The sequence below is a fragment of the Desulfocicer niacini genome, from assembly GCF_054657595.1.
The window spans coordinates 115,343-173,013 of sequence record NZ_BAAHYK010000002.1; the positions used below are offsets into that span (position 1 = coordinate 115,343).

The 57,671-nt window shown below is 49.7% G+C and carries 60 protein-coding genes and 5 tRNA genes (2 of these 65 running past the window's edge); 19 read left to right on the forward strand and 46 right to left on the reverse strand.

Features of this window, described 5'->3' with window-relative positions; translation table 11 throughout:
• The 14 genes from rplM to ACYQ2M_RS01575 form a co-directional block, all read right to left on the reverse strand.
• Positions 1-354, reverse strand: partial view of a 50S ribosomal protein L13 gene (rplM, locus tag ACYQ2M_RS01510; RefSeq protein ID WP_459914541.1) — the 5' portion only. The gene continues 81 nt to the left of window position 1, outside the view; the window shows 354 of its 435 coding nt (coding positions 1-354); it begins with the start codon at positions 352-354; its stop codon lies beyond the left edge, outside the window.
• 74 nt (positions 355-428) lie between these two features.
• A complete protein-coding gene (ruvB, locus tag ACYQ2M_RS01515) occupies positions 429-1,472 on the reverse strand; it encodes a Holliday junction branch migration DNA helicase RuvB (protein WP_459914542.1) in 1,044 nt (347 codons plus the stop codon).
• Positions 1,473-1,474: 2 nt separating this feature from the next.
• Positions 1,475-2,113: a Holliday junction branch migration protein RuvA gene (ruvA, locus tag ACYQ2M_RS01520; protein ID WP_459914543.1), complete on the reverse strand. Its 639-nt coding sequence runs from the start codon at positions 2,111-2,113 to the stop codon at positions 1,475-1,477.
• 57 nt (positions 2,114-2,170) lie between these two features.
• Positions 2,171-2,656 (reverse strand): crossover junction endodeoxyribonuclease RuvC, encoded by a 486-nt coding sequence (locus tag ACYQ2M_RS01525; RefSeq protein ID WP_459914544.1) that lies wholly within the window; start codon positions 2,654-2,656, stop codon positions 2,171-2,173.
• A gap of 110 nt (positions 2,657-2,766) precedes the next feature.
• Positions 2,767-3,621 carry a tol-pal system protein YbgF gene (ybgF, locus tag ACYQ2M_RS01530; protein WP_459914545.1) on the reverse strand — a complete coding sequence of 285 codons (855 nt, stop codon included), beginning with the start codon at positions 3,619-3,621 and terminating at the stop codon, positions 2,767-2,769.
• 10 nt (positions 3,622-3,631) lie between these two features.
• Positions 3,632-4,225: a peptidoglycan-associated lipoprotein Pal gene (gene pal, locus ACYQ2M_RS01535; protein WP_459914546.1), complete on the reverse strand. Its 594-nt coding sequence runs from the start codon at positions 4,223-4,225 to the stop codon at positions 3,632-3,634.
• A gap of 69 nt (positions 4,226-4,294) precedes the next feature.
• The gene (gene tolB, locus ACYQ2M_RS01540; RefSeq protein WP_459914547.1) at positions 4,295-5,644 is read right to left on the reverse strand and encodes a Tol-Pal system beta propeller repeat protein TolB; all 1,350 of its coding nucleotides are present in this window, start codon (positions 5,642-5,644) and stop codon (positions 4,295-4,297) included.
• A gap of 67 nt (positions 5,645-5,711) precedes the next feature.
• Entirely contained in the window at positions 5,712-6,782 is a 1,071-nt protein-coding gene (gene tolA, locus ACYQ2M_RS01545; RefSeq protein ID WP_459914548.1) for a cell envelope integrity protein TolA, read from the reverse strand.
• Between the two features lie 9 nt (positions 6,783-6,791).
• Positions 6,792-7,211, reverse strand: coding sequence for a protein TolR (gene tolR, locus ACYQ2M_RS01550; RefSeq protein WP_459914549.1), 420 nt, complete (start codon positions 7,209-7,211; stop codon positions 6,792-6,794).
• Positions 7,208-7,924: a protein TolQ gene (gene tolQ, locus ACYQ2M_RS01555; RefSeq protein WP_459914550.1), complete on the reverse strand. Its 717-nt coding sequence runs from the start codon at positions 7,922-7,924 to the stop codon at positions 7,208-7,210. The genes tolR and tolQ overlap by 4 nt, the downstream gene beginning before the upstream one ends.
• A 190-nt stretch (positions 7,925-8,114) precedes the next feature.
• Complete coding sequence (gene groL, locus ACYQ2M_RS01560; protein ID WP_459914551.1) at positions 8,115-9,776, reverse strand: chaperonin GroEL; 1,662 nt, start codon at positions 9,774-9,776, stop codon at positions 8,115-8,117.
• A gap of 153 nt (positions 9,777-9,929) precedes the next feature.
• Positions 9,930-10,217, reverse strand: coding sequence for a co-chaperone GroES (groES, locus tag ACYQ2M_RS01565; protein WP_459914552.1), 288 nt, complete (start codon positions 10,215-10,217; stop codon positions 9,930-9,932).
• Positions 10,218-10,420: 203 nt separating this feature from the next.
• Entirely contained in the window at positions 10,421-10,717 is a 297-nt protein-coding gene (locus ACYQ2M_RS01570; protein WP_459914553.1) for an FmdB family zinc ribbon protein, read from the reverse strand.
• Between the two features lie 107 nt (positions 10,718-10,824).
• Complete coding sequence (locus ACYQ2M_RS01575; protein WP_459914554.1) at positions 10,825-11,361, reverse strand: hypothetical protein; 537 nt, start codon at positions 11,359-11,361, stop codon at positions 10,825-10,827.
• Positions 11,362-11,515: 154 nt separating this feature from the next.
• Between ACYQ2M_RS01575 and ACYQ2M_RS01580 the strand changes: the two genes are divergently transcribed.
• Positions 11,516-11,614 (forward strand): 30S ribosomal protein bS22, encoded by a 99-nt coding sequence (locus tag ACYQ2M_RS01580; protein WP_073474648.1) that lies wholly within the window; start codon positions 11,516-11,518, stop codon positions 11,612-11,614.
• 79 nt (positions 11,615-11,693) lie between these two features.
• Here ACYQ2M_RS01580 and hflC read toward each other — a convergent pair whose 3' ends face one another.
• Entirely contained in the window at positions 11,694-12,641 is a 948-nt protein-coding gene (gene hflC, locus ACYQ2M_RS01585; protein ID WP_459914555.1) for a protease modulator HflC, read from the reverse strand.
• A complete protein-coding gene (gene hflK, locus ACYQ2M_RS01590; protein ID WP_459914556.1) occupies positions 12,641-13,735 on the reverse strand; it encodes an FtsH protease activity modulator HflK in 1,095 nt (364 codons plus the stop codon). The genes hflC and hflK overlap by 1 nt, the downstream gene beginning before the upstream one ends.
• A 298-nt stretch (positions 13,736-14,033) precedes the next feature.
• On the opposite strand from hflK, the gene ACYQ2M_RS01595 reads away from it, so the two are divergent.
• From ACYQ2M_RS01595 to ACYQ2M_RS01625, 7 genes are all read left to right on the forward strand, one after another.
• Positions 14,034-14,339: a DciA family protein gene (locus tag ACYQ2M_RS01595; RefSeq protein ID WP_459914557.1), complete on the forward strand. Its 306-nt coding sequence runs from the start codon at positions 14,034-14,036 to the stop codon at positions 14,337-14,339.
• Positions 14,320-15,048: a tRNA1(Val) (adenine(37)-N6)-methyltransferase gene (locus tag ACYQ2M_RS01600; protein ID WP_459914558.1), complete on the forward strand. Its 729-nt coding sequence runs from the start codon at positions 14,320-14,322 to the stop codon at positions 15,046-15,048. The genes ACYQ2M_RS01595 and ACYQ2M_RS01600 overlap by 20 nt, the downstream gene beginning before the upstream one ends.
• A gap of 46 nt (positions 15,049-15,094) precedes the next feature.
• Positions 15,095-15,182, forward strand: a tRNA-Ser gene (locus tag ACYQ2M_RS01605).
• Positions 15,183-15,206: 24 nt separating this feature from the next.
• Complete coding sequence (dnaX, locus tag ACYQ2M_RS01610; RefSeq protein WP_459914559.1) at positions 15,207-17,027, forward strand: DNA polymerase III subunit gamma/tau; 1,821 nt, start codon at positions 15,207-15,209, stop codon at positions 17,025-17,027.
• A gap of 17 nt (positions 17,028-17,044) precedes the next feature.
• A complete protein-coding gene (locus ACYQ2M_RS01615; RefSeq protein WP_459914560.1) occupies positions 17,045-17,356 on the forward strand; it encodes a YbaB/EbfC family nucleoid-associated protein in 312 nt (103 codons plus the stop codon).
• 4 nt (positions 17,357-17,360) lie between these two features.
• Complete coding sequence (recR, locus tag ACYQ2M_RS01620) at positions 17,361-17,960, forward strand: recombination mediator RecR (RefSeq protein WP_459914561.1); 600 nt, start codon at positions 17,361-17,363, stop codon at positions 17,958-17,960.
• On the forward strand, positions 17,950-18,375 hold the full coding sequence (locus ACYQ2M_RS01625; RefSeq protein WP_459914562.1) for a YkgJ family cysteine cluster protein: 426 nt from the start codon (positions 17,950-17,952) through the stop codon (positions 18,373-18,375). The genes recR and ACYQ2M_RS01625 overlap by 11 nt, the downstream gene beginning before the upstream one ends.
• Positions 18,376-18,432: 57 nt before the next feature.
• On the opposite strand, the gene ACYQ2M_RS01630 is transcribed toward ACYQ2M_RS01625, so the two are convergent.
• From ACYQ2M_RS01630 to ACYQ2M_RS01645, 4 genes are all read right to left on the reverse strand, one after another.
• A complete protein-coding gene (locus ACYQ2M_RS01630) occupies positions 18,433-19,260 on the reverse strand; it encodes a universal stress protein (protein WP_459914563.1) in 828 nt (275 codons plus the stop codon).
• 73 nt (positions 19,261-19,333) lie between these two features.
• On the reverse strand, positions 19,334-21,067 hold the full coding sequence (locus tag ACYQ2M_RS01635; protein ID WP_459914564.1) for a chloride channel protein: 1,734 nt from the start codon (positions 21,065-21,067) through the stop codon (positions 19,334-19,336).
• Between the two features lie 10 nt (positions 21,068-21,077).
• Positions 21,078-21,764 (reverse strand): PTS sugar transporter subunit IIA, encoded by a 687-nt coding sequence (locus ACYQ2M_RS01640; RefSeq protein WP_459914565.1) that lies wholly within the window; start codon positions 21,762-21,764, stop codon positions 21,078-21,080.
• Between the two features lie 379 nt (positions 21,765-22,143).
• Positions 22,144-22,698 (reverse strand): HD domain-containing protein, encoded by a 555-nt coding sequence (locus tag ACYQ2M_RS01645; RefSeq protein WP_459914566.1) that lies wholly within the window; start codon positions 22,696-22,698, stop codon positions 22,144-22,146.
• Positions 22,699-23,194: 496 nt separating this feature from the next.
• On the opposite strand from ACYQ2M_RS01645, the gene ACYQ2M_RS01650 reads away from it, so the two are divergent.
• Complete coding sequence (locus ACYQ2M_RS01650) at positions 23,195-24,235, forward strand: LysM peptidoglycan-binding domain-containing protein (RefSeq protein WP_459914567.1); 1,041 nt, start codon at positions 23,195-23,197, stop codon at positions 24,233-24,235.
• Between the two features lie 91 nt (positions 24,236-24,326).
• Here the strand turns inward: ACYQ2M_RS01650 and ACYQ2M_RS01655 are convergent.
• Positions 24,327-24,411 (reverse strand) — tRNA-Leu (locus ACYQ2M_RS01655).
• 245 nt (positions 24,412-24,656) lie between these two features.
• Here ACYQ2M_RS01655 and ACYQ2M_RS01660 point away from each other — a divergent pair.
• Positions 24,657-25,556: an NAD(P)-dependent oxidoreductase gene (locus ACYQ2M_RS01660; protein WP_459914568.1), complete on the forward strand. Its 900-nt coding sequence runs from the start codon at positions 24,657-24,659 to the stop codon at positions 25,554-25,556.
• 186 nt (positions 25,557-25,742) lie between these two features.
• Here the strand turns inward: ACYQ2M_RS01660 and ACYQ2M_RS01665 are convergent.
• Positions 25,743-25,829 (reverse strand) — tRNA-Leu (locus ACYQ2M_RS01665).
• A 109-nt stretch (positions 25,830-25,938) separates the two neighbouring features.
• Here ACYQ2M_RS01665 and ACYQ2M_RS01670 point away from each other — a divergent pair.
• From ACYQ2M_RS01670 to ACYQ2M_RS01705, 8 genes are all read left to right on the forward strand, one after another.
• Positions 25,939-26,880: a bifunctional riboflavin kinase/FAD synthetase gene (locus ACYQ2M_RS01670; RefSeq protein WP_459914569.1), complete on the forward strand. Its 942-nt coding sequence runs from the start codon at positions 25,939-25,941 to the stop codon at positions 26,878-26,880.
• 83 nt (positions 26,881-26,963) lie between these two features.
• Entirely contained in the window at positions 26,964-27,497 is a 534-nt protein-coding gene (gene def / locus ACYQ2M_RS01675; RefSeq protein WP_459914570.1) for a peptide deformylase, read from the forward strand.
• Positions 27,494-28,444, forward strand: coding sequence for a methionyl-tRNA formyltransferase (gene fmt / locus ACYQ2M_RS01680; protein WP_459914571.1), 951 nt, complete (start codon positions 27,494-27,496; stop codon positions 28,442-28,444). Before def ends, fmt begins: the two co-directional genes overlap by 4 nt.
• Before the next feature lie 177 nt (positions 28,445-28,621).
• A complete protein-coding gene (gene rsmB / locus ACYQ2M_RS01685) occupies positions 28,622-30,016 on the forward strand; it encodes a 16S rRNA (cytosine(967)-C(5))-methyltransferase RsmB (RefSeq protein WP_459914572.1) in 1,395 nt (464 codons plus the stop codon).
• Between the two features lie 280 nt (positions 30,017-30,296).
• A complete protein-coding gene (gene rpe, locus ACYQ2M_RS01690) occupies positions 30,297-30,989 on the forward strand; it encodes a ribulose-phosphate 3-epimerase (protein WP_459914573.1) in 693 nt (230 codons plus the stop codon).
• Positions 30,979-31,776, forward strand: a complete 798-nt coding sequence (gene mqnB / locus ACYQ2M_RS01695) for a futalosine hydrolase (RefSeq protein WP_459914574.1) — start codon at positions 30,979-30,981, stop codon at positions 31,774-31,776. The genes rpe and mqnB overlap by 11 nt, the downstream gene beginning before the upstream one ends.
• Before the next feature lie 71 nt (positions 31,777-31,847).
• Entirely contained in the window at positions 31,848-32,945 is a 1,098-nt protein-coding gene (locus tag ACYQ2M_RS01700; RefSeq protein WP_459914575.1) for an AI-2E family transporter, read from the forward strand.
• Positions 32,946-33,200: 255 nt separating this feature from the next.
• Positions 33,201-33,653: a CBS domain-containing protein gene (locus tag ACYQ2M_RS01705; protein WP_459914576.1), complete on the forward strand. Its 453-nt coding sequence runs from the start codon at positions 33,201-33,203 to the stop codon at positions 33,651-33,653.
• Between the two features lie 188 nt (positions 33,654-33,841).
• On the opposite strand, the gene amrA is transcribed toward ACYQ2M_RS01705, so the two are convergent.
• From amrA to ACYQ2M_RS01720, 3 genes are read right to left on the reverse strand one after another with little or no spacing between them, the layout of a single operon-like run.
• Positions 33,842-34,450 (reverse strand): AmmeMemoRadiSam system protein A, encoded by a 609-nt coding sequence (gene amrA / locus ACYQ2M_RS01710; protein WP_459914577.1) that lies wholly within the window; start codon positions 34,448-34,450, stop codon positions 33,842-33,844.
• Positions 34,451-34,487: 37 nt separating this feature from the next.
• Positions 34,488-35,675, reverse strand: a complete 1,188-nt coding sequence (locus ACYQ2M_RS01715) for a PP2C family protein-serine/threonine phosphatase (RefSeq protein ID WP_459914578.1) — start codon at positions 35,673-35,675, stop codon at positions 34,488-34,490.
• Positions 35,647-35,829 carry a hypothetical protein gene (locus ACYQ2M_RS01720; protein ID WP_459914579.1) on the reverse strand — a complete coding sequence of 61 codons (183 nt, stop codon included), beginning with the start codon at positions 35,827-35,829 and terminating at the stop codon, positions 35,647-35,649. The genes ACYQ2M_RS01715 and ACYQ2M_RS01720 overlap by 29 nt, the downstream gene beginning before the upstream one ends.
• A gap of 155 nt (positions 35,830-35,984) precedes the next feature.
• Here ACYQ2M_RS01720 and ACYQ2M_RS01725 point away from each other — a divergent pair, with 155 nt between their 5' ends.
• Complete coding sequence (locus ACYQ2M_RS01725; protein WP_459914580.1) at positions 35,985-39,140, forward strand: NAD-glutamate dehydrogenase domain-containing protein; 3,156 nt, start codon at positions 35,985-35,987, stop codon at positions 39,138-39,140.
• 496 nt (positions 39,141-39,636) lie between these two features.
• Here ACYQ2M_RS01725 and ACYQ2M_RS01730 read toward each other — a convergent pair whose 3' ends face one another.
• The 21 genes from ACYQ2M_RS01730 to argF all read right to left on the reverse strand — a co-directional run.
• Complete coding sequence (locus ACYQ2M_RS01730) at positions 39,637-40,605, reverse strand: tetratricopeptide repeat protein (RefSeq protein WP_459914581.1); 969 nt, start codon at positions 40,603-40,605, stop codon at positions 39,637-39,639.
• A gap of 368 nt (positions 40,606-40,973) precedes the next feature.
• Positions 40,974-41,342 carry a membrane protein insertion efficiency factor YidD gene (yidD, locus tag ACYQ2M_RS01735; protein ID WP_459914582.1) on the reverse strand — a complete coding sequence of 123 codons (369 nt, stop codon included), beginning with the start codon at positions 41,340-41,342 and terminating at the stop codon, positions 40,974-40,976.
• A 10-nt stretch (positions 41,343-41,352) separates the two neighbouring features.
• Positions 41,353-43,044, reverse strand: coding sequence for a type II secretion system ATPase GspE (gspE, locus tag ACYQ2M_RS01740; protein ID WP_459914583.1), 1,692 nt, complete (start codon positions 43,042-43,044; stop codon positions 41,353-41,355).
• Positions 43,041-44,984, reverse strand: a complete 1,944-nt coding sequence (gene gspD, locus ACYQ2M_RS01745; protein WP_459914584.1) for a type II secretion system secretin GspD — start codon at positions 44,982-44,984, stop codon at positions 43,041-43,043. Before gspD ends, gspE begins: the two co-directional genes overlap by 4 nt.
• Positions 44,974-45,852 carry a type II secretion system protein GspC gene (gene gspC, locus ACYQ2M_RS01750; RefSeq protein ID WP_459914585.1) on the reverse strand — a complete coding sequence of 293 codons (879 nt, stop codon included), beginning with the start codon at positions 45,850-45,852 and terminating at the stop codon, positions 44,974-44,976. Before gspC ends, gspD begins: the two co-directional genes overlap by 11 nt.
• On the reverse strand, positions 45,849-46,733 hold the full coding sequence (gene gspN / locus ACYQ2M_RS01755; RefSeq protein WP_459914586.1) for a type II secretion system protein GspN: 885 nt from the start codon (positions 46,731-46,733) through the stop codon (positions 45,849-45,851). Before gspN ends, gspC begins: the two co-directional genes overlap by 4 nt.
• Positions 46,733-47,269, reverse strand: coding sequence for a type II secretion system protein M (locus tag ACYQ2M_RS01760; protein WP_459914587.1), 537 nt, complete (start codon positions 47,267-47,269; stop codon positions 46,733-46,735). The genes gspN and ACYQ2M_RS01760 overlap by 1 nt, the downstream gene beginning before the upstream one ends.
• Positions 47,266-48,876 (reverse strand): PilN domain-containing protein, encoded by a 1,611-nt coding sequence (locus ACYQ2M_RS01765; RefSeq protein ID WP_459914588.1) that lies wholly within the window; start codon positions 48,874-48,876, stop codon positions 47,266-47,268. Before ACYQ2M_RS01765 ends, ACYQ2M_RS01760 begins: the two co-directional genes overlap by 4 nt.
• Positions 48,877-48,879: 3 nt before the next feature.
• On the reverse strand, positions 48,880-49,983 hold the full coding sequence (locus ACYQ2M_RS01770; RefSeq protein WP_459914589.1) for a type II secretion system minor pseudopilin: 1,104 nt from the start codon (positions 49,981-49,983) through the stop codon (positions 48,880-48,882).
• Position 49,984: 1 nt separating this feature from the next.
• Positions 49,985-50,683: a prepilin-type N-terminal cleavage/methylation domain-containing protein gene (locus ACYQ2M_RS01775; protein WP_459914631.1), complete on the reverse strand. Its 699-nt coding sequence runs from the start codon at positions 50,681-50,683 to the stop codon at positions 49,985-49,987.
• A 49-nt stretch (positions 50,684-50,732) separates the two neighbouring features.
• Positions 50,733-51,152 carry a type IV pilus modification PilV family protein gene (locus ACYQ2M_RS01780; RefSeq protein WP_459914590.1) on the reverse strand — a complete coding sequence of 140 codons (420 nt, stop codon included), beginning with the start codon at positions 51,150-51,152 and terminating at the stop codon, positions 50,733-50,735.
• Between the two features lie 109 nt (positions 51,153-51,261).
• Positions 51,262-51,795: a pilus assembly FimT family protein gene (locus tag ACYQ2M_RS01785; protein WP_459914591.1), complete on the reverse strand. Its 534-nt coding sequence runs from the start codon at positions 51,793-51,795 to the stop codon at positions 51,262-51,264.
• Positions 51,792-52,229: a type II secretion system major pseudopilin GspG gene (gspG, locus tag ACYQ2M_RS01790; protein WP_459914592.1), complete on the reverse strand. Its 438-nt coding sequence runs from the start codon at positions 52,227-52,229 to the stop codon at positions 51,792-51,794. The genes ACYQ2M_RS01785 and gspG overlap by 4 nt, the downstream gene beginning before the upstream one ends.
• Before the next feature lie 301 nt (positions 52,230-52,530).
• Positions 52,531-52,605: transfer RNA gene (locus ACYQ2M_RS01795), tRNA-Cys, on the reverse strand.
• A 15-nt stretch (positions 52,606-52,620) separates the two neighbouring features.
• Positions 52,621-52,695 (reverse strand) — tRNA-Gly (locus ACYQ2M_RS01800).
• A 106-nt stretch (positions 52,696-52,801) separates the two neighbouring features.
• Positions 52,802-53,449: a fructose-6-phosphate aldolase gene (gene fsa, locus ACYQ2M_RS01805; protein ID WP_459914593.1), complete on the reverse strand. Its 648-nt coding sequence runs from the start codon at positions 53,447-53,449 to the stop codon at positions 52,802-52,804.
• 226 nt (positions 53,450-53,675) lie between these two features.
• The gene (folK, locus tag ACYQ2M_RS01810) at positions 53,676-54,200 is read right to left on the reverse strand and encodes a 2-amino-4-hydroxy-6-hydroxymethyldihydropteridine diphosphokinase (RefSeq protein ID WP_459914594.1); all 525 of its coding nucleotides are present in this window, start codon (positions 54,198-54,200) and stop codon (positions 53,676-53,678) included.
• A gap of 42 nt (positions 54,201-54,242) precedes the next feature.
• The gene (locus tag ACYQ2M_RS01815) at positions 54,243-54,674 is read right to left on the reverse strand and encodes a hypothetical protein (protein ID WP_459914595.1); all 432 of its coding nucleotides are present in this window, start codon (positions 54,672-54,674) and stop codon (positions 54,243-54,245) included.
• A 144-nt stretch (positions 54,675-54,818) separates the two neighbouring features.
• Positions 54,819-56,198 (reverse strand): argininosuccinate lyase, encoded by a 1,380-nt coding sequence (gene argH, locus ACYQ2M_RS01820; protein WP_459914596.1) that lies wholly within the window; start codon positions 56,196-56,198, stop codon positions 54,819-54,821.
• A 130-nt stretch (positions 56,199-56,328) separates the two neighbouring features.
• Positions 56,329-57,543, reverse strand: coding sequence for an argininosuccinate synthase (locus ACYQ2M_RS01825; RefSeq protein ID WP_459914597.1), 1,215 nt, complete (start codon positions 57,541-57,543; stop codon positions 56,329-56,331).
• Positions 57,544-57,554: 11 nt separating this feature from the next.
• Positions 57,555-57,671, reverse strand: partial view of an ornithine carbamoyltransferase gene (gene argF / locus ACYQ2M_RS01830; protein ID WP_459914598.1) — the end only. It continues 804 nt past the right edge of the window; only the last 117 of its 921 coding nucleotides appear in the window; its start codon lies off the right edge, out of view; its stop codon occupies positions 57,555-57,557.

Genomic DNA, 57,671 nt, shown 5'->3' on the forward strand with positions numbered 1-57,671 from the left:
GCGCCCCAGTCTGTTTTTGGGAAGCATTCCCCGCACTGCCTTTCGAAGGATGTTTTCGGGATTTTTTTCCAGCATTTCCTTTGCGCTGGTGGCCCTGATACCACCGGTGTAGCCGGAATGACGATAATAAACCTTCTGATCCCACTTATTTCCGGTAAGACGGATTTTATCGGCGTTGATAACAATAACCCAGTCACCGGTATCGGCATGGGGCGTATAGAGGGGATTTCTTTTTCCCCTGATCCGGGAGGCCACCTCCGAGGCAATTCGCCCCAGAACTTTGTCGGTGGCATCAATGACGCACCATTTTTCTGCATTATCAGATCGTTTCGCACTATATGTATATTTTTTCAATTTTTCACACTCCTGTTATAAAATAATTCGAACTAACTAACCCATTCCCCGAAAAATGTCAAGATCTATTTTGGTCAGAACAGCTCCCTCTGAAAGGGTACCCCCAGATGCTCATGGGCCTTTGCCGATGCCTTGCGTCCAGCTGAAGTACGCAGCAAAAGCCCGGTTTTCAGAAGATAAGGCTCCACCACATCCACCAGGGTATCTGTTTCCTCCTGCAAGGTGGCCGCCACGGCCTCAATGCCCACCGGCCCCCCCCGGTAAAATTTAATAATGGTGTTAAGATAATTGCGATCCAGGGGAGTAAGGCCCATATTATCCACACCTTCAAGCCGCAATGCCGCCCGGACGGTCTCCGGGGTCACCTGACCCCGGGCTCTCACCTGGGAATAATCCCTCACCCTTTTAAGCAGGCGATTGGCAATGCGGGGGGTTCCCCTGGAGCGCATGGCAAGCTCCACAGCGGCATCCGGATCCATGGACACATTAAGCAGGGTGGCCGAACGCTGGACGATGGTTACCAGATCTTCCAGAGCATAAAAATCAAAGTTTCGAAACAGCCCAAACCGATCCCGCAAAGGAGAAGACAAAAGCCCCACCCTGGTGGTGGCCCCCACCAGAGTGAACTGCTTTAAGCGGTATCGGTGACTTCTGGCATGGAGCCCCTTGTCAAAGACAAAATCAACGGCAAAATCCTCCATGGCCGGATAAAGAAATTCCTCCACGGTTTTGGGAATTCTATGTATTTCATCAATGAACAAAAAATCCCCATCTCCGAGGTTGGTGAGCATGCCAAGCAGATCGCCGCCCTTTTCCAGGGCCGGCCCCGACGTTATGGTAATGGCGGCCCCCATTTCCGTGGCGATAATATGGGACATGGATGTCTTTCCAAGGCCCGGAGGACCGTGGAGCAACACATGATCCAGAGATTCTCCCCGGATACGGGCTGCAGCAATGGCGATCTTAAGGGTTTCAACGGTTTCAGTCTGCCCCACATAGTCGACAAAACGACGGGGGCGAAGAACATTGGTATCGATCTCCCCGTCCACAGGGTGATTTCCCGAGGTGACAAGGGAATCCTGGGACGAGCTGAAGGCAATAATATCATCCGATGTCATGATCAGGCGCTCCTTATCACTGCGTCAAACAGTTCTTCCGGGGTTGAGATACCGGTTTTTTCTGCCATGGCAACGCTGACCATCTTTCGGGCAATGGGAGCAGCATACCCCAGTTGCTGCACAAGAACATCCACCACCTGGGCTGCCACCTGATCAGAAACACCTCCTTCCGGGGTGGGCGTTGTTCCGGCACCCACAGCCATGGCCTTGCTGGCACCCTGTTCCACAAACAGAGCCACTTTGCCATGAAGTGCGGCAATGATCTTCTGGGCCGTACGCCTACCAATACCCTTAAGGGTAGCCAAAAGCTTTTCATCTCGGTCTTCAATGGCCCGGGCAATATCTGACACCGAGCGGTCCATGGCCTTCACCGCCTTTAACGGACCAATGGCATCCACGGAAATAAACAGCTGAAAGAATGCCTTTTCCTCCTCGGATTCAAATCCAATGAGCACCGGTCGTGGCTGTCTTTCTGTCTGATTATAATAGATAAAAAGCGACACTGTCTCTTCCGGGGAACGTTTTTTCATCTTTTCCAGCACAAAAAGGGGCAGAAGAATCTCATAGCCCACGCCCCCGGCCAGCAGGAGAATGCCCTCTTCGGCAATGCGTAAAATGGTTCCCTCCATGTATCCGATCATCTGTTTTTTCTAAATCCTTTTTCTTTCAATCGCCATGGATCACAAAGACCGGGCGCATCAAAACCGGGAAGCCTTCCGGAAAAAACCGGCTAGAGCCAGGGCCAGGGCATCCGATGCATGAAAGGGCCGGATGGCCCCTGCGTGGGACAATAGATTACGCACCGATCGTTCCACCTGATATTTATCCGCAGCACCCGAGCCGGTGACAAGTTTTTTGGCCTCCCGCACCTGGAGCTCTTCCACCCTGGCACCGGCACGGCCTGCGGCCAGCAGCAGCACCCCGGTGACTTTTCCAAGGGTGATGCCCGAAGCCGGATATTTTCCCAGGGAAAAAATATCTTCGATCACCACGAGATCGGGCTTCTGACGACACAGATAGGCAAGGGTTTTTTCATAAATGCTTTCCAGACGTTCCACAAGCCCCTGATCCGGTGTGGTTTTTATACTGCCGAATTCATAACCGGACAAGGTGGCCCCCTGGCCCTGCACCATGCCAATGCCGGTACCGGCAAGCCCGGGGTCAATTCCCACTACCTTTATCATGTACGCCTTTCCATGGTGCCGGCCTCCACCCAATAGCCACGACCAAGATGCGATCATAACATCCACAAGCCATCACAACAGCTAAGCCGATGGGGGACCGGCATCATGCCTTATTTCAGAGCATCGAGTTTTTCTGCCGCAATCTTTGCCTCGCCGGCACCGGGATATTTCCGGATGAGTTCCTTTAAAATCAAACGGGCATTGCCCTTTTCCCCCAGATTGGCAAAGGCATAGCCCTGTTTTAGCAGGGCTGCCGGTACCTTGTTTCCGGTGGAGTAAGTTTCAATGACCTTCTGATACTCCAGGATGGCTTTTTCATACCATTTATCCCTGTAGTAACTGTCAGCAATCCAGAACTGGGCATTATCGGCATTGGAAGATTTTGGAAAGGCTTTTATAAAAGCATTGAACTCCTTTCGAGCCCCCTCATTGTCTCCGTTGTCCAGAAGCGTCTTTGCGGCATTGTACATCCCCCCCTCCCCCCCGGAGGTCTCTGCTGCCCCAGTGTCAGTGGCCGGGGCAAGATCCGTGGGTTCCATTCCCAGATGGGCTTCCAGGACCACAAGTCGCTGATAATTACGGGTAATGGCATTGTCAAGGCGTTTCAATTCATTGGAAGCCGCGGCCGTTGAGCTGCCGCCATCCCTGGAAATCAGGAATTCAAGGGTTTCCACACGCCCGGTTAAGGCAAGGATGTCATCCCGGAATTGAGCCAGGGAGGCATTGAGCTCAGCATATTTTTCCCGTGTCATCTGGTGATTTGTGCCAAGACGCCCCGCCATTTCCGCAAACTCTTTGTTCAACTTCTGATCGTAGATTTTCTGCTTTTCCAGATGCCGGGCATTATCCATTTCAAGGGAATTCACCCGGTTTTCAAGCATCACCATATCCTGATCCGACACACATCCTGACATCACTGCCAGACATCCCATCAAAAAGAATTGAAGAATATACCTGGTCATCATACGCTTTCCTTTACAAAATCACAAAATGCGCTCGTCTGTTCCTGGCCCAGGCCCCTTCACCAGTCCCTGGATCAAGGGGTTTTTCCTCACCATAACTAATGGTGGTAATTCTGGCACCGGAAATGCCAAGATCCATGAGAAAGGCCTTTACGGCAGAAGCCCTCTGGTCTCCCAGGGCCAGGTTATACTCGGTGGTACCCCTTTCATCACAATGACCCTGAACCACAATGTTACGAGCAGGATTGGCTTCCAACCAGTTGGCCTTGATCTTCAGAAGATGACGGGCCTCGGCGGAAAGCACGGCACTGTCATAGCCAAACAGAATATCCTGGTTTTCAAACTGTTCCCGGGCGGACATCTCCAGGTTACGTTGCCGGGCGGCATCTTCCTGGAGCGCCTGCTCCTGGAGTCGTTGTTCTTCCATCAGCCTTGCTTTTTCCTGGGCTGCCCTGCGTGCTGCCTCCTCTGGGGAGATTTCAGCTGTGTTGCCCTTCAGGAGGGCCGCGTTGTCCCCACCTATATTTTTCTTGGCACAGGACATTGTCAGTGCAAGGCCTGCAACCATCATCACCACCACCAAATTCCGTATCACCCTTTTTCCCATACTACCTCCTTCATCGGTTAACTTGTTGATTGTCAGATTAAAACTTCAGGGTTTGGTCACGACATCGTATTAATCAAGGCTTTCACCGGCAGACCATTCTGGATCAGTCTGTTCACCGGGCAGGTCAATGAGTCTCCGGGCATCAGTTCCCCGCGGTGTCATGACATAAATTTTTGAAGAACCTTCCCGGGTGGATGAAAATACAATGAGACTGCCGTCCGGGGACCATGACGGATCTTCATTATCACCCTGTTCACGGGTCAGGCGCAGGGCGCCGGCTCCGGTGAATTCCGTGACATAGATATCAATTTCATTTTTCACCACCCCCACATAGGCCAGCTGATTTCCCAGAGGTGACCAGGAGGGAGAAGTGTTGTACTTGCCCTGAAAGGTTACCCGCATCACCTCACCAGTGGCAAGGGTTTTAACATAAATCTGGGGGGTCCCCCCCCGACGGGAAACAAAGGCGATCTTTGTACCGTCCGGAGATACCCGAGGCGACACATCAATACCCCAGCTGCGGGTCAGGCGGCTTATAATCTCACCCTTGCCGGAAAGCAGATAAATTTCCTGGTCCCCATCCAGACTCAATGTGGCGGCAAGCTCTAGTTTTCCCGGCACCCAGTCCGGCGTGATGTTCATCCCGTCAAAGGCAATGGTGGTAAGTGCCCGGGTTTTCAGGTTTCGGATAAAAATATCGGGCTTACCATTGACATAAGATGTGTATGCCAGCCACTTTCCATCCCAGGAAAGGCAGGGGGAAAGGGTAATGCTTTTATGGTTGGTTTCCTGACGGGGGGCATGGCCGTCAAAATCGCTGATAAAGATCTCCTTGTTTTGTCCCACCCGGGAAACAAACACAATACGGCTGCCAAACACCCCTCTTTTCCCGGTGAGATAAAGATTGATCTCCCCACAGAAACGATGCACCATGGTACGCAGATCCGACTGCCGTCCGGTGTAGACTTTTCCCAGAACAAGCCTTTCTTTAAAGGGATCAAATAAACGCAGCTCCAGACGGATATTACCATCCTGCTCGGCAATCCCGCCGGTGACAAGAAGCTCTGCCCCGTCGGCGGTCCACTTTTTAAAATGAAGATCAGCACCGGTGATACCAGTGATTGCCGGATTTTCCTGAAACCCGGCAGGATCAAGCACGTTGATATATCCGGTAAAGGTCATGCCCTCCACCAGAATGGACCGGGCTGCCACACCATAACCCGGGGCCTGTCCTCCGGTGCCAAAGGCCATGAACTCCGGTATGGCCAGGGGCACCTTGCGAATGAACGGATCTTTTATATTAATGTAGGTATGCTGCGCATGTACAACTTCAGGCCCAAGGCCCCATGCAGCGATGATGCAACACATAAAAAATCGTTTGAAATTTTTAAGGATTTTTCCCGCCTTGGGGTATACCATGTATTTCCTCCTCATCCCTTCCCTTTGCCCTGCCCCCTACCCAGAATAGCCAATCTTGTGAGCCCCATCACATTAATCCCGAGGGTGTAAAAACAAGACCCACATCATAGGTATTGTATCCCCTTGGCAGGGGTGACAGGGGATTGGATTTCTTGACAGCCTTCAGTGCAGACTCATCCAGAAATCGATTTCCAGACCGGGTTTCAAACCAAATGTCCCGGATCTGTCCGGATTTTAAAATTTTGATCAAAATCCGTACCTCCATGGCATCATTACCCCCGGCAAGCTGACGGTTAAAGGCCCAGTTCTGCTGTATCCGGTACATCAACTCAAGGTTATACAGATCAATGGCACGGTTACTGTCAGCAGAACCGCTCACCGGTCCACCCCGAGCACCAAACAAACCGCCCTGGTTACTGGTCTGGGTGGCTACTTTCTTGCGCAGCCTTGTCAATGCAGTATCCAGTGAATTTTCATCCTGTTTTTTCACCGATTGTGCAATCTGTTTTTTGGCACTGGCAATCACCGCCTCCGGCCGATAGGTTTTCTTTTTCAAAGATAGCTTCTGTTCCGGAGGCGAAGGCTTAACCGGTGCAGGCTTCACCGGTGCAGGCTTCACCGGTGCAGGCTTAACCGGTGAAGGGGTCGGCGGTGGGGGCGTTTCTTTTTTAGTGACGGACTTTTTGTCCACCAAGGGTATTTTAACAGGAACCTCCATGACGGGTTCCGGTTCAGACGCCTTCGGGGTCGCCGGGAGCGACGAAGGGGAAGGCTCTTCTGCCACAGAAGGCTCCGATTGAACGGGTTCGGGCAGTACAGGTGGCTCCGGGGGCAGCTCCTGGGCGCCTGTCTCCAAAGGAGGGTCCGGTAAATCCTCAAAAGCCTGGGAATCCACAGGAGGAACTTCACCGGACACATCACCGGCGTCAAGGGACACCAGATTAACCTTGACCATGGGCAGCTCCACCGATGGCGGAGACATGTCCTGAATCAAAAAAAAAACCGCAAACAAGATAAAATGAAACACCATAGACATCCCGAACAGCAGGGGACTGAGCTGGCTTTTCACGTCTTTGTTGTCCGGCAAAGGACCTTTTTCCCGACCGGGTGCACCGGTATGTTTCTGGAATGGTTTCATGGCATGTAATCAGGAGGCTTCATTGATTTCCGGAAGCGTCACCATGCCAAGATTGGAGACACCGGCCTTTTTAATCCGGGCCATGATGTCCACCACCCGACCATAGGGAACATCTTTGTCTGCCCGAAGATAGACATCCCTTGCACCCATGTCAATTAATATCAATTCCAGCTTGCGAGTGAGGTAATCCACTCCCACCGCCTGCTCATTTAAATACACCTGGCCATCCTGTCTGACGGTAATCACCAGATGTTCCACCTTTTCTTCCAGGGGCGCAGCAGCAGCATGCGGCAAATTCACATCCACACCCTGGACCATCATGGGTGCCGTCACCATGAAAATAATAAGCAGTACCAGCATCACATCCACAAAGGGAGTGACATTGATTTCAGAAACCAGATCATCACGATTGAAACCAGATTGCATCATGCCCCCTTGCTGCGTTTAATATCCCGCTCAATCAAATTTAAAAAATCTGCGGCAAAGCCCTGAAGTTCGGAGTCCATCACCCGAATTCGGCTGATAAAATAATTATAGGCAATCACCGCTGGAATGGCAACTGCAAGGCCTGCGGCTGTGGCAACAAGGGCCTCTGAAATACCCGGGGCCACCACAGCCAAGCTTGCCGACTGGCTAAGACCAATACCCCGGAAGGTATTCATGATCCCCCACACTGTTCCGAAAAGGCCAATGAAGGGAGCGGTATTCCCTGCGGTGGCCAGAAAAGGAACCAGCTGCCCAAGCCGACGTAGCTCCACATCAATGGAACGTCGCAATGCCCGTTTTACACTTCCCATCAATTGAAACCCCGTCATGCCATCGCCCCCTGCAGGAATGTCGCCAGGCAAGTTTTCTCCATCACCACTTTTTTTAATTTCCATGTAACCTGCCATGAACAACCGGGCCACGGGACTTGATTTCTGTGATCTTGCCCGGGCAAAGGCGTCCCCCAAGTTTCTACACTGCCAGAAAAGATCAATAAAGGCCACCGAAGATTGATGGGCCTTTCGAATATAACGATATTTAATGAACATGATGGCCCAGGAGGTGATGGAAAAAAATAAAAGCAGCAGCAGCACCAGTTTAACCACCAGACCTGCACTGGTCAGCATGTGAAACACACCAGCGGATTCGGGACTCATATCATTACTCCATTTTATTGCGTGGGGAAAAAAATCGTTACATGTGACGTTTAAACCACTGCCAATGCTATATTAGGTGTTCTGCCATGTCAAGCAGAGCTTGCGTTTCAAAATAAAAAAACCCCTGTGCAGGTGCGCACAGGGGTTTTACAATCATGCTGGGATCACAAGATAATCAGTTGGGAACTGATTACATCATACCGGGCATTCCACCGCCCATGCCGCCCATGCCGCCCATGCCGCCACCGGGCATTCCGCCGCCGGCGCCTGCTGCATCAGCTTCAGGTTTTTCAGCAATCATGGCTTCGGTGGTCAGCATGACGGATGCCACACTGGCTGCATTTTGCAGGGCAAACCGAACCACTTTTTTGGGATCAATGACGCCGGCAGCAATGAGGTCTTCGTAGACATTGGTTCTGGCATTATACCCAAAGGAACCTTCGCCTTCTTTAACCTTGTTGATAACAACGGATCCTTCCACACCGGCATTGTTGGAAATCTGACGCAGGGGTTCTTCAATGGCACGGGCTACAACCTTGATGCCAAGCAGTTCTTCCTGGTCACCGGTGAGGGCGGCAAGCCCCGCACTGGCACGAACCAGAGCTACACCACCACCAGGGACAACACCCTCTTCAACGGCGGCACGGGTAGCGTTCAGAGCATCTTCCACACGGGCTTTCTTTTCTTTCATCTCAGTTTCAGTGGCAGCGCCAACACTGATAACAGCCACACCACCGATGAGTTTTGCCAGACGCTCTTGGAGTTTCTCACGGTCGTAGTCAGAAGAGGTCTCTTCCACCTGGGCACGAATCATCTTCACACGGCCTTCAAGCGCTTCTCTGGAACCAGCACCATCAATAATAGTGGTGTTGTCCTTGTCAATGACAACGGACTTGGCCTGACCAAGATCATTGACACCGACGTTTTCAAGCTTGAGACCCACATCTTCAGAAACCACCTGGGCACCGGTCAGGATGGCAATATCTTCGAGCATGGCTTTTCTTCTGTCACCAAAACCAGGTGCTTTTACAGCCGCCACATTCAAGGTACCGCGAATCTTGTTCACAACCAGAGTGGCAAGGGCTTCACCTTCAATATCTTCGGAAATGATCACCAGGGGTTTACCCATTTTGGCCACTTCTTCAAGTACCGGGAGTAGATCTTTCATGCTGCTGATTTTTTTGTCGCAGATAAGAATAAAGGGATTGTCAAGCTCAGCAACCATTTTTTCCACGTTGGTGGCAAAATAGGGAGAAAGATAGCCCCGGTCAAACTGCATACCCTCAACCACGTCCAGGGTGGTATCCATGGATTTGGCTTCTTCCACGGTGATAACACCCTCTTTACCAACCTTACCCATGGCTTCTGCGATGATATTTCCAATGGTCTCATCACTGTTGGCGGAAATGGTGCCGATCTGGGCAATTTCTTTCTGATCTTTGGTGGGATTGCTCATTTTTTCAAGTTCTGCCACCATGCTTGCCACGGCCATATCAATACCGCGTTTAATGCCCATGGGATTGTTACCGGCCACAACCAGTTTCTGACCTTCCTCATAGATGGCACGGGCCAGAACAGTTGCAGTGGTGGTACCATCACCGGCCATGTCACTGGTTTTGCTGGCCACCTCTTTTACCATCTGGGCGCCCATGTTCTGAAATTTGTCTTCAAGCTCGATTTCTTTAGCCACGGTAACGCCGTCTTTGGTGACATTGGGGGAACCCCAGGATTTTTCGATGACAACATTTCTACCCTTGGGTCCAAGGGTTACAACTACTGCATCTGCAAGGGTCTGTACGCCTTTGAGCATTGCTTCGCGGGCTTTTGCATCATATTTAATCTCTTTAGCCATTGATCAGGGCCTCCATGTATTTATATTTTTCAGATTTTTTATGAAAAAACGCCATTCAATTAAGAATTGGAATTATTGGCGTTTTAATCTTCTTTATGACAGGTATTTACTGCCATGCGCTTTAAACATCCCATGGGATGTCAGGCAGAACACTTATTCAATAACGCCCAGCACATCATCCTGGCGCATGATCAGGTAGTCCTGATCGTCAATTTTCACATCTGTTCCGCCATATTTACTGAAAAGAATGCGGTCACCCACCTTAAGGTCCATGGGAATCAGCTTGCCGTCTTCCCCCACACGGCCATTTCCAGTGGCAACAACTTTACCCTCGGCCGGTTTTTCCTTGGCAGTATCCGGAATAATAATGCCACCCTTAGTTTTTGTGGTCTCTTCCATACGCTCAACAAGAATTCTGTCCTGTAACGGTCTTAAACTCATGGTGTTTTCTCTCCTTTTATTAGAATAAAGTTGATATTTAAGTATTTAGCGTTTAACGATATTCAGGCCATGTATACACCGGTAAATCACGGTTCAAACAGCTCCACACACACATGAAACACCGGTAATTCAGTGGTGCATGACACGTATCGTCTCGCTCAACAAAGCCTGTTGTTATTTTATTTTCATACTGTTTTGAATGACTATTCAGACGCACTTGAACCCGGAGTATCCACCTTGGTTAATTTCTGGGCACATGGGGCAGAAGGGGTACTCTGGGATGTTTTCCCCACAGACGACGAAGCGTCGGCCTTGGAAGTGCTTCCACCATAATCGGTGACATACCAGCCCGAACCCTTCAGATGAAAAGAACTCTGGGAAAGGATTTTATGAAGTTTTCCATGGCAGTGTTTGCATGTAGAAAGCGGGGGATCTGACATTTTCTGTAAAGCTTCTTCGATCTGCCCGCACTCACTACACTCATACTCATAAATCGGCATTTTAACTTTTTCTCCATGTTTTGGTTTTCAGCCATTTCAAATTCAATGATAAAATAGTCAGTCTTTACCCCTTGTCAAGGAGTCGTCAAAAAATTTTAAACGCACAGCTATATTTCTTCGACACAACGCCATTTTCTATAATATACAAATACTTGCTCCATACCAGCCACAGTTGTGCCCCTCAATATTTTAAAGGTAATGCCATGAACAAGGCGCTCTTCCTCCATGGCACACTCCGCTTCGGAGGCACAATCATATATCTGTTGAAACCTTGCAAACCGCACAATATGAACCAGCTCATGAACAAGAATATACAGCAAAAAGGGAAAAATCTTCAGCAGACCAGCCTGGTTTTCAATTACGGATAAAATAGCCTGGTCCTGGATACAGATTCTGTAAAAATCAAAACACGAAGAGCCCAGGCATCCGTTTTTTTTCTGAGCCCGGTATCCCACAACTTGGGCAAAGGGACCATGCACCTGCTCCTGTATATCAAGATCCTTTGCAGTTTTGACCTCATAGCAACTGCGAATCCACTGGGCCGAGGACATTTTATAATAGTTACTGACCAAATCCTCAGACACACTCACCGCCTCCTGCACCAGGCACAGCTGTTTTTCATTAAAAAAATTATCGTCGGGCATAACAGATCCCCCTGGGATGAAAGAAAAACACAGGGTATCCATTGTTATGATCAGGCCTGAAAAAATCAATGGACATCCCCTGAATCCATATGCTATAAAGACAGGATTGACATTAACTATGGATATTTACAATTCCTGTAAAGGAGGTGATTTTTTGGGCAGCGTTATCAAGAAGAGACGAAAAAAAATGAGAAAACACAAGCATCGAAAACTCCTTGCCAGAACACGGCATCAGAGACGTAAGGGCAAATAAAGCTTGGTATCATAGAGTGGGTATGGAACCGGGGAGTGCAGTCATCACACCCCCCGCTTTCCACTTCCCACTTTTTTTATTATAAGCCCTTTGAACCTTTAAAGTACTTCATAAACTCAGAATCCGTTGAAAGCACCAATGTTCCAGATTTATCCAGGACTGTCCGGTAGACATCCATTGTCTTTAAAAAGGAATAAAACTCTGGGTCTGCTCCATAGGCCAAAGCATAGATCTGGGTGGCCTTGGCATCTGCCTCTCCCTTGATCTCTTCAGCCTTGCGATAGGCCTCCGATCGGATGAGCTGGAGCTCTTTTTCCTTGTCACCCTGAATATTGCTGGCCTCTCCCTTTCCTTCTGCGCGATACTTTTCTGCAATCTGACGACGCTCTGCAATCATACGACCATACACAGCATCCCGAACCTTTTCCACATAATTGATGCGCTTGATTTTAACATCCACCAACTCAATGCCAAAGGGCTCAAGTTTGGGCTGGGCCTGAACCATGATCCGCCTTGTAATTTCACTTCGCCCTACCTTGATTCTGTACTGGGATTCCTGCAGACCTTCGGACTCATCGCTGAATTCCTCAAAGGTATCCATGGGTCGATCACTGTTTCTTACGCTTTCCACCAGCCGGAAGGAAGTCAAAAAATTCCTCACCGCAGGGTCAATGATATCATCCAGACGTCCCAGGGCTGTCACCATATTGTTCACCGTCTGAAAATACTTCACAGGGTCCACAATCTTCCACCTTGCAAAGGTATCCACCCAGATGAATGTCTTGTCCCGGGTGGGTACCTGACCGGGATCACCGTCCCATTCCTGGAGATTCTTAGGAAAATAGGTGGCCTTCTGAATAAAGGGCACTTTAAAATTCAGGCCCGGAGAAACAACAGGTTCTCCCACCACACGCCCGAACTGGGTAATAACAACCTGCTCGGTTTCATCCACAATGTAGGCCGAGGTCAGCAGGACAAACATAACGCCCGCCAGCACAACAGCTGCAATTCCTTTGACTTTATTCATTATTTACCCCCACCTTCTTCTAAGGCTTTTATGGCCGGCACAATGGACCTTGTGGTGTCCATATTCAACAGCGGCAACACGTTTTTCTGATCAGCGTCTATGATAAATTTAGCACCCAGCCGGGGAAGGATATCCCCCATGGCTTCCAGATAAAGACGTTTCTCCGTGACATCCTTGGCCTTGACATACTCCTTATACACTGAAGTAAAACGGGCCGCATCACCAAGGGCTCTGTTCACCCGGTCAAGGGCAAACCCCTCTGCATCTTTTACCAGACGAAGTGCCTCGCCCCTTGCAGCAGGAATGGCTTTATTGTAGCCTTCTCTTGCCTTATAGATCATCTGCTCTTTTTCCTGGACAGCTTCATTGACTTCATTAAAGGAAGGTTGAACCGGCTCTGGTACGTTGGTTTTTTTCATCTCAATGGTGACAATGTGAATGCCTGTTTCCGCCTGATTCATTTCATCCTGAAGGCGCTTTCTTGCCGCCACGGCAATTTCTTCTCGCTTGCTGATAACCTCATTGATACTTCTATCCCCCACCACCGTCCGCATGGTGGCTTCAGCCATGTCCCGAAGAATGGAACGGACATCTTCAACCTTGAACAGATAATTATAAGGATCAGAAATCCTGTATTGAACAATCCAAGGCACCACCGCCACATTAAGATCCCCGGTGAGCATCAAAGCAGCCCCGGTATCGGTATTATCGTTGGAAAAACGGGCATTATCATAGCCCTTCACCGTCTCAAACCCAAATTCCTCTTTATAAACCCGCTTGATCTTTACCTTGGTCACATTTTCAACCCCTGCGGGAAGTTTAAAATTCAAACCCGGCTGGGAAATGCGGTTGTACTTACCAAACCGCTGGATTACCCCCACCTCATCAATACCCACGGTGAAAAAAATCGAACTGCCGAAGAAAAGAAAAAAAAGCACCACGATGAGAAGTATCCCACCGGGGAATTTAAAATTTTTGAATCGATTCAATATCTCATCTATCTGGGGCGGTCTAGGAACTCCAGACCCTCCACCCGAACGCTTCTGCTCGTATTGCTCCTGTTTTTCTCTGAGCTTATCCCAATCCCAGTTCATAGTCAGTTTCCCGTTTTCACTTAAAGTCAGATCAAATATAGACCCCCCTAAACCCATAACCGCCAGTACCAGTTCAGGATGATCCGCGAACTTTCAAATAATCAATAATAACAAAGCAGCCGTTTAAAGCAACAAATGGTTAACACCACTCTTCCGGCCAGGAACCCATGCCCCTGTACCCTCACTATTTGTTAAATCCATTATTCTACATGGTTTCCCCATATTTTCAAGCAAAAAACAGACGGTGCTGCCCCCCCCGCATTGACATTTTGACATATAAAATGATAAACTTCCTTCCATGAAAACCCAACTGACACATATTGGCACCATCCTGAACCAGGCACTGGAGGAGTTCAGACCCAGTGCAGACACCGGCATGACCGCCATCTGGGAATTGTGGAACAGTGTGGCAGGAGATGCCCTTGCGCAAAATGCAAAACCCGGCGCGTTTAACAACGGCATCCTCATTGTCCATGTGTCCAGCTCCGTGTGGATGCACCAACTCAAATTTCTTAAGACATCCCTGATGTCAAACTTAAATCATGCCCTGGGCAGCCCCCTTGTTAAAGAGATGAAATTCAAAATTGCAGCCCTGCACAACTGAATATTTTTTTGATGGCAATCTTAAGATCCATCAACCTAAAAACGGCTACCGTTTTTCCATGGACCCCTTTGCACTCTCGGACCACGCCCGCCCCTGCCCCGGACAGCGCATTATGGACATCGGAACGGGGGTTGCCATCATACCCCTTCTTTTATGCCATAAGACACCGAACCTCACCGTCACCGCCGTGGAAATTCAGGAAGATCTTGCCCTCACCGCCCGAAAAAATGTAAAAATCAATCGCCGAGAAAAAGAAATTGTGGTGCACCATGCTGATATTGCCGAAATGCTCACACAGGAATACCTGGACTCCCAGGACATGGTAATTACCAACCCCCCCTACCGCAAACAAAACCATGGCAGGCTCAACCCCCACCCCCAGAAGGCCATGGCCCGGCATGAAATAACCCTGACACTTGAAACCCTGGTCGAAAGCGCCTCAAAACTATTAAAGTGCAACGGTTTTTTTCACACCATCTACCCCGTGGAACGGCTGCCAGAGCTTATGAATGTTCTGCCGGAAAAAGGGCTGACACCAGACACCCTTAAATTCATCCACCCCCGAAAAACCCAAAAGGCCAAATTGTTTATAATGACGGCCAGAAAATGCCAAAACTGTGACTTTACAATTCTGCCACCTCTTTATCTGCACACTTCAGACAGTTGCTGCAGCAAATCCGATTTGCCACATTTTATGTTTAATGCTTGACAGGACCGACAAAAAAGGATATCTACCCTCTCATCATTATTCATGCGGAGAGATGGCCGAGTGGCTGAAGGTGCACGCCTGGAAAGCGTGTGTATCGCAAGGTACCGAGAGTTCGAATCTCTCTCTCTCCGCCACTTTTTCTGCACCTCCCGGGAAACATGTCTTATCGCGTTTTAGCCCTCAAATACAGACCCCAGACCTTTCAGGATGTTATCGGACAACCCCATGTGACTCAGACGCTTTCCAATGCGATTCTGTCCCGCAGGGTGGCCCATGCCATTCTTTTTTCAGGTCCCCGGGGTACCGGTAAAACCAGCATTGCCAGAATTCTTGCCAAGGCCATGAACTGCAAGGAGGGTCCCATACCGGTCCCCTGCAATGTCTGTCGATCCTGTATCTCCATCACCTCTGGAAATGCCGCTGACGTCTTTGAAATTGATGGTGCTTCCAACAACAGCGTTGATCAGATCCGGGAACTCCGGGAAAATGTCACCTACATGCCGGTGTCATCCCCCCACAAGATCTATATTATTGATGAAGTACACATGCTCAGCACGGCAGCCTTTAATGCCCTGCTTAAAACCCTGGAAGAACCTCCGGACCACGTGCTTTTCATCTTTGCCACCACCGAACCCCATAAGATTCCCATCACCATCCTGTCCCGGTGCCAGCGCCATAATTTGGGCCGTATTGGTCTCACAGAAATCGCCAACCACCTGGAATGGCTTGCCTCCCAGGAGGGCTTCACCATTTCCAAAGAAAGCTGCAGCCTGATTGCATCTGAGGCCGACGGTTCCATGCGGGATTCGTTAAGTCTGCTGGACCGGGTAATATCCAGCAGCACAGAGGCCCACATTCCCCACGATCATCTGCTTAACAATCTTGGCATCATCGATAAGAAAATTCTTTTTGACATGGCATCCGCTGTTTTTAAGGGGGATGGAAGCGCCATTCTCCACAATATCTCCAGGGTCCGGGATCTGGGCTTTGATCTGAAAAAAGTCTATTCAGGTCTGGTGGAACTATTCAGAAATCTGCTGGTGGTAAAACTGTGCACCGACAATAACAGCCTTTCTGACATCAGTGCCCATGACAGAGAGCAACTCACTGCCATGGTGGTGCCGGGCAGCCCCGTTTATCTGTCCCAGATGCTGACTCTGCTTTTAAAGGAAGAATCCCTTATTCGGTTTTCCAGCCACACCAGAACGGCCCTTGAAACCATATTGCTCCAGCTCATCCAGATACGTCCGGGCACAGACATGGATAACATACTCACCCGACTGGACCTCCTGGCACGAAATGTTGAGCCTTTACAAGCCTCCGCCCAAAGCCCCCGGCTTTCCCTGAATAAACAGACTGCCTCGCAAGCTTCCCATGAAAAACCATGTTGCAATGAGCGGCCCGAATCCTATCCCAGTGGTGCAACCCATGAAAACACCATGGCAAAGCCCCAAAGAGGAAACCGGCCAGGCCCAGATATGCCCCCGCCCATGCCCACCTGGGACGCCGGCGAACAGATAAATCCAACGACTTATGACCCGGGCATAGCCTCTTCCCAGAAAAGACCCACAGTTCCGGCACAAGCCCTCCCGTCCTCCGGGGAAAAAACATGGGAAGGGTTTTTGGGCATGATCTCATCGACCTCCCCCTCGCTTGGGGCCATTCTTTCCAAGGCAGAATGCAACGGCATCAAAAATCATCAAATATGTGTAACACTTTGCAGCAACAACAAATTTGAACTCAATCGTCTCCAGTCAAAGACCAAAGAAATTGAAGGTCTTTGTAAAAACTACTTTGGAGAAACCCACCGCTTGGTGGTCAATCAACCCATAGAAACCCAAAGCACCCCGGCTTTTGAAGCCTCCGAGGGCACAGGTACAAGCCCGGCAAAACTCAAGCAGGAGGCCATGAACCACCCGCTGGTCACCGAAGCCGTCAATCTTTTCAGCGGACAGATTATTGATATTCAATTAAAGTAAAACAAAGGAGATATGATATGAAAAACATGGGTGGCATGATGAAACAGGCCCAGAAATTACAGAAAAAAATGCTCAAAATGCAGGAAGAACTGGCACTGAAAACCGTGGAAGTCTCTGCAGGAGGCGGGATGGTAAAGGTGGTGGCCACAGGAGGTCAGAAAATCAGTTCCATCTCCCTGGAAAAAGAAGTGGTGGACCCCGAAGATGTGGAAATGCTGGAAGATCTCATTCTGGCCGCCGTCAACGACGCATTGAACAAATCCCAGGAAATGGTGTCAGCAGAAATGGGTAAACTCACCGGCGGCATGAACATTCCGGGTCTGATGTAACCCCTTGAACTATTATCCTGAATCCATTGTAAAACTCATGGACAGCTTGGCCACCCTGCCTGGGATCGGAAGTAAAACCGCCGAAAGGCTGGCCCTTCACATTCTCCATGCGCCCCACAGTGATGCCCAATCCCTTGCAGACAATATCCTGGCCCTGAAAAAAAATGTCACCCTGTGTGCCACCTGTTTCGGGCTCAGCGACCGAAGCACCTGCCGTATCTGCAGTAATCCCACCCGGGACAGCAGCATCATCTGTGTAGTGGAAAATCCCACAGACATGGCAGCCATTGAAAAATCAGGCGCATTTTCAGGTCTTTATCATATCCTGGGAGGGGCTTTATCACCCATGGACGGCATCGGCCCCGATGAGATCCGCATAAAAGAACTGCTGGTCCGGGCCAGACACAGAACCACCCGGGAGATCATACTGGCCACGGGAACAGATGTGGAAGGCGAGGCCACTGCCGCTTACATTTCAGATCAACTGCAACATTCCCGGGTATGCATAACCCGCATCGCCTCGGGGGTTCCCATGGGGGGGGATCTGCATTTTGTGGATCAGGTCACATTACAGCGGGCATTGGAGGGACGAAATGGATTTTAAACTGAACACAGGGGATGACATTTTCAGCTGCACCCAGTGTGGGGAATGCTGCCGGGGATTTGGCGGCACCTATGTCACCAAAGAAGATATTCATCGCATTTCCCGGTTCATCGGCTGTGATCCCGAGGAATTTATCCCCCGGTACTGCGACATGTCCGGTTCCCGGCCGGTACTCACCCTGGCAGGGGATGGCAAATGCATTTTCTTTGATAAACTTTGTACCATCCATGCCGTGAAACCTTATATGTGCCGGGCCTGGCCTTTTATTAAAACCCTTCTGAATCACCCGGAAAACTGGGAGGCCATGGCCGGTTCCTGCCCCGGCATGGTCAAGGGGATTCCGGAACAGGATATCCGACGTATTGCCGCAATGGAGCTTAAAAAGCTCAACAGCACCTACCCCGCCACCGATTGAGCAAGACAGCAGCAATGATGCCCCGGTAGGTCAAGTCAGCCCCCCAGGCACTTGCGATTACCGGGGCATAACGTAATTGGGGCCTGCAATGAGCATGGTGTTTGGCAGATGGGTCTGGATGGTCTCCATGGTACTGCCAAAAAGCATGTCCCGCACCAGACCATGGCCATAGGCCCCCATCACCGTAAGGGCATTGTGGGGAACGCTGTAAAGATTGTGTTCAAAACTGCCGGATTCAAAAAAATGCCAGGTACGCACCCGTTGGGACACCTCCTCTTCCATACCCCGATTTACAAGAATCTCCTCAAAGGATTCCTTTGGCATGCCGTCGGCCTGGGTGAACATATCCACGGGTTTTCCCGTTTCCCGGCCCAGCCTCAAGCCCAGCTTCAACGCCTTCACCGCATTCACTGATCCCCCGAAAAAAATCAGAATACTCTGCCATTCCTTGAACAGACAGCTGGGAATAAGCACAGGAAATCTGGCAGCATTAATAATGCGCCGGACCTTGGGGCCAATGTGGCCAAGACTGATTTTGGATGACAGATCACTGACGCTGCGGGGACAGCACATGAAATCAAAATCCACCGGCAGGTCTGGTAATGTGGAGGCCGTAAAATTTTTAGGCCGGACAAACCGGGGGTCCAGTCCCGCCTCCCGGGCAAGTTCCAGGGCATGGGCCTTTGCCGTTTCAGGGGCCGTGCGATAGGATTCATCCAGATCCACCTGCACCACATCATTATCAAAATACATTAAAAATTTAGTATGTTCGGGAATATAAATAACAATGGATGCGTCAATTCCCCTGCAGAAATAAAGCGATTGCATGAGAATCTCTCTTCCCAAGGGGGTGTTTCTGAAAACGTGAAAAAGTGTTGTCTCCACCTGTCCTCCTGATCCGCATATTTCGGATATCAAATAAAGATGACGGCACCCCATGGGCACCTTTTTTTATGAATTACACACGCTGGGCGGTCTGCACCTTGAGCTCATCCCGGTATTTATCAAGCAAGGTGGCCTTGGATACCATTCCCACAAACTTGTGATTGCTCACCACCGGCAGACTGTAGCACCGTGAGACATCCATTTTGTGAAGCACATCGGCCAGTTCATCATCGTAATGAACAGCCTCCACATCTGCATCCATGATCTGTTCCACAAGCACAGCGTCATACATCACTGTATTGAAAATATAGGGCCTGACATGATCAAAGCGCACCATTCCCAGAAAATAACCGGTGTCCGGATCTTCCACTGGAAAATAATTGCGGGAGGATCGCTTGACAACATGCAGGAACTCCCGGAGCAGCATATCCGGGGGAACGGGGATACAATCCTTTTCAAGGACCTCCCGGATGGTCATGTCTGCAAGCACCCTGGCATCGGTGCCCGGTCTCAACAGCTGTCCCCTTTCTGTCAGATCCTTGAGATAAAAGGAAGCAGGCTCAAAATAATGGGTAATGGTGGTGGAAAGGGCCGATACGATAATAAGCGCCAGCATCACCTCATAGCTTCCGGTGATTTCAAGGATCAGAAATATCCCCGTGAGCGGTGCCTGGAGAATACCGCTGATCATGCCAGCCATGCCAAGAAGGGCAAAACAACCTTCATTAACAAAGGTCACCGACGGCATCAAGAAAACCAGAAGCCGATGGTAGGCAAGACCGGCAAAGCTGCCGATGACCAGACAAGGGGCAAAAATCCCCCCGGAGCCCCCCCATCCCAATGTCAGGGCGGTGGCCAGGATTTTGGCCAGACAGGCAATGGCGGCAATGGTCAGACCGGTTGTGAAATTGCCCTGTATCATGGCATGGATGGCATGGTAGCCCTCCCCCAGAACATCGGGCACCAGAAAACCCAGAAGCCCCACCGCAGCCCCTCCCATGGCAGCCCGTGTCCATTTGGGCACAGACACTCGGGAAGAGACCCCGTGCATGCGCCTGAGCATGCGGGTGAGAATCACAGATGCCATGGAAGCCATCAGGGCAAGCCCCAGACATGCCACAAGGTCCACACTGCCGATGTGAAAACTACCGCTGCTCTCAAAGGCAATGCTGTTACCCCGCAGAAGCCGGCTGATCTCAGCACCGGACACCGCGGCCACGGCAATGGGAATGATGTTGACCATGGACCACTCACCAAGGATAATTTCCATGGTGAAAATAATACCGGTGAGGGGGGCATTGAAAATGGCGGCAATGGCCCCTGCTGCTCCACAGCCCACCAGGGTGACCCGCTGCCGGTCATTCAAATAAAACAACTTGGCAATATTGGAACCGATGGCCGCCCCGCTCATGACCACGGGGGCTTCAGGGCCTGCAGATCCTCCGCTGCCGATGGTGAGGCAGCTTGCCACCAGCCGGGAAATACTGGATCGAAACCGCATGAGTCCCCCATACCGGGAGACACTGTAAATCACCTCCGGGACGCCGTGCCCGGCCCCTTCGTTCATGGCTTTTTCCAAAAACAACGATGAAAGCATGGCTCCGGCGGCAGGCAGAAGAAAGGCCCACCAGTGGTGTCGCCAGTGGTGAAGGGTTTCCAGCATGAAAACCAGGGACATGTTCAGCCCCAATGCCGCAAGGCCGCTTGAAATTCCCACGATTATTCCCATGACAATGAGCAGCATGCGATCATCACGCCGAAAAAGCAGCAGTCGTGCCGGATGACGCCACGATATGAATCGCTTCATGATGTTTTACCTACACCCCTTTTCTTTCAATCTGGGCTTCCATTTTTTGAACACATTCCAGAAGCGCATCCGCAGTGGGTCTGGTTTTAACAAGGGACATAAAATCTCTGTCCCGGAGACAGAAGGAAAGCCGGGACAACAAGTTGAGATGACAGTTCACCGCAGGGCTTAAAATCAGAAAAAGCGTGGACACAGGCAGATCATCAATGGCGTTGAAGTCAATGCTGTTTTTTAGAAAACAGGTAACCACCATGGGAATTTTTACCCCTTCCTGCAGGGGATTTCGGGGGTGGGGAATGGCAATTCCCTGGCCAATGCCGGTGGAGGTGAGCTGTTCCCTTGCCAGCAACTGCTCAAAGAGCCCTGCCTGCTGCCCGGGGGAAAGGCCTGGTACCTGACAGGCTGATGCATGGAGAACCGAATCTCTGTCAGTGCCCCCGATACCATGATGTACCCCTCCCTTTTCCATGGCAGTACCCAGGACAAATTCCGAGGCCAGACATCCTACTCCGTCCGGATCTTCGCAGGTTTTGATTATTTTTTCCTGCTTGGCTGCCCATTTATTCAGCTCTGCCTCATGGAACATCCCCATATCACCTGTCTTGCTCACCGGAATCCTTCCCTGGCGAATCCACCGGTTCAAGGTTTCAATACTCAGATTCAGCCGTTGTGCTATTTCTTCCAGACTCTGTATCATTTTTATATTCCATTGGCGTGAAAAAGCCATCCATCTGGCATTTCCATTCCTCCATGATATTTCATTCATCGTTTAGGACCACATCCATCATTTATCAGGGCTTGGTCACAAGATGGGCCACCCCTCACAATTGGCGGCCCAATGGGGTCAGACTTGTGTTATTGTGTTTTTAACAACCACCTGTGTTTCAAGACAAATTTCAACAAAAGCGCCAATAACGCAAGGCTGCCCCCACCCCACATCTTTCATATCTTTCATCATACATCCAGAGAACAAAAGATGTCAAAGATGCCATCATCAAAGATTAACCTAATTGATTATACCAGCCGCGTTTTTTTTTCAAGGCTGATATTGACTCGGAACATGTCCCGACGACACATCATTCGCTGTAATTATTAAGCCACCAGTCATCCCAACTAGATGCCATAAGGTTTTTTGCCAGACGCTGACCCGTGTCTGTGGTTAAGCGATCCAGAACATGGGGCAACCATTTTTCAGGGGTTTTCACCCCGATGTCCTGAAGTTTTTTAAGCTCAATGATAAAAGATAATTGATCGGCATCCCGGGCCAATTGGGCTTCCCTTGTTTCCCCCCGGTTAAATTCCTCCACCAGGGCACTCAGTTTTTTTCCAAAGGGAAAGCCCTTTGCCATGCAGGACAGGGCCAGATCCTCCCGCGTGGTGACATATTGTTTCTGAACATAGTTTAAATCCCCGGTTCTTGCTTCGGCAAGGTCGTGTACCAAGGCCATGGAAACAATTTTCTTTCCGTCAACGCCTGGTTCCATGTCTGCCATGGCAAGGCATATAAATGCCGTCATAAAACTGTGCGCCGCCACAGTCTCCTGTCCTGCACCCAGAAACTGATAGCCCGAACGCGGCAGACTGGTCAACATACTTGCCTCAAAAAAAAGATCTGTGAATTTATGGTCCATTGTTTCTCCTGTATTGACAAAAATTGAAATCCCTTTGCCCCCCAGCGGGGGCATTCTCATTTTCCCCATCGGGGGGGGCTTCATCATGGATGGGGCCCAACATCAAATCCATAGAATGCCGGAGCCTGGCCACAGGTCACAACATGGGCAAGAGTGGAGTAAGGCTTATGAACAAACCAGAATGCTGTAATGGTGCCGGAAAAATGGCAATACACCTTCGGTCAGTCGGAATAAGAAGCAGAACACAAGATGGCTTGACATTTAAGGTAGGCCCGGTTTAAATATGAATTCTGAGGAAATATCACCGAACACGATCAAAAAATGTGCATTCCCATTTTCCCCCTCACAGCTTCATCAGCGATGGGCATGAAAATCAAATGCACAGCAATGTCATACGAGACATACCGGCCAAATGGGAATGTGCCCACCCAAAAATACAGACCTTTCCCAGTTGACCGTAAAAATATCAATTTTTATATCCAGGGGGGAGAACAGCATGCAGAAAAAAACAGGGTTCATGGCAATCATTCTTTTCCTGCTACTGCCCTTCACCGGCGGTGCAGCTGATAAAACACCTTTAATGCCGGGCATGGAACGGGTCGAAACCGCCCAGGGCCCTGTTTTTTATTATACCGTTCAGAAGGGAGATACGCTGTGGGATCTCTCCCGAAAATTTTACAAATCCCAGTGGGTTTGGCCGGGATTGTGGGAGATGAACCACCAGATTGAAAACCCCCACTTGATTTACCCCGGAAACAAAATCAGGGTCTTTCTAACCGACGCCCTGCCGCCTGATCCCATGCCCATGGCACCCCCCCCGGAAAAAACACACACGCCCATGGTGGAAACCAAAGCCGCCCTGCCATGCCCCCCACCGCATTGGGAATCCGTTGAGTATCCAGGGTTCATCAAGGAAACAGCAGAACCCATACTGGGTCATATTATCATGGCAGAGAACGATAAAACCCTGTTCACCGAAGGCGATATTCTGTTTATCAATCCCATTAAAAAAAGTAATTTCATTCCCGGCAATGCCTATCACATTTTTTCAACCCAAGAGGTATCCTTGAAATATGATGACACCCGATTCAAGGGAATTCAACATACCGTAAAGGCCACGGTGACCATCCTTGAAAACACCAAGGAGTATACTAGGGCCGTCATAGACCGTACTTTCAGGACATGTTCTCCCGGAGATCCCCTCATGGCTTATCGCCCTCTGAAAAACGAAATCACCAGAAACCCTTCTCCCCGCCCCATACAGGCCAGATTGATCTGCTCCCAGGACAACAATGAACTTCTTGCCGAGGGCAGCATCGCCTTTATGGATGCCGGAAGTCAAAAGCTGGTCAAGCCGGGGGATATATACACCCTTTACAAAACCCGAACGATTCCAGACAAAAGCTTTAAAAAATCGTCCCCCCTGCCCCTTTTAAAGAACGGCACGGTGATGGTGCTTCACACCGAAGCCACAGCTTCAACGGTAAGAGTTATTTATTCCACAGCAGAGGTCTTGACGGGGGATATCATCAAATAAGCCATCTGCCAGACCGAAAAGAAGCCCAGTTGTGAGGATAAAAAAAAAGGCCCGGCAGGTATCAATACCTGCAAGACCTTTTAATTTAAAATGGTACCGAAGAGAGGGCTTGAACCTCCACGCCTCGCGGCACTAGATCCTAAGTCTAGCGTGTCTACCAATTCCACCACTTCGGCCTGCAACAAAAGCACAAAGCTTTATTACAATGGGGAGCTTTCTACAATAAAACCGAAGCCAAGTCAACCTTTAAGTCAATATATACACAGTTATTAATAAACTTACCTGGGCTTGCCCATGATATCTGCCTTTTTTTGAATGTCAGGCCCTGACCTGGACAAGCCAGAACCAAAAAGCTTTTCTGATTCTCTTGCCAAAACAACACGAAAATCAGAAATAAGAATCTAAAAAGGAGCTATCACAAGTGATTTTAAATAAAGAGACCACCGTGGGTTTCATTGGAATCGGTGTAATGGGAACATCCATGGCCCGCCATATTTTAAATGCCGGATATGGCCTGCAGGTTTATTCCCGCACCCGCTCTAAAACAGAGGGGCTCTGCAGGCAAGGAGCTGTCTGGCAGGATTCCCCTGCCCGGCTGGCAAAAAAATGCCAGGTGATCGTCACCATGGTGGGTTACCCCGAAGATGTGAAGCAGATTTATATGGGAGACCAGGGTATCTTTCAAACAGCATGTCCCGGAACCCTCACCCTGGACATGACCACCTCCCGTCCAGACCTTGCCGTTATTTTATATGAAGAAGGACAAAAAAAAAGAGTACACTGCCTGGACGCACCGGTGACGGGGGGAGATATCGGGGCCCAGAACGCCAGCTTGTCTATCATGGTGGGGGGAGATGCCTCTGACTTCACAATGGCACTGCCCATACTGGAATGCATGGGAAAAAACATCCATCACCAGGGTCCTGCAGGCAGCGGACAGCACACCAAAATGGTGAATCAAATTACCATTGCGGCTGGCATGGTGGCCATGTGTGAAGCCCTTGCATATGCGGAAAAGGCAGGACTTAACCAGGAAAAAGTAATTGAAAACATCGGACAGGGCGCCGCTGGCAGCTGGTCCTTGAACAATCTGGCTCCCCGAATTATCAAAAAAGATTTCTCTCCGGGCTTTTTCGTCAAGCATTTTATAAAAGACATGGGGATCGCCCTGGAATCTGCACAGGCCATGGGGCTTGAAACTCCGGGGTTAAAACTTGCTGCCGGCCTGTATGACCAGCTGGCTGCCCGGGGAAGTGAAAACGAAGGAACCCAGGCACTGTATAAATTATTTCAGGATCCCCCCCCTGTACCCGAACCATAATTACGGTAACGATGGGGGCAAGGCATCTATAATACACGCATGCCCCCGGCAGGCATTTACAGGGAACATTCTTATTTTTCCGATTCGACGATTATCAAAGAGGGGTCAAACTTGCGTTATTTACCGAGCCCGTAACGCAAAAAGCCCCTGCCCACAAAAAATATGGACAGGGGCTTTGAATTCAATTGGTGCCGAAGGGGAGACTCGAACTCCCACGAACATACATCCACTAGTCCCTGAAACTAGCGCGTCTACCAATTCCGCCACTTCGGCCCTTTGAAAACCAACCCAGAAAAAGGATTGATTTGAAAAGATAGGTGGTTTATATATGTGTTTTTTGGCTTTGTCAAGCGTATTATTTCAAAAAAACACAAAGGGAATTATGGAACTGATAGAAGATATTGATTCACTGAAAACACCCCCGACAAACGGGGTGATCACCATAGGTAATTTTGACGGCGTACACAAGGGCCACCAGGCCCTTTTTAAAAAAGTCATTGAGGTCGCCCGGCAGATCAACGGTACTGCCATGGCCATGACCTTTGATCCCCATCCCCTGAAGGTGTTAGCCCACAACGGTCCCCCGCTGATCACCAGAAAAGATCAAAAAACAGAACTCATTGAAGCCACGGGCATGGACGCCCTTGTCTATATTCCCTTTACCCGGACCTTTGCCGCCATTTCCGCCCATGATTTTGTAAAGGATATTCTCCTTGATCGACTGAATATGAAAGCCATTGTGGTGGGACCGGATTACACCTTTGGAAGGAACCGGGAAGGAGATATTCATTTCCTTAAGAAAATGGCCGCTGACTACCAGTTTGAGGTGATCATCCCCGACTGGATCAAGGGATCAGATGCGGCACCAAAACGAATCAGCAGCACCCACATACGGGAACTTGTCATGGAGGGCCGGGTGGATGAAACAAAACCCTTCCTGGGTCGGTATTACCAGATCCGGGGCAAGGTGATAAAAGGCCGGGAACGGGGGGGCAGTCAGCTGGGATTTCCCACCGCCAACATCAAACTGCATGATGAACTCTGCCCCAAGATGGGAGTATACGCCGTCACCGTGGAAACCGTAAAGGGCACCTTTAACGGGGTGGCCAACATCGGCTACAGCCCCACCTTTGATGATCATCTTTTCACCATTGAAGTTCATATTCTTGATTTCTCCGGAGATATTTATGGTACCCGTATCCGGGTAAACATGGTAAAAAGACTCCGGGATGAAATAAAATTTTCAGGCATCGAAGCCCTTTCCGACCAGATTCATGCCGACATTGAACATGCAAGGAAGCTTCTGGCAGACCTGACTTTATAGAGATTGATCACAAGGAATGGCTGAGCACTGTATTTTTACTTCAGTTGCAGCCTTTTTACATAAAGGACAAAAAGAGAACGATAATGGCAATTTTAAATATACTTGAATACCCTGACCCCTTTTTGGCCCGGAAGGCCATAACGGTGGAAAAAATTGACAAACAGATCCTAACACTTATTGAAGACATGGCTGAAACCATGTTTGATGCACCAGGGGTGGGCCTTGCCGCCCCCCAGGTGGGCAGTAATTTAAGAATCATCGTATATAACCCCGATGCCGGCATGGAAACCGAAGGTGAATCTTCCACGGAAACAAAGAAGCATGCTACGGCATTGATCAACCCTGAGATCATTAAGGCTTCGGGCAGTATTATTTCAGAAAATGAAGCCTGCCTGAGCGTACCCGATTACAGCGCAGATGTAAAACGCCATGAAAAAGTCACGGTACGGGCATTGAATACGGAAGGCAAACAACTGGAGTTCACCACCGACGGTATTCAGGCGGTGATCATGCAGCATGAAATTGATCACCTGGACGGGACATTATACATTGACCGCATCAGCCGCCTGAAACGAAACATGTACCGAAAAAAGGTGAGCAAAAGGGAGCGAAGGTGAACAAAAAATTCAACATCATCTTCATGGGAACACCTGATTTTGCAGTGCCCCCTCTCAAGGCACTTATTGCCGCCGGACATCATATTTCCCTGGTCGTCACCCAGCCGGACAGACCCCGGGGCCGGGGGAAAAAAAAAATGCCCCCCCCGGTGAAACAGGCAGCCTGTGATCTAAATCTTGAAATCCTTCAACCGGAAAGCATGAAGGGCTCTAACATCAGAGAAAAACTTCTGGCCCTACAGCCTGATTTTTTCGTGGTGGTGGCCTTTGGGCATAAACTGTCCCGGGAAATCCTGGACATCCCGCGCATGCATCCCATCAATATCCATGCATCTCTTCTGCCGGCCTGGCGGGGATCATCACCCATACAAGCCGCCATTTTAAACCAGGATAAAGAGGCCGGGGTAACCACCATGATCATGGACACGGACCTTGACACCGGTGACATGCTGCTTAAAGCCCGAACCCCCATTGCACCGGATGAAACGGCCCAGACTCTCCATGACCGCCTTGCCCCCATGGGGGCGGATCTCATTGTTAAAACCCTTGAGGCCTTTGCCCATGACCGCATCACCCCCGAACCCCAGGATCATGACCTGGCAACCCATGCCCCACTGCTGAAAAAAAGCGACGGATGCGTTGACTGGAACCTGTCATCGGATAAAATCCATGCCCTGGTCCGGGCCATGACCCCCTGGCCCGGGGCCTATGGGTTCCTGGGGGGCAAACGTATAAAAATACTTGAAGTCGCCCCCTTGGACATCCACACCAACCACAAGCCCGGCACCGTATTTTCCTGTTCCTGCAACGAAATCCAGGTGGCCACGGGATCTGGCGCCCTGGCCATTTTAAGACTTCAGGGAGCTTCGGGGAAATGTCTCTGCTCCGAGGATTTCCTCCGGGGAAACAAACTTGAAACCGGCGAATGTTTTGCCGATTTTGACTGATGGGAAATGGTATTATGCCACCCCCAACGGCCATCCGATTCGGCCCGATCGGCCCCAAAGGCGATCAGCCCATTTGCCCGCCAACGGTGACGGGTGGCCCATGTTGCGATCAAGCCGAAAACGTACATGGCAGGACCACCTGCCCCAATAAAGGTTAAAACGCTCCCAATGACACAAATGGGTATAGAAACAAGCAGCACCCAGAATCAGGAACCCCGCCGACTGGCATGGATGGTATTAAAGGAAAGCACCATTTCTCAAAAGACCCTGGATCAGACCCTGGAGGCCTTTACCATGGCCTTTGACAGCCTTTCACGGCGGGACAGATCCCTTGCCAATGCCCTTATTTACGGCACCCTGAGATGGCGGGGACATCTGGACTGGATCATCGCGCCCTTTTCCCAAAAAAAACTGCAGCAGGTGGACCCCGAAGTGATGTGGCTGTTGCGCATGGCGCTTTTTCAAATCATCCACATGGACAAAATCCCCGTTTCCGCCGCCGTCAATACCGCAGTGACCGTGGCAAAATTTCACATTCACAAAGGTGCTGCAGGATTTGTCAATGCCGTGCTGCGAAAGGCTGCCACAAAATGGCAGACCATTGCCCCTCCGAATCCGGACACAGCCCCGGAACACTTTGTTTCCGTTGAGAAATCACTGCCGCTGTGGCTTGCCAGAAGATGGATTACCCGATTTGGCATGGCAAAGACCCTGGCCCTGGGAGATGCCATCAATACCATTCCTCCCATCACATTGCGGGTCAACACCCTTAGAACCAGCCGGAAGGCCCTTTTGGAAACCCTGGCATCCCAGGCAGGGCATGCATGGAAAACATCCACAAGCACACTTGGCATCAGCCTGAAGGGCCCTTCCATGGCCCTCCACGACATGGATTCTTTCAAGGCAGGGGATTTTCAGGTCCAGGATGAAGCGGCCCAGCTGGTGACGGCCCATTTTTTAAATCCCCAGCCCGGGGAACGGATTCTGGATGCCTGTGCAGGTCTGGGGGGCAAAACCGGACACATTGCCCAGCTCATGGAAAACCAGGGAGAACTTGTGGCCGGAGACACCGATCCCCGCAAGCTTAAACAGCTTGAACAAGAGATGCAACGCCTGGGGCTTGACATCATCTCCACCCGGACAATAAATCTGCTCAAACCCGAAACCCTGGACTTTAACAGTCCCTTTGACCGGGTACTTGTGGATGCCCCCTGTTCAGGACTCGGAGTACTCAGAAGAAATCCGGATACCAAGTGGAAGCGGACCAAAAAAGACATTGCCAGGCTGGCCGTAAGGCAGGAGAAAATGCTTTTTAATGCCGCCGACCTGGTGGCCCCCGGCGGTACCCTGGTTTATGCCGTGTGTTCCTGTGAACCCCGGGAAAACGAAACGGTGATCCATGATTTTCTGGCCCGTCGGCCCGAATTTACCATTGACATGAAAAACCCTTTGGGGCATGGTCCCCGGAAAAATGACAATAACCCGGTGTCCTCCCATGGATTTTTCTGTACCTGGCCCCACACCCTGGACATGGACGGTTTCTTTGCCGTGGCCCTGCACCGGGAAAAATAAAGACAACTTGCTGGCAGTAAACACCTGCCGCAACAAAAATTGAAAATGGTAATATGCCGTCCCCAACGCCCATCCGGTCCGGCCCCGGACCATCGGTGACCCTTTTGCCCTGCCGGTCTAAAGCGCAGGAACTGCGGGCAAGTTTGTCCTCAAACAGCCTGCGCTTCTTAACGACCGGCAGGGCAAAAGGGCTGATCGCCTTTGGGTCCAATCGGGCCGGACCGGATGGCCGCTGGGGGCTCTGCTGTCGGCATTTTCACATAAAAAGGAAAAAACAAAAATGGCCATCATTGCACCATCCATTCTCTCCGCAGATTTCACAAAACTTGGAAAAGAACTGAATGACATCGAAACCGCCGGTGCCGACTGGGTCCACATCGACGTCATGGACGGGCAGTTCGTGCCCAACATCTCCTATGGTCCCATCATTGTAAAAGCCTGCCGCCGGGCCACGGGCCTGCTTCTGGATGTTCATCTGATGATTGAACGCCCCGACCAGATGATTCCCGCATTTGCCGCCGCTGGGGCTGATCTGATCTGTGTCCATGCCGAGGCATGCAGCCATCTTCACAGAACCGTTCAACTGATCAAGCAATCTAATAATGATAAAGGCCTTCCCATCAAGGCAGGTGTGGCCCTGAACCCGGGGACCCCCCTTGCCGCCATTGAATGGGTCCTTTCAGAGCTGGATTTTGTTTTGATCATGAGCGTGAACCCCGGCTTCGGAGGACAATCCTTTATACCTTCAAGTCTTGAAAAAATAAGGGGACTGTCTGAACTCATTGCTGCAAAAAAAAGCAAGGCCATCATACAGGTGGACGGCGGTGTGTCACCGGCTACCATCGGCGATGTGGCAAAGGCCGGTACCCACTGCTTTGTTGCCGGTTCCGCCATATTCAATACCCCGGACTACAGTGCCACCATTGAAGCCATGCGCCGGGAGATAAAGCAGACCACACCCCATGATGAGTGATGTACTTATGGGTGATGTGCTCATTGCCGTGGCAACCCCCATGGAGATTGCTCTTTTTCTGAGCCTGTGCACCGTGACGGAGGAGAGAAGACACCATGGGGGTGTTTCCGTGATCAAGGCCCGGTTTCATGCCAGGGCATTCAAGGTGATTCTCACCGGGCCCGGCATGGTGAACACGGCCATGGCCCTTGGCAGCCATCTGGCCTGTCAGCGCCCCGGGCTTATCATTCAAGCCGGCATTGCCGGTTTTTTCAAGAACAGCGGCCTTACCATGGGCGGCATCGGCATTGCCACGGCGGAAACCTATATCCACAACGGGGTGGAAAAAACCGACGGCACCCATAACCTTATCCCCCTGCCCTTTCCCCTCACCGGCAGCCCCATGGAGGCCGGTGACGGACAGGTGGCCATGCATCCGGGGGTTGTACAATCGGCCCGAGAAATGATAACAGAAGCCTTTTCCTCGGGCCGTCCCGTGCCGGGTAAAAACGCCTTCAAATTCTGTTACCCCCGTTCCTGCCCCGTGGTTTCCGGCCCTTTCATAACCGTTTCCACCATCACAGCCGCACCGGAAACCGTAACCCGGCTTGAACAGACCCATACCCCTGTCATGGAGGCCATGGAAGGAATGGCATCGGCCCAGGTGGCCTGCCGATATGGCGTGCCCTTTCTGGAAATTCGCTCCGGGTCCAACCCTGTGGGTCTCCGGGACAAGACCGCCTGGGATATTCCCCTGGCCGTAACACATCTGTCCATGGCCCTGGCCGCACTCTTTGACAGAGGATGATGTAAAACGGGCTTGGTCACAACATGGGCCGCCCAGCGCATATGGGGTCAGGCAAATAAAGGAGAAAACCTTTGCACCAGCATTCCACTCCCAAAACACAGCTGACCATTGCCCACTATTTTCTATTTTTATTATTGTTCATGGCCTTTTTTTTAACCTACCAGATGATGAAGGCCTATCTGGACCCGGTTATTATAGCCATCATTCTTTCCGTTTTATGCAACCCTGCATATCAATGGCTGAAAAAAAAATTCAGAGGAAGAAGAAAAACAGCCGCCTTTATATCCTGTATACTGCTGATCATGGTGATCATCATTCCCCTGACCCTGGTGTTTCTGGCCGTTATCAAGCAGGGGATTATTTCCTTTAACGCCATTAACCAGTGGGTGTCCCAGGGCAATATTCAAAAGCTTATCCAGTCTCCCTATGTGGACAGAATCCTGGCCCTGTGGCAGGAATACATGCAGGTAAGTCTCTTAAAGGGAATTGATTTAAACAATGTCATGATCACCATTTCCTCCAATGCCGGGGAACTGTTGATGAATCAGGGCAAATATCTCATCGGCAATATTTCTTCGGTGGTGGGGAAATTTTTCCTCATGAGCTTTGTATTTTTCTTTACCATCCAGGAACAGGAAAAAAGGTTTCAGCACATCTCCCATCTCATTCCCCTTTCCAGTGCCCATGAACGCATCGTGGTCAATAAAATCAAGGCCGTTGCCAAATCCGCACTGCTTGGTACCCTGGTAACATCTGCCTCCCAGGGCATTGCCGGGGGGCTTGCCTTTACCATCTGCGGCCTTCCCGGGGTATTCTGGGGGGCGGTGATGGCCTTTGCCTCCCTGATTCCCGTGGTGGGAACGGCCCTTATCTGGGTACCTGCGGCTTTGTGGCTGTTTATTTCAGGGTCCTGGGGGTATGGCATTTTCATGGTGATCTGGTCGGTGGTGGTGGTGGGGATGATCGACAACCTGGTGCGCCCTCTTTTCATGAAGGGATCTGCGGACATGAGTACCGTGCTGATCTTTTTTTCCATACTGGGGGGAATTAATTACTTTGGACTCACCGGTCTTTTGTATGGTCCCATGGTGTTTGGTCTTACCCTGGTGCTGCTTTATATCTATGACCTGGAATTTCATGTTTTTCTGGATCAGCAGGATCAGAGTTAAAGCAGCAACTCTAAGTATGATTTCCAGGCGAGTTCATTGATGTGTAACTCATTGAAATCACGTTGATGAAAATTGTAATTTTCCTGGTAGAAAACCCATATGGCTCCAAAATTAGAATTGCTGGAGTTAAAGCCCTTTAATTGCGATTTTTCAACTAGTGGTATATACTGCAACTGCAGACAAAGTCCCGGTACCTGATACTCCACACCCGACAAACAGTACCGACCCCCCCCACACACACAAGGGAGATCAAAAATGAAAACCGCCGAGCAGATCATGGAAAAAAAAGTCATCTCAGTCACTCCGGACACGGACATCAGCCGGGCCGTGGAAATTCTGATAAACAATCACATCAACGGCGTACCGGTGGTAGATGAAACCGGGTCTCTCAAGGGAATTCTATGCCAGAGCGACCTAATTTTTCAGCAGAAAAATATATCACTTCCCCCCATCCTCACCTTCCTGGACGGAATTATTCCACTATCTTCTTCCAAAAAACTGGAAGAGGAAATGAAAAAAATCTCCGCCAGCACCGTGGCCCAGGCCATGGTGCCGAATCCCGTCACAGTCACCCCGGACACCCCCATAACTGACATCGCGGCCCTGATGGTGGAAAAACATTTTCACACCATTCCCGTGGTACAAGATGGCAAAGTGGTGGGTATTCTGGGCAAGGAAGATGTTTTAAAAACCCTGATGAAATCATAGAAAAGCCCGGGACAGCGGATGCGGGGGGGGAAATCAATAAACGATGCGGGCCGAGCGCATTTCCATTTTTTCCATCGGGGACTTCATTAGCGATGGGGGGGGCCGTTTGGGATTACGTAGCATACGAATGCTATGTGAGCAGGCCCAAACAGGTTAAGATGGGGTACAGACCAAATACTTACATTTGTTTAAGCCTGTTTTTCTTTAAAGGAACTCACCTTGTAGGTCTGGATGGAAACATTGCCTTTTTTCCAGGCAAAGGATGACAGACCTGCCTTACGGCACAGATGCTCCATAAAGACTTCCGGTTCCCGAAGTTGCTCCCACACCTGGGGCAGGAACGTCGCCTTTGCACCGTTTTTTTCCAGGATAACCCCATGAATACCGGGTTGAAGCTTTTTAATGAGATCTGCAGAATCCGTAAAATCAAGTTTTTTCGGTGGGGTCAGCAGGCTTATCTCCAGATCAATGTCTGCAAACTCTTTTTCTGTCAGGGAAGAAAACCGGGGATCATGGAAGGCCGCATGCCGGGCATTTTCAGAAATTTCCTCAACAAGGGTCAGCGCTGGATCCAGGGTACCGATGCATCCCCTGAGTTGTCCATAAAGATTAATAGTAACAAAGACTCCTGTCTTACCTTGCAGAAATGCCAAATATTTTTCCGGTACAGACGGCTGTTTCCACTCCATGGAACGGCCGGCATTCAATTCATCTGCAATGGCTTTCCGGGCCATCCTGAGCAACAGCATTCCCAGATGTTCCGGAAATTTCTGCTCTTCTGATTTTTTTTGACCCATGATTTTCCTCCATAATATGGATACTGAGGCGAATAGATCAGCCCCTGAATTCAATGCCCAGAATAGAAATATCATCCTTGGGAGCCAGGGCCTCCCCAAAGTTATCAAGCCCCTTGAGAATATCATCCAAAGTACGGGAAAGGGGGTGTTTCATACCGGCAGCAAGCTGATGGAAAAAACGTTTTTCACCAAAAAAATTACCCTTTCGATCCTGGTACTCGGGAATCCCGTCGGTGTATAAAAACAATCTGTCCCCGGGATTAAGTATGGCCCTGCCCTCTTCAAAGGGCATAACCCCTCCCATGCCGATGATGGTGCCGCCCTTGTCCAGAAACTCTGTGGTACCATCTGTTCTTACAATGACGGGATGGGGATGTGCAGCATTGCTGTAAACAATGGCTCCGGTCTTGATGTTAAGCACCATATAACTCATGGTGAAATATTTATCAAACCGCTCCATGGGGTACAAGGTATCAAGCTCTTCAAGCACCTGGCCCGGAGAACATATCTCATAGTAGGGCGGTGGGGTAATGGTCTGCTTTAAAATAAATCCCACATGGGGAAAAAGCATCTGGGACACGGACACCGCCACCATGGCGGCAGGCACCCCATGGCCGCTGACATCCAGCATATATACGGCAATGTGGGACTCATCCAGCCGGAAAACATTAAAGATATCTCCGCCAATATCCTGGCAGGGAAGAAACTTCCAAGCAATGTCAAGGGTTTCCACATCGGGCATCACATGGGGCAAAAGGGTCTGCTGAATGGCACCGGCGGCCTTGAGATCGGCGTCAATGAGTTTTTGTTTTTCCACCAGCGCCTTGTTGGCTTCCATAAGGTTATGATTCAAGCGCCGAATTTCCAGCTGGGAATTGACCCGTGCAATAACCTCACCCTGGTCAAAGGGCTTGGTCATGTAATCGCTGCCTCCCAGGTTCAAGCCCTTTATCTTATCCTGAGTTTCTGTCTTGGCAGACAGGAAAATAATGGGAATGGCTGCAAATTTTTCATCGGCTTTTAATTGGCGGCACACCTCATAGCCATCTTTAATGGGCATCATTACATCAAGTAAAATAAGGTCCGGCATGATCTCCGTGGCCATGGAAACAGCGGCTTCACCGTCCTGGGCCTCAAAAAGGATATAGCCTTTTTTTTCAAGGATCATGATCAACAGCTTCCGGTTCATTGCATTATCATCTACAATTAATATTTTTTCGGCCATGGAACCCTCTTTTTCCCTTTTGTTGAATTATGCGACCATGGAGTATCTGTACCACAATGTTTTTTTTTTCTCCACCGGTAATTCCAGTCAACTCCTGCCGCCTGCACCGGCTATCCGGAAGGGATTGGTATTTCGCCACTAATTTACTTGACATGATACCTGACCCTCTATAGAAGACATCAAGTGTGCAAAAATATTGCCCACCCGTTTTTGCTGCCCTATTTATAAAGGCAGGCTCCCCATTCGGGTACAATGGCGTACCTCAGAATGGTCATTTGGTCATTACTTTTTTTATCAACGAGGATGAAAATGAAGATCAGACAAAAAGAATGCATGGGAAAACTCGCCGGATGTCCTTCCACTATTTCAGAAGGCACCTATATTATCAACCAGGCAAAAACAGTGAATCTTGACCCCGGGGTACTGTACGAAACGGTCATCGACCTGGCTTCGGAAGGATTAATCACCTCAACAGCCATTAACATGGCCGCAGGTATTCTAGTCAGCGACCTGGCACTTCCCAACTATTTCTTTGAAAACATCACCAAAGAATCGCTTCGCCACATTCTCTCTTCCATTGCCATGAGTATCCAGTGCCAGGACGGCACCGTGGGCTTGTCCGGCCGGGTGGCCCACATTGACTTCAACCTTGAGCAGGGCACCAACATCCAACGGGTGCGCATTGCCACCAAAGAAACCAGAGACAGCATGGAAGAACTTCTGGCCCCCTTTCTCTCGGGCAGACGCAGGGAATACTACTACTCGCCAGAAAGCAAGTATTACACTTACATTATACGCCCTGAAACAGTCAAAGACTACCAGGAGACTGCCTTTGAAGAATCAAAATTTCTTTATCACCTGGCAGGAACTCATAAAGAAACCCCTGCTGTCACCCGCCAGCGATACGAAAGTATTCTAAGGGAATCAGAGACGGCCATATCCCCCCTGATTGAGGTATTTAACCTGCCGGAAACCGGCGAAACCCGCCTGATGTTCAACAGCGATTTTGAAATGCCCCAGCTGCCGGTGCTGCGAAGACTCTTCCAGGACCACGATCTGATCCTGGGCCGGGCCTACTGGGAACCCTATTGCGGCAAATCCCAGGCCCCCTCCTCCATCTGCTCCCTTTATACCTGGGGGGAATTGTCCAGAAAAAAAGAAACTGCGCTTTTAAAGGATCTGTATGCCTATCTGGCCCTGAGCATTACGGATATGACAGACCTTTATGTGGAGGGGACGTTGACATTTAAAGAGATGATTTTCGGGGCCAATGCCATTGATTTCACTCACATGTTCATCTTCAAGGAAAGTAAAAATCTGGTGGACCGGGAAATCATGTCCAGCCTCACCAGCCCCGACCATAAAGAAGCCTATGCCGGCAGAATCCATGATGCTAATAAATCGGCCTATGTCTATGAGACCATCCTTGAAACCGCCAGGAAAAATCCCGACCTAATTCAATTTCTGTATACCCTGTTTGAAAACCGCTTTGATCCCTCCAGAAACAACCGGCTGTCCGCCGAAGCCCTGGCCGAAAAATTTAAAGAATTTCAAAAAATCATTGCCGTGCGCTTCATTGATTTTAATCTGGGATACGAAATTTTCCGGTTCATGTTCAAGATCGTCACAAGCACCCTGAAAACCAATTTTTACAAGGACATCAAGCGCTCTTACGCATTCCGCCTGGACAATGCCATTTTGGACCCCATTGTTTTCAGTCAGACGGTATATGGCATATTCTATGTCAATGGTCATTATGCCTGCGGCACCCATCTGCGGGCCGGAGACATTGCCAGGGGCGGTCTTCGCATGATCCGTGTATCTGAGGCCAATCACTCCACGGAACTTGATAATGTGGTTATGCTCAACTACGCCCTGGGTGCCAAGGCCCAGCGTCTGAAGCATAAGGATATCTGCGAAAGCGGTTCCAAGGGCGTGGTGGTGCCCCACCCCAGCTATGCCGGGTGCAGCATGGATGCTCTGTACGATTACACAGAAGGCATCATGGATCTGATGCTCACTGGTCATGAAATTGTGGATTACCTGGGCCATCCTGAAATGATCTTTTTCGGACCCGACGAGGGCACCGCCCCCCTGATGGACGCCGTGGCCCTTAGAGCCCGGGAACGTGGATACAAGCACTGGAGAACCATCACCACGGGTAAAAGCTTCGGTATTCCCCATGACACCTATGGCATGCTGGAAACCGGTGAATTGTTTGGTCTGATTGATAGAAACAAACTGGGGACAGAGCTTCAGATTGATGGCGATTCCATTGTTACCACCCTGGACATGGAAAAAATCTATGATGCCATCGGTGGCAAGATCAAGCAAAGCGGCATGACCACCACCTGTGTCATGGGTGCCTTCCGCACCCTGATTGACCATTATGGGGCCAAAGAAGAAGACCTTAATCTCATGATAACCGGTGGTCCAGATGGTGACCTGGGTGCCAATGAGATCCAGTGCTACAAAGGCAAAATCTGCCTGATCATTGACGGAGGTTCTATTTTGTTTGACCCCAAGGGGCTGGACAAAAAAGAACTCATGAAGATTGCCTTCATGCGCCACACCGCCCCCCGGGCCAACTCCCTTGCCTACCCCAAAGAAAAACTGAGCAAAAATGGATTCATGGTTCCATTAAGATCCAAGGATATCACCCTGCCAGACGGCACCTATGTTGAGGACGGGGCTATTTTTCATAAAAGTTTTCTCACCCATGGTGAAAACCGAAAATTCATTGAACAAGCCAACATTGAAGCCTTCATCCCCTGTGGTGGATTTAAAGACACCATCAACCATGGCAATGTCCACGATTTTCTTGATAATTTCAAGGAACTTAAATTTATTGTGGAAGGGGCCAACGTGTTTTTCGACGATGCCGCCAGACGACACATTGCCACCGCTTCTAAAATCAAGGAAATCAAGGACTCCACCGCCAACAAGGGTGGGGTGTTCAGCTCCTCCATTGCCGAGGTATTGACGGCCTTTTTGTTCAACGATGATTATGAGACAAAGCTTTTAGAAGACAAGACAACACGGTGGGGACTCATCCGGGATATCATTGAGCTGGTGGAAAAATATTCCCGCCTGGAAACCGGCATGCTCATAAAAATCCACGAATCTGATTTGTCTGAACCCCTGTTCGGTCTTTCAGAAAAGACCAGTGAACAGATCTTCACCCTTCAAGCCATCTTTGAAAAGAACATATCAACCCTTCTTAAAAATGAAGAATTGATATGGAAGATCATGGAACATTATATTCCATCCATGCTCATTGCTAAGCTTGGACGGGAAAACATCATGGCTCTGCTTGGTACTCCGGAGATGGTGGCGTACAGAGATACCATCATCACCAAAAAACTTGCATCCATGGCCTTTTACAAATATGGTCTTGAATGGGATAATTTTGTTGCAAAGGTGGAAAGCGATCTTGAAGAGACCATTACCACCATCATGGAATAAACCCACATGGCTGTAAGCACCAGCCACAACGAATGATGAAAAAGCAGTTGCTGTTAACGTCCAATACCCAGCACCTGCTTTTTCATATAACATACATGGCTGTAACCACCTGCCACAACGAAGATTGAAACTCTAATGATTTCAAATATCTGGTCGGAGTTTCATATAAAAAATCCACATGCCCTGTCGGATACAACGAATATTGAAAATGCTATCATGCCGCCGCCCCCCCCGACGGGTAATGGGCCCGGCCCGGAACCGTAGACGGCTCAATTGGCCGGTTCCTATTGCCCGCCGGGGGGCGGCTCTGCTGAGGTAAACTTGAAGGCTACCGTTTCATACTCGGCAGTCATACGTTCTCATCACGGCTTGCCTTTATTTTGGATAAGTCATTGAATTTATTAAAACTGATATCTGACAAAGCATTTTTTGTGCTCTAATAATTTCAACAAGTTATGAGAACTTATAACTCTTAAGTTTCACATAAAAACCGTTCCTAAAATGGAATTTTCATTGAAAAAATCATTACAGAGGTTGAAGGGGATGTGGGGGAGGATTCCAGGGAAACTTCAGGGATATAAGGTGAATTAAAGTGCTCAATAGCATTCAGGCCTTTCCGGGTTTGTGAACGATTGTATTTATGGGCACTGGATATGGATCCATAGATGTTGCCTCCGTAAAAACCCGATGCCACCACACTGATAATCCCCCCAAGGATATTATTGCCATGATCAAAAGATTCGTGGGCGGCAAGAATTAATCCTGTATTAATGACAAGGGCTGCAAGGGCATCGCGATATCGCTCACAATAGGCAAACCCGGCCCCGGGCACAAGGGCTGCCGTTCCTGCCACCCAGGGGGATTTTGTATCGTTATTAAGAATGGTTTCAACGGCCTGTCTTATTTCCCGGGCATGGAAAATGCTTTCCCCTGCCATGGACATACCCGAAAGAAAAGCCTCTGTCCGCTCCAGGGCCCCGGGCTCCATGTCAGCGGCCCGATCCAGGTAGATCCACGCCAGGGCTGACAATGCCCGATCTTTTACCCGGGGCACATCGCTTGCATTAAGCAAATCCCGCAATACCCGCTCTGCCCCCCCCGGCCTTCCCTGGGCAAGCAGGGTCCGGCTTAACATGAAAAACGAATCAATGTTCCTTGCTGATCCCACATAGGGAAATCGCTGGGATTGGAATATGGCACGGGCCTCATCCCACTTTTCAAGATGAAACAAAGACATACCAAGATAAAATTGCGCATCGGGTATCCGTGGATCTGAGGGAAAGAAATGAAGAAATCGTTTCCATTCCACCATGGCGGTTTCATTGCTGCCGTTCCTGTGGCACTCAAGGGCATATTCATACTGCATGTCTGATGTGATGGTCAGGCCATCAGCAAAACAAACATTGGCAAGCATCAATCCGACGACACACACGCTCACAGCTAAGACTGAACCTTTAAACACCATGAAATCACTCTTAATGGGATATGTTTTTTTATATGAAAAAGAAGGTACTGGGTTTTGGGTACTGGGTGTTAACCGTAACTACTTTTCCATTATTCGTTGTGGCAATTGCTTAATGACATGCGGGTTTATATGAAAAGGCAACCTTCAAGTTTACCTCACCAGAGCCGCCCCCCGACGGGCAATAGGAACCGGCCAATTGAGCCGTCTACGGTTCCGGGCCGGGCCCATTGCCCGTCGGGGGGCGGCGGCATAATGCCCTTTTCATCCTTCGTTGCGGACAGGCCGGATCCAGAATACGGTCTGCCTGTGGCAGTTATATTAAAATGTCGACGTATTATGGGATTACACGCGATAATTCCGTATTAATTTCAGGGATACCACCAGAAATCATTGTCTTCCAGGGTATCCACTGTCAAAATTCGGTTGCCGGATCTTATATGGGATGAAAGACGGGTTTCATCCCGACCACACCGAATCAAACGATCACAGGACATAATCCAGCCCAGGAAAAAACCATGTTTTTTAAAGGCCCGGGCCGCGTAGGAAGAGCAGGACGGGGACATGCCACAACGATCACCATCAGTGGCGGAAATAACGGTTTTATAAAAACTCAGAAAATTTCCGCCATGTGCGGTTTCTTCGGATTCCGGTGCACCAGATGATGCCCGGGCAGGGCCTGAACCTGCCAGGAAAAGTATCATCAAGATTAAATAAAATTGTTTAATTGATTGAGCCATACCCTGCTCTCTAATCCTGGGTAACACGCATCACCTCTTCCACCGTTGTAACCCCTTCAAGCAATTTTTCCAGGCCACACTGCCGCAGCGTGGTCATGCCCTGTTCCATGGCCGTGGCCTTGATGGCATTGGCATCCGAAGTAGATAGAATCACCAGCTTCAAATCATCATTGACTTCCATAATTTCAAATATGACCTGGCGACCACTATAACCGGTGTTAAAACACTCCGGACATCCCACGGCCCGGTAAACCGTTCTGCCCACCAGATCAATGTCATCCATGTGAAGCGCCTTTATATCATCTGACCCCAGCGCATAGGCTTCACGGCACCCTGGGCACAGGGTTCTGACCAGTCGCTGGGCAATCACCGCCTTCACCGAAGAGGTGATAAGATAAGGCTCCACCCCCAGATCCACCAGGCGGGTGACGGCACTGGGGGCATCATTGGTGTGCAGGGTGGAAAAGACCAGATGCCCCGTCAATGCAGATTGGATAGCCACCTGGGAGGTTTCAAGGTCTCTGATTTCCCCCACAAGGATTACGTCCGGGTCCTGGCGCACAATGGATCTTAAGCCCTTGGCAAAGGTTACCCCGATTTTGCGGTTCACCTGGATCTGGCCGATGCCCTTAAGCTTATATTCCACAGGGTCTTCAATGGTGATGATGTTTTTATCCGGGGAGTTGATGACACTCAACGCCGCATACAGGGTAGTGGTCTTGCCACTGCCCGTGGGCCCTGTCACCAGTACAATACCATTATTCAGGCGGATGAGTTTATTAAGGGTTTTATAATGATCCGGTGAAATGCCAAACTGGGAGAGCTCCAACAATGCCCGGGATTTATTGAGAAGTCGCAGCACCAGACGTTCACCAAAAGAGGTGGGTACTGTGGATACCCGGATATCAATCTCCTGATCACCGATGCGCACATCCAGCCGCCCATCCTGGGGAACCCGTTTTTCGGCTATGTTCATGTCAGCCATAACCTTGATGCGGGAAACAAGAGAGGACTGTATCCACCGGGGAGGGGAAAGCATGTCATACAATATACCGTCAATGCGGTATCGCACCTTGATACTGTCCTGGAAGGGTTCAATGTGAATGTCACTGGCCCTGGCCTTCACCGACTGGGAAATCATGTGGTTTACCAGCTTGATCACCGGGGCATCACTGGTGTCGTCCAGAAGATCGGTGGTTTCTTCTATCTCCTGGATAATGCTGGAACCGTTGAAGGTCATGTCTTCCACAAGCTGGCGGGCGCTATCGGTTTCCTGATCGTACAAGGTGTTAATGGCGGACAAAATTTCGTGTCTGGTACACAGCTCTGCCTGGTAGGTATCATGCCCCAAAAGCCTCGCCATGTCATCGGCCACCGGCAAATGAACCGGATCATTCATGACCATGTGCAGGGCATCCTTTTCTCCCTTCAGGGGCACCATGCAGTGGCCCTTTAAAAATTGAATGGGCACCCGGGAGATAAAGGTCTGGGGCATCCGTCCGGGCACCGGATTGTGTACAAGGGGCATGGCATAAATTTCACCCATGATTTTTAACACCGTGTGTTCCGGCAAAGACTTTGATTCCAGCAGAGCCTGGACAAATCCATCCCTGTTGTCTTCATAAATCGTCATTATTTTTGCATGATCGGACGCAGAAAAACTAGTCTGGGCAGACACCATTTCCATAAACCGCTTGATCATAACTGAGAGTCTCTCCCCTCGTTATAAAGTTTCACATCCCCTTTCTTGATGATATCGATTTCCTCTTTTTTTTCATCATAAATTTCCTTTGCCTCCAGGGGATTTTTTACCACCCGGGGGGTAAGAAATACATATAGATTGGTGCGGTCTTCACCGTTTGAGACGGTTTTAAACAGATATCCCAGCCCGGGAATCCCCCCCAGACAAGGAACACTGTACTCCGACCGGGAAAGACTTTCATCGATGAGGCCTCCAATAACAATGGTGTGCCCATCTTCCACAATCAGGGTGGTGTCAATCTGCCGCTTCAGGGTGGTGGGGCGATCATTGCCCTCCTCATTGACATTGTCAAGTTTGGTCACCTCCTGGTACACATCCAGACGGACCAAGCGGTCCTTGCTTATCTGGGGGGTGATTTTCAGTGTAATACCAACATCTTTGTATTCATAAGAGCTGTAGGTATCCGTGGCATTGTCCGCCGCCGACCGGGTCTGGTAGGGCACATTCTTTCCGATGGTTAACGTGGCCTCTTCATTGTCCGTGGTCAGTACCTGGGGGGTGGAAAGAATATGTACATTGGAATCATTCTGATAGGCCTGGATCACAGCGCCCAGTGAGGGAAAGGTCAGCCCACCTATGGAGAGTTGCTTGCCCATGACCCCCACGGAAAATCCCGACGGCAGGGTTCCTTTGGATGTAATGATGTTGTTAAAATTTGAATAACCGTTCCCACTGGAGCCTGCAAAGATGACCCCTTGATCATTTTCAATACCCTCTCCCACCCGCCATTCGGTGCCCAGGTTCAGGCCGCTGTTGACATTCACTTCCATGATCAGGCACTCAATGTACACCATGGCCCGGGGGATATCGAGCTTGGCAATGACCTCCTCCAGCACGGGGTAATCTTCTTTTTCCGCCATGATGATCAAGCTGTTAGTGGCCGGATCCGCCGTGATTCTGGCCGATTGGGAGACAATGGGGGCAAGCTTCTTCCCTTCGGTCTGTTTGCTTTTATCCGAGGGAATCTCCTGGAGTACCTTGGCCAAATCTTCTGCATTGGCATGTTCCAGGTAATACACCCGGATCTTTTCATCCCCCCGGGGAACCTTTTTATCCAGCAGGGCCACCAGCTGTTTCACCCGATCAGTCTCCACTTCACTTGCAAGGAGCACGACGGAATTGGTTCTTTCATCGGCCACAAATTTCACCACCATATCCGGATCGGTTTTACCTTTCTCCCCCCTGCTCCGTGCCGTGAAAATACCGGTGAGGTTTTTCACAAGTTTTGATGCATCGGCATGTTCCACCGGAATCACTGAAATCTGTTTCCCAATGCCCATGACATCCACGGCATAAATTATTTTCAGCAATCGCTCAATATTGGACATACTGTCGGTGATGATCAAGGTATTGGTATCACTATAGGAAAGAATGACACTGCCCTTGGACACAAGGGGGGTCAACAGGCGTTTAATTTCACCGGCATCGGCAAATTTTAAGGGGAAAATCCGGGTGACCAGACGATCCCCGCCAGATTCTCCGAACCGCACGTTGCCGGTATCAATGTTCTGGGATCTGGCATCCGGCGAGGGCATGATTTTAATCACACTGCCCGCCTTCACCGTTGAAAAACCGTTGATATCAAGGACCGACTCAAACACCCGGTAAGCTTCCTGGACAGATATCTTGGAGGGAGAAATAATGGTAATATTTCCCTTGACCCGGCGGTCCACAATAAAATTCTTCCCGGTGAGTTCACTGATAAACTTTATGAACACATTGATGTCCACATCATTGAAATCAATGGAGATTAATTTATCCGTGGCATCCGCTCCCGAAGGAGAGGCACAGTACCCCGCATCTACCTTGGCAAACATCAGACCCAGGCACATTGTCACCATGACCAAGAGCCCCGGCAATGTTTTTTTTCTACTCCACATGATATTGAATCTCCTTTGTCCGGCCCCGTCGTTTAATCTGCACATTCACATCCGATGAGTCTTTGAGTTGTTCATAAAAGGTCAGGGCATCATCCACACTTTCAATCTCCCTGCCGTCAACGCCCATGATAATATCACCGTTCTTCAAGCCCATGGTTTGAAAAAGGGAATCTTTTTTAATGCCGTACAATAACAGACCATCGGGCTTACCCCGGGAAAAATGGGGTCTCACCCGGACATCCCCCATGAGTTTATTGATATTACCCAGGGCCTCGTCCACCAAGGAACGGCTCAGGGAGGTTTTTTCTCCTGGTTCTTCCGCCATGGCCTGGGAGGGGGGGAGGAAGGTCGGGGAAGGGGAAAGGTCAGATCCTTTGGCCGCGCCCATTAGCAATACCTCATCACGTCCCTTATAGTGCAGAATCACCTTCTCCCGCAACACTGCCTTTATCTGGGCATCCTGAACCATGTCTCCCTTCTGGTAACGTTTCTGTTCTTTTTTACGTCCCTCTTCAATAATGGCAAAGGCACCCTGGGGCTCCAGTATAATGGTACCCAGCAATGTCAGGTCAAGACTGGTTTTTTCAAGGGTTTCCACCGAAGGTGTTTCAGATTCCGATGCTGTGGAAGTGGTTTCTTCGTTCAGGGCCGTCTTGAAAAGATTACGTTGTTCAATGACGGCATAATGTTGCCGGGATGGTTGTTTTATCTGTGTTGTTCTTTCTGAAACCCTGGAAGAGCTGTCAAGGCTGACAGGAACCATGGGGGACACCTGCCTGTCATTGAACTGTGAATACAGTATTTTTACTCCCAGAAACGACAGCAGGGTCAACAACACCAGATGGATCAGCACAAAACCTTTTTTCATAATGACACCCCAGGTGTTGCCAGGGTTCCCTTGATTTTAAAGGGAAGCCCCTTGCCCTTGAATTGACCTAAAAGCCCGGAGATCATGGGGGGCAAGGTTTTAAAGGCCGCAAGATAACCGGCATCGGGCTGCAGCCTTCCTTTGAGATCAAGGCGGCTTTTTGACACCGGTGTGGCAAGATCCACCCGGCCGGTGAGATCAATGGTCATTTCAGGGCCGGTGCCCCGGCACCCGAGGATTTCCACACGGTTATCCTGGAGCCGGTATGTTATTTTAACTGTGGAAAAATTCACTCCGGGCATGCCCAGGGCCGACAGCATGCCATTGTCTATATCAACGGAACAATTGGAAATATTTATTTCCCCGGTGCCACCGGGAGCTCTGTCTGGATTCCGGGAAAAGGTAAATTGCCCCCCGGCAATACAGGACACCGTAACAGCCCCCTGGGAATTGCCATAATGTAATTGTTCCAAGGCAAGATCCTTAAACACGGCATCCACAACAAAAGTTGTCAACATCTGCTTTAGTCCCTGAGCCAGGGAAGTTTTAATTTTGCCGGAGGCCGTTCCCTGGTAAAGGTTCGTTTCAAAAAAAATTTCCGGGGCGCCATCAAATACAGTGAAAAGCGACGGTTTAAGGCGAAACTGATCCAGCAATAGCTGTCCCCCATCCGAAAAAGAGAACTCAATGCCCCTTCCCCCCACGCCCAGGGGTGGATACAGTTCCAGCCGATCCATGGAGATGCTCACCGGTGCCAGGTATGGGTACAGAATGTTGGATACCCGTACCGCAAGTTTGTCACCTGGAAACAGAAAATATAAAAAAAACACAAAGGCAATAAGTGCATATAAAGTATAATAAAATACGATTTTTTTCCCCATCACACGCCATCCTGTGCAACCAGGACCCAGGCATCCACCACGGCATCCAGCAGCTGATTGTCTTTTCCAGTTTTTGTCAGGGATACCCCGGAGATATGAACCCCCTTGCCGGCGGTTTCAATGAAATAAAGAAAATCCATGAACTCCTTTAAATAAAGGGATTCCAGTTTAAGCTTCACCATGGAGATGGTGTAGGCCCCCTTGCCCTGGGTGCGGGAATCGGGTTTCATGTGCACAATTTTTTCCTTGACACCGCTTTTCCGGGCCAGTTGATCCAGAAAAGAGAACAGGGTAAACCCTTTTTCACGGCGTATCCCGGTGTTCATCTCCCGGGACGCATCCAGGCCCATACCTTTATATATTCCCTGCATTTCCGCCATCTCCAGCAATATCTTTTTACTGGCAATCACTCTTTGTTCCAGGCGCTGTTTTTCCGCCATGGCCGGAAATAAAATGCCCTTGAATACAAAAAAAATCACCAGAAAAATACAACCCAGCAAAATAATGGTCTTTTCCCGTGTGGAAAGTCGATTCATGACCTTTTCTCCCTGGGTTGGGACGCCTTATCATCCGGGTTTACGGTCTGAAAAATAAATTTAAACCGGATACGACTGTCGGTCTTGTCCGCAGCCGCATTGCTGATTTTCACATCCGTAAACCATGGGGAAGATTCAATGGCGGTTTTCATTTTATCCACACTGTCATAGGTATCGGTGTTACCAGAAAGAACCATGCGACCATCATTCCACACCAGGCGGGAAATCTCCACATCTATGGTATCTGGAATCCGGCTTGAAAGCCCAAAAAACAGATCCAAAATTCTGGTGTTCCCGTCAAAACGGGTTTCCATGTCCAGGGATTGTCCCGATTTTTCAAGGGCCTGTCGCACCTGAACCTTCATCTGCATGTAAGGGTCCACAATGGTGGTAATGTCTGGAAAGGTTTCTTTGAAAATAAGACGTGCCTGGCGATCCATGGCCGCCGATTGATTTTTAAGATCTCGAATTTCCATATATTCCCCGGCCATTGCCATACAAAAACAGATCAGGAGCAGCAGGGTCATGGTGACCAGCTGTGCCATATATTTCTCAACAAAATAGCTTTGGCCATGGGTGCTTCGACAAAAATCAATACAGGCTGGCTTTCCCATACACCGAACTGCGGCAAAGCCATTGATATATTCAAAAGACATAGACCCGGAAACAGGACTGTCATTTTGAACACCTACGTTTTCCAGGGCAGATGCAACAGGTGCTGCATCTGCACAGACCACGGGAACGGCCAGGGCATTTTCCAGATGCGTTTCCAACGCCTCCTGCCGTGAGTCACACCAGATGAGATGACATGCCAAAACAGGCACATCAATACCCAGGCGCTGTTGAAACACCATGACAGTTCGCCCCACATCCCCTGCTGTAAAACTGACATCATCTGACCTTGCAATGGAGCGCAGCCAGACAATGACCCCATCCAGTACCCCGTTGACCACCAGGCAATGGGGGTAAACCGCCACCATGAGATAAAATCCTCCGGGCGGCAGGGTATCAAGGAAAAAATGGGCAGCAAGGTAGCCGGCCGGTGACATCATAACAGGTTTTATCCCCTGTTTTTCCAGGGATGTGCAAAAAACATCCACCAGGGAACTGGAAAGGGATGCAGTAAAAAAGGTGTGATTTCCCGGGGAGGAAACCCCTGTGTATACAAAATCACTGACATGGGCTTCGTCAGTTATGGGGAGCATGGCATTAAGCTCCATGGGAAGTACCTGGCGAATTTTCCGCCGGGACCGAAAGGGTAGTTCCATGTGTCGATGGGATATCATGGATGCAGGAACGGCCACCACAGCCCGGGAACAACGGCTTATATTTATTTTTTTTCCAAGGCGCTCCAGAATCTCGTCCATGGAAAACCCATGACAGGCGGAATCTTCTGCATCTTTGTCCGGGAAGGTATCAAAATAAAGGGTCACGGCATCCACCACCACAAGGCCCTTCACCGAGGGCTTGAGCACCAGGGCGGATGCCGTCCGGAACATCGCCACAGAACCCCCGCCTGCAGGATCAGACACACCCTTCTTTACCGGCATGAAACATTGATGGCGCACAGGCTCTTTTATTTCCAGCGCAAGCAAATGATCTTTCATGGTCTATTTATCCGAAAGTTCCAGAAGTCTGCAGATCCATGTACCGGTTTTTTCATCTTTTTCCCTTTTGATAATGCCGGTAAGCGTAATGGTGTGGCCATGGACGGCGGCAACGGCCGTGGCCCTGAACAGATGGCTGGAGTAAGTTACAATATTATCAAACGATTGTTTTTCTTCCCCCGACAACTGTATAACCTGTTCATACCACCCCTTGTCAAGGGCATTTATAAATCCGTCTCTGCCTGGTTCCTTTTCCAGCCGGAACTCCCCAAGGGCCGTGGCCTGATCTTCCATACCAGATGGAAGCATAGCGGAAAGCACTTCCAGCCCTGCGGTGTTGATATTAATTTTGCCGGGAAAGGAAAACCGCCCCCCTTCCCCAGTGATGTCGGACATGCCATGCACGGTAAACACCTGTGACAGCTCCGGCATAACATCCTCCACGGCATCGTCACCAAGGTCATTGTTTCCCCATTGAAGGAAATTTTCTGAAATCCCTTTGATTTGATACAGTTCATCAAGGGTGGTCAGGGGACCATTGACGCAGTACACCGAAGGCTGCAGACTTTCATAGTAATCGGCTTCCGCCCCGGACACCCCGGTGACGGCGTCATCATCTCCTGAGTCCAACCAGTCCTTCAGGGAATTGATAATTTCAGCGGGGTCCCGGTCATCCTGGGATTTATCCCCGGAAATAATCAGGTCCAGCAAACGCTCCCATAATAATCGTTGATCTTCGTTAAAGGCGTTGCCGGGATAGGCATCAAGCAGGGCATTGATCTGAATTTTTCCCAACTCATCTGTTATGGAAAGGGTCAGGTTTTCACCTGGCATTTCCAGGGCCGCCACGGCCTTTGCCAGTTTTTCCGGACCGGCCCAGTCCTCCTGCAAAGAATCTATTTCATTTTTCTGGGCATCTGCGGCAAGAATGCCCATGGCCAGCTGAATACCGGACCAGGCACTCTCCCGGGCCTGGAAAATATCCACTGTCGCACCTGACCGGGCAGCTGCCTTGCCGGCCCGTCGCCCCACTTCCAGGGCCGCTGTGGTGAGAATAGAAATCAGGGCCAGGGTCATAAAAAGGGCCACACCTCGATTATTTTCCATATTATTCCAAAGGTTTCCTTCTTATAGGCAGAAGAATAGATGTCATGAGCGTCTCCCCTGTCTGGCTGTCTTCCTCCCGGACATGGGGACCTTTAAAGCGTATCAACACCTTCATGCTGGACGGAGTGGCCCGGTCAAAGGCCTCGGCATCGGAATCCCAATGGATAAAGGTCTCTCCGTCACTGTCAAAAAAGGTTAACTCAAAGGCATTGATATCTCTTACCAGCACAGGATCACAGTCGTTTTCAGCATCCTCCGTCCAGGGAAAAACGTTTTCGGACCGGCACAGATCAACCCCACCGGTATCATTGGATCTGGCATAATAGATGACTTGCACCAATTGATCTTGTTCTTTTCCACGGGCGGTCAACAAACCCCTGGAAACAAAGCGCACCCGGGAAAAGGTTTCTCCCCCCACAGTCTTGCTGTCCCCCACCAGACGAAAGGGATCCGGGTTGGAGCGGGTATCGGGCTTTATATATGAAGGGGGTAAAGAAAGATGAAGATACATGAGATCCCGGGACAAAATCCCCAGCGGCGGCCCCATGGCTTCATCCCGGGAAATAGCTGTCCGGATATGATCCGAAGACATGACAAAGGCCTTGAAAGAAGACAATACCGTTGTCATTAAAATGGCAAAAATCACAACGGCCACCAGGATTTCCATGAGGGTAAATCCCCGTTGCGCGCTGGTTTCCATATTAGTCAAGCCGGGCCGCGCCTTTGGAGTTGGCCCCCTGACACTGCAATCATAAGCCATTGTCATCATAGGCCCAGGTTCGCACAGTAAAGATCTGCCGTTCTCCCAGAAAAATAGTCAAATCGATGCGCTTCATTTTTTCAGCCTGTTTTTCAGAGATCATGTTTTCATCAAACACCGGCATTTCCCCCATGGTGCTTTCCCAGGTATAGCCGGGAAAATCATCACCGAAATCCCCTCGGTCGTCGCCAGCATCCGTCATATCCATACGAATTTCTGTTATTTTTTTCCGGGCAAGACTTGTGGCCACGGCGTTGAATTGTATTTTTTCCGCCAGTCGAATGGTGGAGGCATGCATGCGAAACAATGACACCAGCACAATGGAAATGATGGTAATGCTGACCATGATTTCAAGCAGGGTAAACCCTTCCTGTTTTTTACGCATCCGATTTAAAGCGAATTCAAGCACAGCAGTCCCTTTATTGATGCTTCATCATAACGCTGAACATAAGAGAAGCGCCACGCCAGGTTAAAGGATGAATTTGGATAAAACAGAACAGAACCTGTGCCGGTTGGAGCTATTCCCCACAGAAAACACGGCCGTCCAGAAGCTGGGGCCGGGGAAGAAACGGCTCAACCACCACTGTGAAATCCACATCGTTGTCCCTGATATGAACAAATGCCTGATCACAATATCCATCCCCACTGAACCTTATGGCTGTGTCCCCTGCCACCGTTTCCTGGTTTCGGGCACTTACCGGCATTTTCACATCCTCAAGTATACAATCCTCTGAAAAAACAATCATGGGCTCATTTTCCAACCCATATTCTTTTTCTCCGGCCGTTTCTGATTCCTCACCGATCAATCCTGGAGCCGTCACCCATACCTTTCCCGTTGCAGGGTCCAGGTGGAGCAGACAGTCTTGTCCGGTTTCAATGGCACGGGATTTCAATTGTTCAACCAGGAGCATCAGCTTACCTGTGGACGTCATGGATACACCAAAGGGATGAAAGGCATCAAAGCGTGGCAGGGTAAAAAAAAGAACCATCCCCATCATGGCCATCACAGTTACCAGTTCAATAAGGGTAAAGCCCCTGTCTTTTAAAGTCACTCAATTTCCCAGCTGTTGATATCCATATCTTTATCCACGCCTCCTGGGGCGCCATCAGCACCGTAGGAGATGATATCATAGTCTCCGTTTACCCCCGGGGAAAGATAAAGATATTCCCGCCCCCAGGGATCTTTGGGGACCTTGCCCTTTTCAAGGTATCCACCCGTGACCCATTTCACCGGTACCGGTTCGCTTTCCGGTCTTTCCACCAGGGCCAGAAGTCCCTGTTCCGTGGTGGGGTAATTCCCGTTATCCAGACGGTACAGCTTCAGCCCTGTCTCCATGGCTACAATGTCGGTCCGGGCCTTTACCTGCTTTGCCTCATCGGTGCGGCCCATGAGTTTCGGTACGATCATTCCGGCCAAAATCCCCAGAATCACCACCACCACCATGAGTTCTATCAAGGTAAAACCCTTGTTATTTTTAACTGTCATTTGTCTTTTCCTTGGAATATCGTGCCTATTTTTTCTAACTCTCGTTTTATGTAAACATCTTTCTTTCTGAGAAGGTGATGTTGTAGCCGTTAATTTTTTTTACAATTACCAACGATTTGGCATGGAGTTTATCCTTTTATAGTAAAAGGTAGTCTTTCCGACCATCAAGGTCAAGGATAAAAAATGCAGGGGAAACGATATAAGAATATTGCTTGAGAATAGGGTGAAAATTTGATTTTCTACAAAATTAAAAAGGCTTGGAAATTTCTTTCCAAGCCTTTTTAATTACTGCATATTGTATTGGAGGCGGCTTCCGGATTTGAACCGGAGAATAACGGCTTTGCAGGCCGTCGCCTTACCACTTGGCCAAGCCGCCTTGTCTGACATTTAATGGAGCGGGAAACGGGATTTGAACCCGCGACTTCGACCTTGGCAAGGTCGCACTCTACCACTGAGTTATTCCCGCTCAGTTAAGACAAGAGGTTTTATATAAGGTTCCCCCCCATCTGTCAACCTTAATTTTAGAATAAGATCATTTTTTATTAAACCTATGGAATCCTCTCTCCGGGATCTTACTTGCTCTCTTTTTTATTCCAGTCGGCCATAAAGGACTCAATGCCCTTGTCGGTCATGTGGTGAGAAGCAAGGGCTTTTAACACTTTATGGGGAATGGTGGCAATATCCGCCCCTAAAAGAGCGGAGTTAAGCACATGCAGGGGATTTCTGACGCTTGCCACAATGATCTCGGTTGTGTAACCGTAGTTGCTGTAAATGTCCACAATTTCCTCAATGAGGTTCATGCCGTCCTGGGACAGATCATCCAGACGTCCCACAAAGGGGCTTGCGTATGTGGCACCGGCCTTGGCTGCCATCAAGGCCTGGAGGGCAGAAAAGATAAGGGTGACATTGGTTTTAATGCCCTCATCGGAAAGGGTTCTTACGGCTTTAAGGCCTTCAATGGTCATGGGAATCTTCACCACGATATTATCGGCAATGGTGGCAAGCTCCCTTGCTTCTGAAACCATGCCATCATAGTCCAGGCTGATCACCTCGGCACTCACCGGGCCATCCACAACGGAACAGATTTCCTTGATGATATCCTTGAACTCACCTGCTTCCCTGGCAATGAGGGAGGGGTTTGTGGTAACACCATCCACCATGCCCATGCTGTTGGCGTCTTTGATCTCTTCTATATTGGCGGTATCTATAAAAAACTTCATCTTATACTCTCCATTTCTTTGTGGGGGCCTGATTCTAACTTCGATCACCCGGGTCAATTGGTGGTAAAAGTTAGAATCAGGCACATTTTTTTATGGGTCATCACGGATTTGTGTAAAATTTCATAATTTCCAATGCGCCCACACTGAAAATTACGAATCACAATCTGTCTAAATCACACAAATCCACAAAGGCCCTTTTTTGTAAGGGTTCACCCGTTGGGGTGGATTATTGCAGGGGTGCATGCGGCCCCTTTTTATAGAACAAAACATTCTGGCCATCTTCTTTTAATTCATCCAGAAGGTTTTGTGCCGTCCGGTTCAGCACCGGGTGAACAATTGCGGCATCTATATCACAAAGGGGCTTTAATACAAAGCGCCTTTTGTGCATCCGGGGATGGGGTAGAATAACGGTGTCATGGTGCATCACCAAATTATCATAAAACACAATGTCCAGATCAATGAGACGAGGACCGAAACGAAACGCTTTTTCAAACTGTCCCAAGGCCTGTTCAATGCCTTTAAGATAGGCCATTAATTCAACCGGGGCAAGGAGGGTGGAAATTTTGACCATGCCGTTGACAAACCAGTCCTGGTCGGTGTAGTCCACAGGATCGGTCTGGTAAAAGTGCGACACCGCCTTGACAGTGGTATGGCTCAGATGATTCAGTCGTTCAATTCCCTTGAGGCAGTTATCATACTTATCCCCCAGATTGGAGCCAATGGAGATAAAAGCCGACGATTGTTTATCCATGACAGCATTTTCTTTCATTATATTTTTTTTGGCTTTAATGAATCATTCAAAATCAAAGGATAGAGTTTCGGAATACTCACTGAAAACAGCATTGCCTTTCACCGTCCGCAGTCGATAAAAATATCGATATCCCCTTTCAAGGGACTCTCCATGACCAACGGAGGTGACCGGCAGTTCAGCCCTTTTTTTAAATGTCAGGGGGCATTCCAGGCAAGCGTCTTCCGTAAGCGCCCTGGCGGCCCTGTAAACCTCAACAGCCATGTCAATTGCCCCGGGCTTTTTCTGTAGTTCAGGATCAAGTTTCCATTGAAGTGTCACCTTATCTGCTGTCAACTGGTAGGTCAACTGGATGGGTACCGGTGGTATGAAGGACAATGGTGGTAATGGGGGGGCTTTTTTACCACATCCCATGCTTCCTGTCAGGATCAACAGCACCATAACCGCCATGACCACAAATTTTATCCTATACTGCATATATCTTTCCTTGTTTCCCAACCAAGCCTATTGATTGGGTTTCGGAGAAAATTCAGGTAAATATTCGACCAGCACCCCATCTTCACCTATCTGGACCAGCTTACAACATCGGGTATCCTCAAACGCAATTCATACAGTTTGAGTTCACCTGTTTAAATATTCACGAGCCTTTTCCACAGCCAGCTTCACATTGTCATAGCTGGTTCCCCCGTGGGTGACCCGGCGGGAAATCATCTGTTCCGTTGAAAGAAAGTCAAAAATATCCCCTTCAATGAGCTGGGAAAAGGTCTTGAAATCGTCAAGGGTCAGCTGGTGCAGTTCTTTTTCTCTGCCAAGGGCAAAGGCCACGGCTTTTCCTGACACCGAATGGGCTTCCCTGAAGGGCATGCCCCGGACCACCAGATAATCGGCCAGGTCTGTGGCATTCAAAAATCCGTTTTCTGCGGCATTTCGCATGGCAGGGGCATTCACGGCAATGTTTGGCAGCATGCGGGTGTAAATATCCACACAGGCCTTCAGGGTATTTACCGTATCAAAAAGCGGCTCCTTGTCTTCCTGCATATCCCGGTTATAGGCCAAGGGCAGGGATTTCATCAGGGTAATCATGGCCATGAGATTGCCCACCACCCGGCCGGTTTTGCCCCGGACCAGCTCTGCCACATCGGGGTTTTTCTTCTGGGGCATGATGCTGGAACCGGTGGTAAAGGCATCAGAGATGGTGACAAAGGCAAATTCAGACGAAGACCACAGCACCAGTTCTTCGGAAAATCGGGACAGATGCACCATGCAGATGGTGGCATGGGAGATGAACTCCATGGCAAAATCCCGGTCGGACACCGAATCCATGCTGTTATCGGACACCTTTGCAAACCCTAAGAGTTCCCTTGTATATTCCCGATTCAGTGGAAAGGTGGTGCCAGCCAGGGCAGCACTTCCCAAGGGCATGACATCAGTGCGTTTCAAAGAATCTTCAAAACGCTCAAAGTCACGCTTGAACATCTCGTAATAGGCCATGAGATGATGGGCAAACAGCACTGGCTGGGCCCGCTGCAGGTGGGTGTAACCCGGCATCACCACATCCAGATTCTCATGGGCTTTTTCCACCAGGACCTTTTGAAGGGCAAGAAGCCCCTCCATGATGGCATAGGTTTCGGCCTTCAGATACATCCTGACATCCAGGGCAACTTGATCATTTCGGCTTCTTCCCGTGTGAAGCTTGCGGGCCACCGGCCCCACTTCATCGCCCAGTGCACTTTCTATGTGCATGTGGATGTCTTCCAGGGTATCTGAAAAATCAAAGGCATTATCCTTGATCTTTCTTCGCACCGATTCCAGGCCCCGGGCCAGGACATCCGCTTCTTCTTCCGTGATCATGGATTGATGGGCCATCATCTTGAGATGGGCGATGCTGCCGTCAATGTCGTAATTATAAAGCTCCCGGTCCACATCAATGGAGGCGGTGAACTTTTCCACCAGCTTGTCTGTACTCTGGGAAAATCTGCCGTCCCATGGTTTTTTTGCCATTTTTTCGGTCCTGGTTTGAACATCCTTTAAAAAAACTTTACACTTCTCCGGAAAAACGTCCATTAAATACAAAATAAAGCCAGAAAAATGTAAAGCACTAAATAAATCATACAATTATTTTTATTGCAGATTATGCCTTGTTGCGTCGATCCCGGGCCAGCTTGCGAATTCTCAAACGCAGGGCATTGAGCCTGATAAATCCTTCGGCATCCTTCTGGGAGTAGACATCATCATCTTCAAAGGTGGCAAAGGACTCATCATAGAGACTGAACTCAGATTCCCTTCCCAGCACATGGCATCCGCCCTTGTAGAGCTTCAGTCGCACCCGGCCGGATACGTTGATCTGGGTCTCGTCGATCATTTTTTGAAGAAGCTCCATCTCCGGTGAAAACCAGAAACCGTTGTAAATCAGCTCGGCATATTTAGGAATCAAAGAGTCCCGCAGATGGGCCACTTCCCGGTCCAAGGTGATGGACTCCATGTTCATGTGTGCCAGGCGCAACAGAGTACCACCGGGGGTTTCGTACACGCCGCGGGATTTCATACCCACAAACCGGTTTTCCACCAGATCTATGCGACCAATACCGTTGCGGCCGCCCAGGGTGTTGAGCGTCTTGAGCATGGTGGCCGGGGACATCTCCTCTCCGTTGATGGCCACGGGATCACCATTTTTAAATGTGATATCAATAATCTCAGGCATATCCGGAGCATCTTCGGGGCGAATAGACATGGTGTACATGTCATCGGTGGCCTGGGCCCAGGGATCTTCCAGCACACCGCCCTCGTAACTGATATGGAGCATGTTGCGGTCGGTGCTGTAGGGTTTCTTGGGGGTCTGGGGCACTTCAATGCCATGCTCTTTAGCAAAGGCCATGAGCCGGGTCCGGGAGGTGAGATCCCAGTCCCGCCAGGGCGCAATGATTTTAATGGCCGGATCAATGGCCAGGTATCCAAGCTCAAAACGGACCTGATCATTGCCCTTGCCCGTGGCACCGTGGCTTACAGCATCGGCCCCTTCTTTATGGGCAATTTCGATCTGACGTTTGGCAATCAAAGGCCTTGCAATGGAGGTACCCAACAGATACTGTCCCTCGTATATGGCATTGGCCCGGAACGCGGGAAAAACATAATCCCTTACAAACTCCTCCCGGAGATCTTCCACATAGGCTTTTACAGCACCGGTTTTGAGGGCCTTGGCTTCAAGGCCGTCCAACTCTTCTTCCTGACCTAAATCTGCGGTTAGGGTCACCACTTCACACTTGTAGGTCTCAATGAGCCACTTCAATATCACCGAGGTATCAAGCCCCCCGGAATAGGCAAGAACCACTTTTTTTATATCAGACACGTTATTTCTCCTTAACGGGTTTTAAGAATCAAAGTCTCAAGAATCGCTTTATGCATATGGCGTTTATTTTCCGCCTGGTCCCAGAACACAGCACCCGGGGCTTCCAGCACATCTTCGGCAATCTCCTC

Coding starts and splice junctions, on each gene's coding strand:
- ACYQ2M_RS01720 (WP_459914579.1), bottom strand. CDS start 35,829: ATGTCAAGTAAATTAGTGGCGAAATACCAATCCCTTCCGGATAGCCGG.
- gspN (WP_459914586.1), bottom strand. CDS start 46,733: ATGGGGAAAAAAATCGTATTTTATTATACTTTATATGCACTTATTGCC.
- ACYQ2M_RS01725 (WP_459914580.1), top strand. CDS start 35,985: ATGAAGATCAGACAAAAAGAATGCATGGGAAAACTCGCCGGATGTCCT.
- tolA (WP_459914548.1), bottom strand. CDS start 6,782: ATGAAACCATTCCAGAAACATACCGGTGCACCCGGTCGGGAAAAAGGT.
- fsa (WP_459914593.1), bottom strand. CDS start 53,449: ATGAAGTTTTTTATAGATACCGCCAATATAGAAGAGATCAAAGACGCC.
- ruvA (WP_459914543.1), bottom strand. CDS start 2,113: ATGATCGGATACATGGAGGGAACCATTTTACGCATTGCCGAAGAGGGC.
- def (WP_459914570.1), top strand. CDS start 26,964: ATGGCAATTTTAAATATACTTGAATACCCTGACCCCTTTTTGGCCCGG.
- mqnB (WP_459914574.1), top strand. CDS start 30,979: ATGATGAGTGATGTACTTATGGGTGATGTGCTCATTGCCGTGGCAACC.
- ACYQ2M_RS01715 (WP_459914578.1), bottom strand. CDS start 35,675: ATGGCCGAAAAAATATTAATTGTAGATGATAATGCAATGAACCGGAAG.
- groL (WP_459914551.1), bottom strand. CDS start 9,776: ATGGCTAAAGAGATTAAATATGATGCAAAAGCCCGCGAAGCAATGCTC.
- tolR (WP_459914549.1), bottom strand. CDS start 7,211: ATGATGCAATCTGGTTTCAATCGTGATGATCTGGTTTCTGAAATCAAT.
- ACYQ2M_RS01640 (WP_459914565.1), bottom strand. CDS start 21,764: ATGATACAGAGTCTGGAAGAAATAGCACAACGGCTGAATCTGAGTATT.
- gspG (WP_459914592.1), bottom strand. CDS start 52,229: ATGACAGTTAAAAATAACAAGGGTTTTACCTTGATAGAACTCATGGTG.
- ACYQ2M_RS01650 (WP_459914567.1), top strand. CDS start 23,195: ATGCAGAAAAAAACAGGGTTCATGGCAATCATTCTTTTCCTGCTACTG.
- tolQ (WP_459914550.1), bottom strand. CDS start 7,924: ATGAGTCCCGAATCCGCTGGTGTGTTTCACATGCTGACCAGTGCAGGT.
- ACYQ2M_RS01775 (WP_459914631.1), bottom strand. CDS start 50,683: ATGGAAACCAGCGCGCAACGGGGATTTACCCTCATGGAAATCCTGGTG.
- ACYQ2M_RS01670 (WP_459914569.1), top strand. CDS start 25,939: ATGGAACTGATAGAAGATATTGATTCACTGAAAACACCCCCGACAAAC.
- ACYQ2M_RS01570 (WP_459914553.1), bottom strand. CDS start 10,717: ATGCCGATTTATGAGTATGAGTGTAGTGAGTGCGGGCAGATCGAAGAA.
- dnaX (WP_459914559.1), top strand. CDS start 15,207: ATGTCTTATCGCGTTTTAGCCCTCAAATACAGACCCCAGACCTTTCAG.
- tolB (WP_459914547.1), bottom strand. CDS start 5,644: ATGGTATACCCCAAGGCGGGAAAAATCCTTAAAAATTTCAAACGATTT.
- gspD (WP_459914584.1), bottom strand. CDS start 44,984: ATGTGGAGTAGAAAAAAAACATTGCCGGGGCTCTTGGTCATGGTGACA.
- ACYQ2M_RS01625 (WP_459914562.1), top strand. CDS start 17,950: ATGGATTTTAAACTGAACACAGGGGATGACATTTTCAGCTGCACCCAG.
- rsmB (WP_459914572.1), top strand. CDS start 28,622: ATGGGTATAGAAACAAGCAGCACCCAGAATCAGGAACCCCGCCGACTG.
- ACYQ2M_RS01815 (WP_459914595.1), bottom strand. CDS start 54,674: ATGCAGTATAGGATAAAATTTGTGGTCATGGCGGTTATGGTGCTGTTG.
- folK (WP_459914594.1), bottom strand. CDS start 54,200: ATGGATAAACAATCGTCGGCTTTTATCTCCATTGGCTCCAATCTGGGG.
- rpe (WP_459914573.1), top strand. CDS start 30,297: ATGGCCATCATTGCACCATCCATTCTCTCCGCAGATTTCACAAAACTT.
- ACYQ2M_RS01525 (WP_459914544.1), bottom strand. CDS start 2,656: ATGATAAAGGTAGTGGGAATTGACCCCGGGCTTGCCGGTACCGGCATT.
- ACYQ2M_RS01595 (WP_459914557.1), top strand. CDS start 14,034: ATGAAAACCCAACTGACACATATTGGCACCATCCTGAACCAGGCACTG.
- amrA (WP_459914577.1), bottom strand. CDS start 34,450: ATGGGTCAAAAAAAATCAGAAGAGCAGAAATTTCCGGAACATCTGGGA.
- ACYQ2M_RS01770 (WP_459914589.1), bottom strand. CDS start 49,983: ATGGAAAATAATCGAGGTGTGGCCCTTTTTATGACCCTGGCCCTGATT.
- ACYQ2M_RS01635 (WP_459914564.1), bottom strand. CDS start 21,067: ATGAAGCGATTCATATCGTGGCGTCATCCGGCACGACTGCTGCTTTTT.
- ACYQ2M_RS01760 (WP_459914587.1), bottom strand. CDS start 47,269: ATGAATCGACTTTCCACACGGGAAAAGACCATTATTTTGCTGGGTTGT.
- gspE (WP_459914583.1), bottom strand. CDS start 43,044: ATGATCAAGCGGTTTATGGAAATGGTGTCTGCCCAGACTAGTTTTTCT.
- pal (WP_459914546.1), bottom strand. CDS start 4,225: ATGGGAAAAAGGGTGATACGGAATTTGGTGGTGGTGATGATGGTTGCA.
- ACYQ2M_RS01575 (WP_459914554.1), bottom strand. CDS start 11,361: ATGCCCGACGATAATTTTTTTAATGAAAAACAGCTGTGCCTGGTGCAG.
- argH (WP_459914596.1), bottom strand. CDS start 56,198: ATGGCAAAAAAACCATGGGACGGCAGATTTTCCCAGAGTACAGACAAG.
- groES (WP_459914552.1), bottom strand. CDS start 10,217: ATGAGTTTAAGACCGTTACAGGACAGAATTCTTGTTGAGCGTATGGAA.
- ACYQ2M_RS01730 (WP_459914581.1), bottom strand. CDS start 40,605: ATGGTGTTTAAAGGTTCAGTCTTAGCTGTGAGCGTGTGTGTCGTCGGA.
- hflK (WP_459914556.1), bottom strand. CDS start 13,735: ATGAACTGGGATTGGGATAAGCTCAGAGAAAAACAGGAGCAATACGAG.
- hflC (WP_459914555.1), bottom strand. CDS start 12,641: ATGAATAAAGTCAAAGGAATTGCAGCTGTTGTGCTGGCGGGCGTTATG.
- ACYQ2M_RS01645 (WP_459914566.1), bottom strand. CDS start 22,698: ATGGACCATAAATTCACAGATCTTTTTTTTGAGGCAAGTATGTTGACC.
- yidD (WP_459914582.1), bottom strand. CDS start 41,342: ATGGCTCAATCAATTAAACAATTTTATTTAATCTTGATGATACTTTTC.
- ACYQ2M_RS01615 (WP_459914560.1), top strand. CDS start 17,045: ATGAAAAACATGGGTGGCATGATGAAACAGGCCCAGAAATTACAGAAA.
- gspC (WP_459914585.1), bottom strand. CDS start 45,852: ATGAAAAAAGGTTTTGTGCTGATCCATCTGGTGTTGTTGACCCTGCTG.
- ruvB (WP_459914542.1), bottom strand. CDS start 1,472: ATGACATCGGATGATATTATTGCCTTCAGCTCGTCCCAGGATTCCCTT.
- ybgF (WP_459914545.1), bottom strand. CDS start 3,621: ATGATGACCAGGTATATTCTTCAATTCTTTTTGATGGGATGTCTGGCA.
- ACYQ2M_RS01765 (WP_459914588.1), bottom strand. CDS start 48,876: ATGAAAGATCATTTGCTTGCGCTGGAAATAAAAGAGCCTGTGCGCCAT.
- ACYQ2M_RS01705 (WP_459914576.1), top strand. CDS start 33,201: ATGAAAACCGCCGAGCAGATCATGGAAAAAAAAGTCATCTCAGTCACT.